The sequence below is a fragment of the Mesorhizobium sp. M2A.F.Ca.ET.042.01.1.1 genome (assembly GCF_003997405.1).
GTDB lineage: Bacteria > Pseudomonadota > Alphaproteobacteria > Rhizobiales > Rhizobiaceae > Mesorhizobium.
The window spans coordinates 1-55,518 of record NZ_RZRX01000010.1 but is presented as its reverse complement, the minus strand read 5'-3'; the positions used below and the strand labels follow the sequence as shown (position 1 = coordinate 55,518).

Below are 55,518 nucleotides of genomic sequence, written 5' to 3'. Positions count from 1 at the left end.
GAGGCAGCCGGCCTTGTCGAGGCGATCGGCGAGGGCGTCGCTGGTTTCGCGCCGGGCGATGCGGTCAGCATCATCCCGCCGCGATCGATGGCGCGCTGGCCTGCCTATGGCGAGCTTGTGACCTTTCCGGCCGAGCTCGTCGTCAAGCATCCGCCGTCGCTTTCGTTCGAGGCCGCCGCCGCGACCTGGATGCAATATCTCACCGCCTATGGCGCGCTGATCGATATCGCCCATCTGTGCCCTGACGAGCCCGTCGTCATCACCGCCGCTTCGAGCAGCGTCGGGCTCGCCGCCATCCAGATCGCCAACAGAATTGGCGCCGTGCCGATCGCCGTCACCCGGACGTCGGCCAAGAAGACGCCATTGCTCGATGCCGGCGCTGCGCATGTCGTGGCCTTGGCTGAGGACGATCTCGAGGCGCGGCTGAGAGAAATCGCGCCGCAAGGCGTGCGCGTCGTGCTCGACCCCGTCGGCGGCCCGATCTTCCCGCCTCTTGCGGCCGGAATGGCGCGCGGCGGCATTCTCATCGAATATGGCGGCCTCAGCCCTGAGCCGACGCCGTTCCCGCTGTTCGAGGTCCTGGCGAAGACGTTGATGCTGCGCGGCTACCTTGTCCACGAGATCACCGGCGATCCCGCCCGGCTGCAAACAGCCAAGCGCTTCATCCTCGATGGCCTCGCATCGGGCGCGCTGAGGCCGATCATCGCCAGGACGTTTCCGTTCGAGGCGATCGCCGAGGCGCACCGCTTTCTCGAGGCGGGCGAACAGTTCGGCAAGATCGTCGTGACTGTGTGAGGGCCTGAAAGGATCGGCGACCGATCGAGCGGCGCGCCCGATCGATCATGCCGCCCGAATTACGGAGACCGTCGCTACCCGCGCTTTTCGATAACCGCGTAGAGCACGTTGCGGTTCTCGCCATAGAACACCTGCGCGTCGACCGTGTTGCGGTCGACGCTGGCATTGATGATGTTCCACATGTCGGCTTCCGAGCGCAGCAGCAGCACCCAGTCCATGAACGTCTCGCGATAGCCGGCGTCGGGAGTGCCTTCGGCATAGTTGGCGAACAGGAACCTGCCGTTCGGCTTCAGCATCTGCAGGCACGTCTTCGTCAGCTTCACCGCGACGTTGTGCTGAAGATAGTCGTAAAGGCCCGAAGCATAGATCAGATCGAACTTGCCGAGCTTGTGGCCTCTGGTGAGCACGGTTCGCACCGAGCCGTCCACGGCCTCGATCGCGGTGCCCTGGAAATCGCGCGCGATCAGACCGACGCTCTGCGGATCCTGGTCGAGTGCGACCCACCGCTTCAGCCTGCCCTCGGCAAGCGCGGTCGAGCGGTTGGCCTCGCGCAGATGGCCGGCCGCGATCGCCAGCACTTCCGCTTCCGGTCCATTCCTCGCCGCAGTCTCGTCGACATATCGGGTCAACAGGTCCCGCCGTTCCCGCGCCGCGACGCATGACGGCACATTCTGGGTATGGCTGTAGAGCGCTTTGCCGATCTCCGAGGCGTTGGCCACGTCGTCGGCCACATGCGGATCGCAATAGATAAAGTCGAGCAGCTGCGCGTCGCCGGAATAACCTCTGGGTTTGGTGAAGGACCAGTGCGTGAGCGGATCCTGGAGGAAATATTGCAAGATCGCATGGTTCTGCGCCACCGGTATCAAGGCCTGCCAGACGTCGGGATGGACCCTGGAACGCAGTGCATTGAGCACTGACAGCAGCCTGCGAACGATCTCGGCGGGATCCTTCCGCAGCTCGATCTGCTGCTGCGTCGTCAACTGGATGAGCGCGAGCTCCGCGCGAGCATCCTCGAACGCCTCGCCGTGGCGCTCGGGCTTCCCTCGATGCAGACCGGCGGCAATTGTCTTGGCAGTAATCAGGCTTTTGCCATCAAAAACGGTCTGCACTGGATACTCCGTGGTTAACAGTCATTTAACTTATTGCGTAGAATGTCGGATTTGCCAACGGTGATCGTTAGCATTTTAATGATATGATTAATTTCCCGCTAACCATCTCGCTTCATTGGATATTTTGAGGGCCGGAATTCGGGTTCGAGTTAACGCAAACTTGTCTCCCGCCGTGGCATTTTATTGCTCGGCAAACCGTTGTTTCCCTAGGAGCGGGCCCGCGTGGGGGCAGGAGCGAGAAAAGAGTTAGAAAGGCAAAAACCCTTTGAGCAGGGGTTCATTGCGGACGAACGCGTCGCGTCCAGATTGGCCGATATGGCGCATGTCGAGCCCTACGAGCCGCGCCCCGGCCCGGGGCCGAACGAGCTGCGCGTCCTTTATCGCGAGGAATCGCAGGCGAAGCGGCGGCGGGAAGCCAGGCCCGGGCTTTGGATGGCCGTCGCCATCTATGTGCTGTTCTCGGCGACGGATCTGCTGCTGATACCGGATGTGGCGCTCTACACGATCACGGCGCGCTTCGCCGTCGGCCTGACCGCGCTGCTGACGCTGGAGGGCCAGCTTCGCCGCGGTGTTGCCACGCAATGGCTCGACGTGACCTGCGCGGCCGCAATCATCTTTGGCTATATCGGCTGGCTGTGGCCTACATCCTGGGGGGCCGACCGGGAAACCGTCGCCTACTACATGGTGTTCGGCACGATCTTCATGATGAGCGCCAACCTCTTTTTCACATTCAGCTTCAAGGTCTCGATCATCACGTCGACCATAATCCTGTGCATTCTGTACGTGGTGAATTATTTTGTGCCTGCTTCGCTGACGTACAAAATGGTGTTCGGAACATTCTACGTCTCGTGCTTCACTTTCACCTCCTATGTGAACTGGAAGCTGAACGAGGAGCGCTACAACGTCTTCCTCAACGCGCTCGAAGCCAAGATCCAGCACAAGGAGGCGACGGAGCGCGGCAAGGCCTTGCTGAGACTATCGCGGACGGATCCGCTGACGGGCCTTGAGAACCGCCGCGCGATCGACGAGAAGCTGCGCGAATACTGGAGCGACTGGCAAAAGCTCGGCAAGCGTTTCGCGGCGATCCTCATCGACGTGGATTTCTTCAAGAAGTTCAACGACTGCTATGGCCACCAGGAGGGCGACCGTTGCCTGATCCATGTCGCCAACGCGCTGAGCGAGCTGGTCACGCGACACAACGGCTCGATCGGGCGCTACGGCGGCGAGGAATTCATCGTGCTCGCCCGCATGAACGACAAGGAACAGGTCGCCGCTCTCTCGGAAGCCATTTGCCGCACGGTGGAGGATCTGGCGCTGACGCACGAGCTGCGGCGCGACGGCACCTCGATCGTGACGGTGAGCGTCGGCGCCGCCTTCACCAGGACGCAAGCCGGCGCCAAGCTGGAGAAGATCATCCACGAGGCCGATCGCGCGCTGTACCTGGCGAAAGCCGGCGGCCGCAATTGCGCCCGCCTGTTCGACCCGACCGATCCGCAGAGCAGCGACGAGAGCGAGAACATCGCGGCCTTGCTCAAGATCGCAATCGACAGGAATCTCGTCTCCCTGGTCTATCAGCCGATCCAGGAAATAGCCTCGGGCCGGGTCGAGGCCGTCGAGGCGCTGATGCGCCTCAAGATGCTCGACGGCATACTGGTTCCGCCGAGCCTGTTCATTCCGGTGGCCGAACGAACCGGCGCCATCCTGGAGCTCGGCCGCTGGGCGATAAGGACGGTGTGCACCGACGTCCTTGCGCATGACGACGTCCGCGTGGTCAGTGTCAACGTGTCGCCGATCCAGCTCAAGACGCCCGGCTTCGCGACGTCCGTCGCCGGCATCCTCGGCGAAACCGGCGTGGCCGGCAGCAGGCTTGCCTTCGAGATCACCGAGGGGCGCGAGCTGGAGATGGACTCCGACATCCTGCGCTGCATCAGCGACCTGAAGCTCCTGGGCATCAAGATCTGGCTCGACGATTTCGGCACGGGCTTCGCCGGCCTGTCATGGCTGCGCCTGATCGATTTCGACACGGTCAAGATCGACCGCTCGTTCCTGCATGACTGCGGCACGCCCAAGGGCATGGCCATGCTCCAGGACATCATCGCGCTGGTCCGCAACCGCGGCCACAAGATCCTGGTCGAAGGCGTGGAGACCGACGAGCAGATGGCCCTGATGCGCGACTTCGGCATCGACAAGGTCCAGGGCTACCACGTCGGCCGCCCGATGCCCGCCGCAAGCTTCCAGGCAAAGCAGCAGGTGCAGAAGCGCCCGTTCACGGTGCTGAAGTCGGCGTGATACGGCATTCGAATTGAAGCCGCAGGTAAAGGCATTTCCGAGATCGAGTCTGAGGCGCGGGCGGGGGAGCAGTTCCTCCTTCCCAGCTGCCTGTCCCGAACAGTTCGGCAAGGTCGTGGTCGTGGTTTGAGGCGCGCTTGCCTGTTTGCAGGCTGCGGCCCCGCTCAGCAAAAGGGTTAATAGGCCGCGGCCGAGCCGGGTATAGCCTGAAGGCGCTCGATGTCCTGACGGGGCGGGGCGCCGAACAGGCGCCGATATTCGCGGCTGAACTGGGACGGGCTGTCGTAGCCGACCGCGAAACCGGCCGTGCCGGCGTTGGCCCCGTCGGCCAGCATCAGCCTTCGCGCTTCCTGCAGGCGTAGCTGCTTTTGATACTCGAGCGGGGTCATGCGTGTGATCGCCTTGAAGTGGGCGTGAAGCGACGACGCGCTCATGCCTGAGGCGGCGGCAATCTCGTCGATCCGCAACTGGGTGTGAAAGCCGTTGCGTATCGTGGCGATGGCGCGGCTCACCTGGTTCAGGTGGCTGTCGATGGTTCCCATTTGACGAAGCGTTGCGCCATGCGGACCGGTGAGCAGACGGTAGAGGATTTCGCGCTCCACGAGCGGGGCCAGGACATCGATGGTCTCGGGGCGATCGAGCAGCTTCACCAATCGGCACGCGGCATCGATCAGGTCCGGGTCGCTTGGATAGACGGCAAGCACGGGCAAGTCCTTTTCGGGAGAAGCCCGCCGCTCGGTCACTAGCAGGTCGGCAAGTGCCGCGGGGTCGAAGTCGATCTTGCAGCACAGATATGGCGCGGCCGGACTGGCCGCGAGAACATGGCCGACCAGAGGCAGGTCGACCGAAACAAGAAGATAGCTCGATGCATCATAGACCACGCTCTGGCCGGCCAGCGAGACGCGCTTCGACCCTTGGGCGATTATGCAAAGCGAAGCTTCATAGACCGCCGGCACGGGCGCGCTGGGATGGTCGGCGCGAATGAGCGACAGCCGGGGCACCGCGGTGCCCGACATGCCGGAAACCGGTGCGAACCGCGAGATCAGCTGAGCCAGATCGGCAATTTTGTCCATGCCGCATAAATCTGCATCGCGCGCGATGTTGCAAGGCTTGGTCGGCTTGTTTGGAGGATCGTGCAAACTCTTTGGACGATCGCGCTACCGCTCTCCGCCTTCGCGCCACCATTTTGCGTCCCGTCACCGCAAGCGAAAAGGAAACGATCATGACGGGACTGAAAGACAAGGTTGTATTGGTCACCGGCGCCTCGAGCGGCATCGGCGAAGCGACGGTTCGCGAGCTCTCATCGGCGGGCGCCAGGCTGTTTATCGGCGCCCGGCGCGGCGAGCGTCTGAAGGCGCTGGCGCAGGAACTCGGTGAAAGGGTTGCCTGGCGCGACCTCGATGTGACGGATGCGGCAAGCTTCGACGCATTCGCCGATGCCGCGCACGCCGAATTTGGGCGGATCGATGCGCTGGTCAACAATGCCGGCGTCATGCCGCTGTCGCCGCTTGCCGCGCTGAAGCGCGATGAGTGGGCGCGCATGATCAACGTCAACATCTTCGGCGTGCTGAATGGGATCGCTTCGGTACTGCCGCGCTTCGTCGCGCAGAAAAACGGGCACGTGGCCAACGTGGCGTCCGTCGGCGCGCATCTCGTGCTGCCCACCGCGGCGGTCTACTGCGGCACCAAATATGCAGTATGGGCGATCACCGAAGGCCTGCGCCAGGAGCATGACGACATCCGCGCCACGATCATCTCGCCCGGCGTGACCGCGACCGAATTGGGCGACGACATCAGCGATCCCCAGGTGGCCGCGGCTTTGAAGGAGTGGCGGCAGAAATCGCTGACGCCGGACGCCATCGCCCGCGCTATCCACTTCGCCCTCGAACAGCCCGATGGCGTCGACGTCAACGAAGTGATCGTGCGCCCGACGTCGGCGAATATGTAGACATTCGTCTGCCAAGATGCCGGTTGTCAGTGAATGACGAGCAGGCCGGCCCGAACGCCGGCCTGCTCCAGCCATTGAGGTCAAGCAGCCTTGACCTTCAGCTCTGCCTCGCCGCGCACCATCCTGGTCACGCCGGCGAAGTCGAGCTTGCCGGAACCGAGCACCGGCACCTTGGGCACGACACGCACTTCGGCCGGCACCATCAGGTCCATGGCGCCGTTGGCCTTGGCGAAGGCCAGGAACTCGGCGCGGGTGGCGCCGGAGGCTTCGGTGATGAGGATCAGCTTCTCACCCTTGCGCGCGTCCGGGACCGCCGCGACGGCCGATGGCGAGCCTTTCCAGAGTTCACCCGCCAGCGCCTCGACCGCCGCCAGCGAAATCATCTCGCCGCCGATCTTGGCAAAGCGCCTGGCGCGGCCCCGGATCGAGATGAAGCCGGCATCGTCGACGGTGACGATGTCGCCGGTGTCGTGCCAGCCGTCTTTCAGCGGCTCGATCACGCCGGGGTTCTCGGCGCGCAGATAGCCCGACATGACGTTCGGACCACGCACGAACAGCCGCCCGCCCTCCTCGACGCCGGGCACCGAATCCAGGCGGTACTCCATGCCCGGCATGATTTTGCCGACGCTGCCCGACTTGTTGTACATCGGCGTGTTGATGGCGATCACCGGGGCTGCTTCCGTCACGCCATAGCCCTCGAGGATGCGCAGGCCGAACTTCTCCATATAGGTCGTGCGCGTCGCCGCCTTGACCGGCTCGGCGCCGGCGAAGCAATAGCGCACCGAGCGGAAGTCGTAGGGGTGCGCGGTGCGCGCATAGCCGGCGAGGAATGTATCGGTGCCGAAGATGATCGTCGCGTTCGACCCGTAGATCAGTTCCGGCACGATGCGGTAGTGCAGCGGCGAGGGGTAGAAATAGACCGGCACGCCCGAGATCAAGGGTAGCACCGTGCCCGCCGTCATGCCGAAGGAGTGGAAGATCGGCAGCACGTTGAATACCTTGTCGCCCGAGTGGAAGTCGATGCGCGAGGCGGCCTGGGCGGCGTTGGCCAGGATGTTGCGGTGGGTGAGCACCACGCCCTTGGGCGTGCCCTCCGAGCCCGAGGTGAACAGGATCGCCGCCGGGTCATCGGCCTTGCGCGCCACCCGCGGCGTCGTCTTGCGCAACAGGCCGAGCAGCTTGTCCTTCAGGCCGATCGTGGCGCGCAGGTCATCGAGCCAGACGATGTCGACCGAACGGCCGATCTCCTCGACCACCGCCCCGAGCTTGGCCTGCTCGACGAAAGCGCGGGAGGTGAGCACGGTCTTCACCTCGGCCGCCTTGCAGGCCGACAGGATGTTGGCCGCGCCCGCGGTGAAGTTGATCATCGCCGGCACCTTGCCGGCCGACATGACCCCGAGCAGCGTCGCGCATGAGCCGTTGGCGTTGGGAAGCATGATGCCCAGCGTCTCTTGTCCCGCATAGAGATGCTCGAACTTCTCGCCGAGCACCGCGGCGGCGGTGAGCAGCTTGCCGTAGCTCAGCGAACCGGTGACCGGATCCTGCACGGCGAGCTCCTTCATGCCGCGCTCGTGCGCCGTCTCGATGATCTTCTGAAGCACCGTCTTGTCGATATCCTGGGTGCGGAAGACGAGGTCCGACATCACCTGGTAGAGCGCGGAGCCCGCCGCGGCGCGGCGCTGGCGCCCCTTCAGCTCCGCGGGGACTTCGAGCTTGACCGGCTCCAGGATGGTCACCTTGACCTTCGGGAACAGCCGATGGCGCACATGCTGCGAGGTCAGCCGCGAGAAATAGCTCTTCTCCAGCCCCTCGATGCGCACCGGCACCACCATCGAGCCGGTCTTGTCGGCGACCATGGCGGCGCCGTCATAGACTTTCATCAGGCCGCCCGTGACGGTGATGCGTCCCTCCGGGAAGATGACCAGCGGATCGCCGCCCTGCACGATCTTGATCAGTGTGCGGGTCGACATCGGCTTCGCCGGATTGAGCGGCAGCGCGCGGGCGAGCTTCATGAACGGCTTCATCCACCAGGCCTGCGCGATCGTGTAGTCGATGGCGAAGACCGGTTCCTCATCGGTCAGCGTCAGCGCCAGCGGACCGTCGAGGAAGCTGACATGGTTGAGCGCCAGGATCGGCGCCTTGCCGGCCGCCTTGAGATTGTCGAGCCCCTCGACCTCCAGCCGCAGGAAGGCGCGGAACAGGATCGAGACGAAGTCGCGGAACGGATTGGTCGGCAGGAATTTCAGCATCAGCCAGGCGGCAATCGCGTTGGCGACGACGAGGCCGGACAGGATGCCCGCGATCGAGACGCCGGCAGCCTGGATGGCGGCGACAAGGATGCCGCCGACCGTCATGAAGCCGGCATTGACGATGCTGACCGCGGCAACGACGCGGGCGCGGCGCGCCTCCGGCGACCAGGCCTGTACGGCGGCGAAGGTCGGCACCACCAGGAATGCGGCGGCAATGGCCATGCCGGCGAGGTCGATGGCCACACGGATGGTGTTCGGGCCGGCGAAGAAGGACGAAAGGCTGGCGGCTGTCGGCGAAGGCTGCATGCCGCCGATTGTCCAGGCCAGATGCAGGCCGAACAGCGCCATCAGCGCGGTGCCGACCGGCGCCGGCAAAAGCACCATGCGGCCCTGCGACATCCAGGCGGCGATGGCCGAGCCGACGGCGATGGAGACGGCGAACACCGCGAGATATGCGGTGACGGCGATCTCGTTGCCGCCGAGCGAATCCTTGATCATCGCCGGCAGGATCGAAAGCACGATGGCCCCGACCAGCCAGAACCAGGAGGTCATCAGGCCGGCGCGCCAGATGCGCGTGTCAGTGCGCAGGTCGGCGACCTGCCGCCAGGTCGAGCGCAAGATGTTCCAGTCGATGGTGAGGTTGGGAGCAGCCGAACCGGTGGCAGGGATGTAGCGGCTGACCAGCCAGCAGCCGACGGCGAGCGCCATCATGATCGGTCCGAACACCGCGACGCCAATGCCGTCTGCGGAAACGACGCCGCCGGCAATCGTGCCGCCGAGGATCGCGGCGAAGGTGGCCGACTCGATCCAGGCGTTGGCCTTGGGCAGTTCCTTGCGCTCGAGATGGTCCGGCAGGATGCCGTATTTGATCGGCCCGAACAGCGCCGAGATGATGCCGAACATCAAGAGCGCCGTCATCAGCACCGGGATCGAGGACAGCGCGATGCCGACGACGGCGACGGCGGCCGCGGCGATCTCGGTGAATTTCAGCCGCCGCGCGATCAGCGCCTTGTCGAAGCGGTCGGCGATCTCGCCGCCAAGCGCCGAAAGCAAGAGGAAGGGCGCCATGAAGACAGCGCCGGCCAGCGTCACCAGGGACGCGGCCTGATCCTTCGCCAGCGTGAACAGAATGAGGAACACCAGCGTGTTCTTCAGGAAATTGTCGTTGAAGGCCGAGAGGAATTGCGTCCAGAAGAGAGGCGCGAAGCGCCGCGACATCATCAGATGGGTGTTCATGGCAATTTCCATTGGGCAAGTCTGGCTGGCAATCCGATTGGACTGAGCGGACACTTGCGGTTTGAGCCTCGTTGTATCGCAAAGGGGTTAAACTTCGTTACTGTGGTTCAATCCGATCCATTTGTTTCTTGGTCTTGGCGCCTGGAATCTGTCGCGCATGATCGGTTTCCAGGCCTTCCAGGCACTCGACTGTTTGCGGGCTTGGTTGTCGGCGAGCATCGATATGGTCCTTTCGTTTCAGCATTAGGCTGCGTCGGTGCAGGCTTGTTTCAGGTCGGATACATACTCTTGAACGTCGTTCAAGTGGCGCACCTTAGCACATCGTGAACGGCGTTCAAGATAAAAATGAACGATGTTCAAAAGCCGAATCGATGTTCAAGAGAAAGAACGGCGAACCGCGAGCTGACCTCATAAGGCAGCAGCCCGAACGATCCTGTAACTGCGGCAAAGTCGAATTCGCACGAAAATTTAAAACGTTTGCAATTTCATGAAAGGCGATTACAAACGTTTCAACATTGCGTTCAGGGAGGAACGATTGCCGGCCCGTGTCACCACGCTGAAGGAACTCGCCGCGAGCCTCGGTCTGTCGATCACGACGGTGTCGCGGGCGCTTGCCGGCCATCAGCAGATCGCGCTCAAGACGCGCGAGCGAGTCGCTCAGGCGGCGCGCCAGGCCGGCTATGTTCCCAACACCGCGGCGCGCACGCTAGTTTCCGGCCGCAGCGGCTTCGTCGGGCTGGTGCTACCGATCCGCGGGCCCAACCTGGTCGATTCCTTCCTCGGCGAATTCGTCACCGGACTGGGCGAGGGCCTTGTGGCGCACGGCGCCGATCTCATCCTCGCCACAGCGGCGGTCGATCAGTCAGAGATTTCCGTCCTGCGCCATGTAGTCGAATCAGGGCGCGCCGACGGTGTCGTCATCACCCGCATCGCCGAGGTCGACGAGCGGCTCGCCTACCTACGCCGGCGCGGCTTTCCCTTCGTCGCGCATGGCCGGCTGCTCGACAGCGACTTTGCCTACAACTGGCTCGATACCGACGGCGCGTATGCCTTCGGCGAAGCCTTCGACATGCTCTACGATCTCGGCCACCGCCATTTCGGCCTGGTGACGATTTCCGAGCCGATGACGTTTCGGCATCTCAGGCAGGACGGTCTCGCGGCGGCGATTGCCCGTCGCTGCGATCCATCGGTCCGCCTCGACGTGGCGACCGCCCCGCGTTTCGATCGCGGCGCCCGCATCCAGGCTGTCAGCCGGATGCTGCAGGGGCCCGACCGACCGACGGCCATCGTCGCCTTGTTCGACGAGCTGGCGCTGACGGTGATGGAGGAGGCGGCGCGCGCCGGCCTCACGGTGCCGCGCGACCTCTCGGTCATCGGCTTCGACAACGTCGTCGCCTCCGGCTACGCGCCGCCCGGCCTCACCACGTTCGATGCCTCGATCCGGCAATGCGCGCGCGAGATCGCCGACATGCTGCTCACCGTTATTTCCGAACGGCCGGCGGAGCCTTTGACACGACTGATCCGGCCGACGCTGGTGCCGAGAGCGAGCCATGGCCCCGCGCCGAAGACAAGAAAGTGACGCCGGCCTGACGGCGCACATACAGGGAGGAAAAGGCATGACCAATGTGTTGAGGAAACTGGCGGGTGCGGCGTTGGCGCTGTCCGTCGCCGTTGGCGGAGCCCATGCGCAGCAGGTGCTGTTCTGGTCGACGCAGGCGCGCCCCGTCGAGGAAACGCAGAAGATGCGCGACGAGGTGCTGAAAGGCTTCGGCGGCCCGGTCGACTACCAGGTCGCCGAGGACGGGCCCTGGCTCACCCGCCTGCAGGCCGAGTTGCAGGCCGGCTCTGGCGCTATCGGCCTGTTGGGCGGCCTGCATGGCGACTTCTCCACCGTCGGCGCCAGCCTTGTCGATCTCTCCGCCGTCGATGTCGGAGGGGTCAAGGTCAACGAGGCCTACAAGAAGCTCGGCATGCTCGGCACGGGCGAGCAGAAATACATGCCCTGGATGCAGGCCACCTATCTGATGGCGGCGAATAAGCAGGCACTGCAATATCTGCCGCCGGGCGTCGATCTCAACACCATCACCTATGACCAGCTGATTGAATGGTCGAAGAACATCGCCGAAAAGACCGGCTCGCCGAAATTCGGCTTTCCGGCCGGTCCGAAGGGACTGAAGCACCGCTTCTTCGAAGGGTTTCTCTACCCCTCCTACACCGGTTCGATGGTGACCAGGTTCCGCTCGGCCGAAGCCGAGACCGCCTGGAACAAGTTCAAGGAGCTTTGGCAGTACACCAATCCGAACTCGACCAACTATGCCTTCATGCAGGAGCCGCTGCTTTCGGGCGAGGTCTGGGTCGCCTTCGACCACGTCGCGCGCCTAGCTGATGCCTTCAACCAGAAGCCCGACGAGTTCGTCGCCTTCCCGGCGCCGGCAGGTCCGGCCGGCCGTGGCTTCATGCCGGTGGTGGCCGGCGTCGCCATCCCGAAGACCTCGCCCGACATCGACAAGGCCAAGGCGCTGGTCGCCTATATGCTGAAGCCTGAAACGCAGATTGCGACGCTCAAGGCGACCAACTTCTTCCCGGTCGTCGAAGTCAAGCTGCCCGACGACATGCCGGCCTCGGTGAAGGCCTTCGGCCCGGCGATCGCCGCCATGACGGGTGCGCCCGATGCGCTGCCGGCGCTGCTGCCGATGGGGCTCGGCGATCTCGGCGGCAAGTTAAACCAGGTCTACAACGACAGCTTCGAGCGCATCGTGCTAGGCGGCGAGGACGTGCATGGCGTGCTAGAAGAACAGGCGGCCGCGCTCAAGGCGATTATCGAGCAGGCCAAGGCGCCGTGCTGGGCTCCCGACAAGCCGTCCGAAGGCGCTTGCCCAGTCGAGTAGCTGGCCGACCAAGGATCCTCCCAAGGGGTGCCCGGAGTTTGTTGCGCTCCGGGCGCCCGGACCGCGGCCCTCGCTTGCGCAGGCAAAGGACGAACACCATGAACGGCAAGGCTCTGCCCTATCTGCTGCTGATGCCAGCGACTTTGTTCCTTTGCGTCTTTTTCCTCTATCCCTTTGTGCTGGTCGCCTTCGAGGCGGTGACCCGCGACGGCGCCTTCACCGTCGATAATTTCCGCACCATGGCCGGCAGCTGGAAATTTCCGGCCACCGTCCGCAACACGCTGCTGCTTGCCGCGATCGTCGTGCCGATCCAACTCGCCATGGCGCTCCTGATGGCATCGGTGGTCTCGCGGCTGGAGAGTGGGCGCAGCGCGGCGCTTTACATCTTCGCCATTCCGCTCGGCATTTCCGACCTCGCCGCCGGCCTGATCTGGCTCGCCATCTTTGACCAGTCCGGCTTCCTCAACACGCTGCTCTCCGGCCTCGGCATCGTCGACCGGCCGGTCATGTTCCTCGGCTACCAGAGCAAGCTGACCATCTTCATTGCCGTCGCTCTGGCCGAGATCTGGCGCGCCACTGCGATCATGATGGTCATCCTCGTTGCCGGCATGGGGCTGATCCCCAAGGAATATTACGAGGCGGCGGAGGTCTTTGGCGCCGGCCCTTGGAAGCGCTTCGTCCGCATCACCCTGCCGCTGCTGCGCCCCAGCCTGCAGACGGCGATCATCCTGCGCGTCATCCTCGGCTTCGAGGTCTTTGCCGTCGTCGCGGCGCTTGGCGGCACCAATCTGCCGGTGCTGATGGGCGAGACCTACAACTGGCAGTTCACGCTGCAGGACCGCAATGTCGCCGCCGCTTCGGCGCTGCTCATCCTCGCCATCTCGATCGGCTTCACGCTGTTTTTCCTAAGGGTGCTGCGCGTGCCCAAGGAGGCGCGGATATGAGGGAGGCACGCCTATGAGCGCCGTCGCGGAAGCGCCTGCCGCGCCTGCAATCGCCGATGCGAAGGCCGGCGACTGGCTGCTCGTCGCCACCGCAGTCCTGCTTTGCGTCTGGGTGCTGCTGCCGATCTATCTGCTGATTGTCAACGCAATGTCGTCGCCGCAGGACGTGACCGGCTTTCCCAAGCATTTCTTCCCGTCCTTCGATCTTGGCAGTCTTGCCTTCTTCATCAATTTCGCCGGCGTGGCCAGGGCGCTGTGGAACTCGGTGCTGGTCGCCACGCTGACGATGATCCTGTCGATCGGCTTCGGCGCGCCGGCGGGTTATGCGCTGTCGCGCTTCGACTTTCCGGGCAAGGGCACCTTCCGCTTCCTGGTGCTGATGACCCGCGCCTTTCCCCTGCCGCTCTTGGCGCTGCCGCTGGCGGTGATGTTCATCCGCACCGGTCTCGACGACACCGCGATCGGCCTGGCGCTGGTGCACACGACGCTGGCGCTGCCCTTTGCGGTGCTCATCACCTTCTCGCTGTTTTCCGGCATCCCTATCGAGATGGAGGAGGCGGCATGGACACTCGGCTGCACCCGGTGGCAGGCCTTTCGCAAGGTGATCCTGCCGCTGGCGCTGCCCGGCATCGCGGCCTCGGCGGTGTTCGCCTTCACCATCTCCTGGAACGAGGTCTTCACCGCCGCCGTGCTCACCATCGAGAACCGCACGCTGACCGCCTTCCTGCTACAGAGCCTCGGCGAGTCGCCGCTCTATCTGAAGTTCGCCGGCGGCGCGGCGCTGGTGGTGCCGGCACTGATCTTCATCTTCGCCGTCAGGAAATACCTGTTCGCCATGTGGGGGATCGCCAACCGATGACGCGCGAGAGGAAGAACGCTCATGGCTGAGATCGTCATCAAGGGAGTGGCCAAGCGCTTCGGCGGTTTCACCGCGCTGCATCAGGTCGACCTCGCCATCGCCGACCAGGAATTCATGGTGCTGCTCGGCGCCTCCGGCTGCGGAAAGACCACGCTGCTCAGAATCGTCGCCGGGCTGGAGACGCCGAGCCAGGGCGAGGTCTGGATCGGTGGCCGCCGCGTCGACCACCTGCCGCCGCGCGACCGCGGCATCGCCATGGTGTTCCAGAACTATGCCGTCTTTCCGCATCTGACCGTGTTCGAGAACATCGCCTTCGGCCTGCACATGAAGAAGCTTCCGCATCAGGAGGTCGACCGTCGCGTCAACCGCACTGCCGAGCTGATGCATATCGAGCAGCTCTTGAAGCGCTATTCCGGCCAGCTGTCCGGTGGCCAGCGCCAGCGCGTCGCGGTTGCCCGCGCGCTCGCCATGGAACCGGACGTCATCCTGATGGACGAGCCGCTGTCGAACCTCGACGCGCTGCTGAGGCTGGAGATGCGCGCCGAGCTGAAAGGCGTGCTCGCCGCATCGAAGACCACCACAATCTATGTAACCCACGACCAGGTCGAGGCGATGAGCCTTGCCGACCGCATCGCCGTCATGCATCAGGGCCGCATCGTCCAGGCCGCGTCGCCGGTCGAGGTGTATCGCAATCCGGCGGCACGCTTCGTCGGCTCCTTCATCGGTAACCCGCCGATGAATTTCCTGCCTGCGTCCAAAGCCGCGAATGGCAGCTGGAATGTCGCCGGGCTGACGCTGCCGGGGCCGAAGTCGGACAGGCAGACAATCGAATTCGCCATCCGGCCCGAGGACGTCGATGCCGGCGACAACGGCTTGCTGGCCATCGTTCGCGTCATCGAGCCACTCGGTCCGCACACGCTGGTCACCTGCGATGTCGAAGGCGGCCTGTTCCGCGCCGTGCTGGACTCCAACGCCACGGTTGCGGTTGGCGACCGCCTGCGGCTCGCCCCCAAGCCCGACCGCATCCGCTGGTTCGATCCCGAAACCGCCAATGCCCTCTGAAAGACCTCGATCCGCCATGACAGCCGCTGCCGCCCAGGACATCATCGCCCGCGCCGTCGAGGTGCTTAAGGAAAACGACCACGGCGACTACACCATCCCGACGAAAGGGCTTTATCCATTTCAGTGGAATTGGGATTCCTGCCTGACGGCCCTTGGCCTCGCCCATTATGACGAGGCGCGCGCCTGGACTGAGATCGAGACCCTGTTCGCGCATCAATGGTCCGACGGCATGGTGCCGCACATCGTCTTCCATGTCTGGAACGACGGCTATTTTCCCGGGCCCGAGGTCTGGCGCACCGGCCGTCCGACGGCGACTTCGGGTATCACCCAGCCAGCCGTCGCCGGCTTCGCCGTACGCCGCCTGTTCGACCGCGCGCGCGACAGGAAGCTTGCCACGGAGCGGGCCCGTGGGCTGCTGTCGAAGATCGACGCTTGGCACCGGTGGTTCTATGCGAACCGCGACCCGAAAGGGGATGGGCTGGTTGCGATCATCCACCCCTGGGAGTCCGGCCGCGACAATTCGATCGACTGGGACGAGGCCTTCGAGCGCGTTCCGACCGAAGGCGTCGAGCCTTACACTCGCCGCGACATCCTGCACGCCGACCCGGCGCATCGCCCGACCCAGGCGCAATACGACCGCTATCTCTGGCTGGTCCAGCATTTTCGCGGGCTGGGCTGGGACAATGCCAGGCTGCACAACACCTCGCCGTTCCAGATCGTCGATCCTGGCTTCAACGCCATCCTGATCCGCGCCGCGGCCGATCTTGCCGATCTCGCCGAGGCGTTGGGCGAGACCGGGATCGCCGCGGCCAATCGTGCCCGCGCCGAAAAGGGCCTGGCGGCGATGGAGCGATTATGGAGCGACGCGCATGGCCAATATCTCTGCCTCGACCGCATCACCGGAAAGCTGGTCGACAGCGCCTCGGTCGGCGGCATCCTGCCGGCCTTCGCGGCCGTCCCGAAGGCGCGTGCAACGGCAATTGCCGCAACCGTCGAGCGCCTCGCCGGCAAGGCGCGATATGTCGTTCCGTCGCACGATCCCGGTGACCCGCGCTTCGATGCCCGGCGCTATTGGCGCGGCCCGGCCTGGCTGGTCGTCAACTACATGATCGCCGACGGACTTCTCGCCGCGGGCCATGCCGAGGTTGCCCGGAGCATCACCCGCTCCAGCCTCGACCTGATCACCGAAAGCGGCTTCGCCGAATATTACGATCCGCTCACCGGAGAACCGCTCGGCGGCGGCCGTTTTACCTGGACGGCGGCAATGGTGATCGAGTTTCTGCGCGCAACGTAAGCGCGCGTTCATCGAGCCCGCATACTTTGCCGCGGCTGGAGCTGCGCCAGCGCGCCGCAAACGGTTATCAATCGTCGCGACGTCATGCTTCGGGATCGCGATCGGCATCCCGGTCTTTGCCTGCACGCCCGACCATTTCCCCTGACGGCGGCGGCGCTGCGCCGCGAGGATATCGGCGCTGGGCGGCGGGTGCCGACATCAAGCTCATTCGCGCCGACGCTGAGACGCCAGGCGCGGCCGAGTAAATCAGCCTGGTCGATGATCAGAAGGGCTTCTCGCCAATTACCTCGAAGCGCTCGACCGCGCAGTGCTCGGCAATCACCGCCAGGATGTCCGTCGAAGGCTCGAGCGCGTCGGGCTGCTTCCATTGAACGTCGAAGGAAAAAACAAAGCAGTTGCGGTCGACATCGTGTTCCATGCCGACGAAGCGCACGCCATAGCCGAGCGGCCGTACCATTTCCTGGAGGTCGGGCGGCGAGCTTTTCGGCCATGAAACCGATAGGATCGCCTTGTGGTCTCGTGGGATTTTCAGATCGACCCATTTCAGCGCCTGCAGCGTCACCAGCGTCAGCACTGTCGCGATCATGCCGAGGCCATACTGACCGCCGCCGAAGGCAAGGCCGATCATGGTCATGATCCACATCGTGGCGGCGGTGGTGACGCCGGTGACGAGATCGCCGCGCCGCAGGATGGCGCCGCCGCCGATGAAGCCGACGCCGGTAAGCACGCCGAGCGCGAAGCGCATCACATCCATGCGCACGAAGGAATCCGGCGTCTTGCCTGAGACGTCGAGCAGCATATTGGACTGTACCATGGCCACGCAGGCCGCCAGACCGACCAGTATGGTCGTCCGCAGCCCGGCGGAATGGCCGCGGGCCTCGCGGTTCAGGCCGATGAAGAAGCCTGCGACCAGCGTCAGCAGCAGCCGCGCGACGAGGTCCGGCCAGGTCGGATGAAGCGGCATGTCGCAGCAAAGTGTCTCGAACATCGTCTCGACAAGGGGTGTAAATTCTTCGCGCCTCAATTTCGTCCGCGACGTTCAACCGGGCAGAGCCGGGAATGGTTCCCTAAAGCATGTCTCCCGAAAGTGGGAACCGGTTTCGGGATAAAGACATGCGTAAAATCAAAAAACCTAAAGCGGCATGGAGCGAATCTGTAAGATCGGGACGCGCTTTAGTCGGCGCGTCTGAGGCATTCGCAAGGCACGGCCTCAATGAGCGGCAATGCTCAGCAGCAGCGCCAGAACGACGATGCTGACCAGCCCGGCGATGAAGATGATGCGGCGGGTGCGCGTGCGCAGGATGATCTCGGCCTGTCGCGCGTCCTGGCCCGAGAAGACCGGCCCTCCGCTGTCGCGGTCCTTGCGCATGAATTGCTCCTTCCTTTGGAACGGATCCGGAAGGTCTCTGAGCAGGAACCGATTTGTCGGTGTGAAGTTCCGCCGTGTTTCGGCAGGAGGGATGCCCGCGACCGGGATTGAACCGGCCGCGGGAGATGTTGCTTTAGGCGAATTTCGGATCGAGGCTGCCCGACTTGTAGCGCTTGGCCATCTCCGCCAGCGGAATCGGCTTGATCTTCGGCGCGTTGCCGGCGGTGCCGAACTGCTCGAAGCGCTCCTTGCAGAGCTTCTTCATCGCCGCCATGGCCGGCGTCAGATATTTGCGCGGGTCGAACTCCGACGGGTTCTCGGTCAGCACCTTGCGGATCGCGCCGGTCAGCGCCATGCGGTTGTCGGTGTCGATGTTGATCTTGCGCACGCCATGCTTGATGCCGCGCTGGATCTCCTCCACCGGCACGCCCCAGGTCGGCTTCATCTGGCCGCCATATTTGTTGATGATCTCCTGCAGCTCTTCCGGCACCGACGAGGAGCCATGCATCACCAGATGCATGTTGGGCAGACGGCGGTGGATCTCCTCGATCACATTCATCGCCAGCACCGCGCCGTCCGGCTTGCGCGAGAATTTGTAGGCGCCGTGGCTGGTGCCCATGGCCACCGCCAGCGCATCGACATGCGTGTCGCGCACGAACTGCTCGGCCTGCACCGGGTCGGTCAAGAGCTGGTCGTGGCTGATCGTGCCTTCGACGCCGTGGCCGTCCTCCTGCTCGCCGCCGCCGCTCTCCAGGGAGCCGAGCACGCCGATCTCGCCCTCCACCGACACGCCGCCCCAATGCGCCATGTCGACGACGCGGCGCGTGATGCCGGAATTGTAAGCATAGTCGGCCGGAGACTTGCCGTCCTCCTTCAGCGAGCCGTCCATCATCACCGAGGTGAAGCCATACTGGATCGCGGTGACACAGGTCGCTTCGTTGTTGCCGTGGTCGAGATGCATGCAGACCGGGATATCGGGATGGATCTCGACCAGCGCGTCGATCAGCTTGGCCAGCACCACGTCATTGGCGTAGGCGCGCGCGCCGCGGCTGGCCTGCAGGATGACCGGCGACTTGGTCTCCTCGGCCGCCTCCATGATGGCGAGGCCTTGTTCCATGTTGTTCATGTTGAAGGCAGGCACGCCATAGCCATGTTCGGCGGCATGGTCGAGCAATTGTCTCAGTGTGATGCGAGCCAACGAATAGTCTCCCGTATCTGTTGAAAGCGCGATTTAGCAGGTCGGGCCGAAACCCGGCCCAACTGCTTCTGGCCGGATTTCCGACGGACCGCAACCCACTCAGGTCGCGGTCCTGAAATCCAAATCGGTTTAGTTCCGATGCGCTGCTCGCAAAGGGGTTCAGGCCGCGATTCTGGCACGCGCGGCGAGGATCTCGACGCAGGCCTTTGCCGCCTCCTTGCCCTTCAAAGCGAAATGCTCGTGGAAGAAGCGGTGATGCTCGGCGCTGTCATGGTAGTTGTGCGGCGTCAGCACCGCCGACAGCACCGGCACGCCGGTCGCAAGCTGCACATTCATCATCCCGTCGATGACGGCGCTCGCCACGAAGTCATGCCGGTAGATGCCGCCATTGACGACGAAAGCGGTGCCGAGGATCGCGGCATAGCGGCCGGTCTCGGCAAGCGTCTTGGCGTGCAGCGGGATCTCGTAGGCGCCTGGAACGTCGAAGACCTCGACGGTGAAGCCGCCGAGCGCGGCAAGCTCAGCCTCGAACGCCGCCACGCATTGGTCGACGATGTCGGCATGCCAGCGCGCGCGAATGACGGCGACACGAAGGGTAGTTTGGTCTTTGGGGAAATGCTGATTCATGGGTCCTTCCGTTTCGAACCAGAATCAGGACGCACGACGCAAAAACGCGGTCCGCGCGAGCGGACCGTCTTTCAGCGATCGTTCTCTTCCATCCGGACTGTAACCGTCGGCTCCGGAATCGCACCGGATCTGCTGACCCTTCCACTAGAGCGCCACGCGTCCTTTTGGACGCGTAAAGGACGCTCTAGCACTTAAGAATCCACGCATTGATGCGTGGACCGGGAGGCGCTCGCGGGCTTGGGTCGAGACCCTTACCGCCGGTGGGGACTTTCACCCCGCCCTGAGAACATTAACGCGGGTTTTATGAGAGAGGAGGGTGGCGCTGTCAATTGGCGACTGGCCAATCCTTCCCTTGTAGGGATGCCCGGCAGGGTAGGGGCGGCGCTGTCCCGCCAACGTATCTATGCTTGGGTTCCTCGCCCCGCCGAAGGCGGGGAGAGGTGTCCGCGAAGCGGACGGAGAGGGGCTTCGTAGGGCGCTCCCCTCTCCGTCTCGGCTTCGCCGAGCCACCTCTCCCCACTTTCGTGGGGCGAGGAACCTTGATCCTGCGACGCCGCGATACTTCGCGCCCCCTCTGTCCTGGCGGACTTCTCAGCCGTCACCCACGCTCCGGAAACATAGCCTTCAGCCCCTCGCGCGAGGCTTTCGCCACGCCGCGCTCAGTGATGAGACCCGTCACCAGCCGCGCCGGCGTCACGTCGAAGGCCGGGTTCGCCGCCGGCGTCGCATCCGGCGACACGCGCACCTGCGCCACCTTGCCGTCCGCCGTCTTGCCCCAGACCAAAGAGACCTCGTCGCCGGAGCGTTCCTCGATGGGGATTTCCTTCAGCCCGTCGGCCACCGTCCAATCGATGGTGGGCGAGGGCAGCGCGACGTAGAAGGGCACCTCATTGTCGGCGGCGGCGAGCGCTTTCAGATAAGTGCCGATCTTGTTGCAGACGTCGCCATTGGCCGTGGTGCGGTCGGTGCCGACGATCACCATGTCGATGTCGCCATGCTGCATCAGATGGCCGCCGGCATTGTCGACGATCAGCGTGTGCGGCACGCCGTGGCCGGCCATCTCCCAGGCGGTCAGCTGGGCGCCCTGGTTGCGCGGCCTGGTCTCGTCGACATAGACATGGACGGGGATACCGGCCTCGGTCGCCAGATAGATCGGCGCGGTGGCCGTGCCGTAGTCGACCGTCGCCAGCCACCCGGCATTGCAATGGGTGAGGATGTTGACCGTCTCGCCCGGCTGCTTCTTCGCCGCGATTTCCTTGATGATGGCAAGTCCGTTCTCGCCGATGGCGCGGTTTAAGCCCACATCCTCGTCGGCGATCTCGGCGGCCCGCTTGTAGGCAGCCTCCGCGCGCTCTTCCGGCGCGAGCGGCTTCAAGAAGCGCCGCATCTCGTCCAGCGCCCAGCGCAGGTTGATCGCCGTCGGCCGCGTCTTGTGAAGCGTCTCCCATACCGCGTCGAGTGCTTCGTCCGACGGATCGTCCATCATCTGGATGGCGACGCCGTAAGCCGCGGTGACGCCGATCAGCGGCGCGCCGCGCACCCACATGTCGCGGATGGCGGTGGCGACACCGGCGACGGTTCCGATCGTCTCGATGCGGAACTCATGCGGCAGCCAGCGCTGGTCGATGATCTCGACCGAGCGCTTGTCGTCGCTGAGCCAGATGGTGCGGTAGTGGCGTTCGCCGACGTTCAAATTCACTTCTCCTGTTCGATCAGCGCGGCCAGATTGTTGACCTCGTCGATGCTGTGGATCCGGCGCCGGTTGACGGCGATGTGGCGGCCGAAGCGCAAAGCCTTGGCCTCACATGTGGCGCGCAGGTCTTGATCGGCAATGGTCTCGAAATCGGCATTGTGGGCCAGCCCAAGGATGCGCCGGTGCACCTCGATGCCGGCAAAGCCGAGCAGGTCGGTCCAGATGGAATGCAGCATGTGGTCGAGCGCCTGCTCGGCGCCCAGTCTGTCGCCCTGATCTTCGAACAGGCTTTTCTGGTAAAGCATGCCGGTGCGTTCGGTGCGCCACAGATGCGAGAACTCGGCGCGGAAGGTTGCCCAGGTCTCGGCGGTGACGCCGAGCAGATAGGCGCGCATCGAGTCCCTGCTGCCTTTCTCCTCATGGCCGCGCTGCGAGAAGAAGGCCATCCAGAAATTGGCGAGCAGCATGCCGACATCGAAGGCGATCGGGCCGTAGAAGGCGAATTCCGGATCGATCATCCGGGTCTCGGTGTCGGTGACCATGATCGAGCCGGAATGCAGGTCGCCATGCAGCATCGTCTCGGCATTGGCGGCGAAGAGATGCTTCAGCCGCTGCGCCTCGACCTTGAGGTCGCGGTCGGCGCGCAATTCGGCAACCAGGCCGTCGAGCTGCGGCGAGGTATGCCGGTTCAACTTGGCGTCGAAATAGGGATCGGAAAACACCAGGTCCTCGGTGATGCCGCAGAGCTCGACATTGTCGGCGAACAGCGCCAGATCGGCCTTGCGCTCCTTCGTCACCATCGAAAGATCCGAGCCGCGGAACAGCGTGCGGGCCATGAACAGGCCGATGTCGCGCGCCATGTTCGGCAGCTCGCGGCCGTCGATCAGCGCTCGCCGCAGGATGACATGCGGCGGCGCCAGATATTCCATGACGATCAGCGCTTGGGTCTCGTCGAAATGGTAGATCGCCGGCACAGAGCCGGGCGCCCGGCGCTCCTGCCTGGTCAGCGCATGATATTCGAAGAAGGAACGCTTCAAGGGCAGCGGCCAGCTGTCGCCAACCAGCCGCACATAGGGCAGAGCCTGCTTGACCACCGCGGCGCCCTGGTCGCCCTCGACGATGAAGACGAGGTTCAGATTGCCGTCACCGACCTCGCGTACTTTCCAGTGGCTTGCGTCGTCGCCGATGCGCTCGGTCAGCGCTGAGGTCTCGCCAAGGCGCTTCGGCAGCGTCTCCACCGACAATGCTTCGAACTTTCCAGTCATGCTCTCCCCTCCTGCGCGTGGTTTCCGACGATAGCGGAGCCACGGCGGCGGGGCCAAGCTAGGAAGCGCTCTGGCAAATGTCAATCGTGTTGACAATTGACGAACGAGTCCATAGCGTCAGGGGCCAGGGAGGAAGGAATGGGCGCAGATGCCGTGTTCCATGTGGAGGGCTTGAGGAAATCCTTCGGCCAGAACGAGGTGCTTGGCGGCATCTCGCTCGAACTGCATTCGGGCGAGGTCACCGTGCTGATGGGCGCCAACGGCGCCGGCAAGTCGACCCTGGTCAAGATCATCAGCGGCGTCTATTCGCGCGGTGCCGGCACGATGCGGCTCGCCGGCAACGCGTTCGACCCGCAAACCCCCGCCGAAGCCATTCGCGCCGGCGTCGTCACCGTGCACCAGAACATCAATGACGGCGTGGTCGCCGACCTCGATGTTGCCACCAACCTGACGCTCGACCGGCTGAGCGGCAAAGGCGCGTCGATGCTGTTCAAGCCCGCCAATGTCCGTGCCGAAGCCAAGGCCGTCGCCGACCGCATGGGACTAATCATCGACCTCAAGGCGCGCGTCAGCGATCTGTCTCTGGCCGACCGGCAGATGGTGGCCATTGCGCGGGCCATGGCGCACCAGCCCAAAGTGCTGATCCTCGACGAGCCGACCTCCTCGCTGTCGAGCGCCGAGGCCGACCGGTTGTTCTCGCTGATCGACCGGCTGCGCGGTCATGGCGTTGCCATCCTCTATATATCGCACCGTATGTCCGACATCAGGCGCCTCGCCGACCGCATCATGTCGCTGCGCGACGGTGTCGTCTCCGGCGTCTTCGATCAAAAACCGCTTGATTACGAGGGCGCCGTCAACGCCATGCTCGGCCGCAAGATTCGTCTCGACAGGGTCGTTGCCAGAAGTTCCGTCAGTGCGGTCTTCACTGCAGAAGGCCTGCGGATCGCGCATGGCGCAAAGCCGATCTCGATGACGCTCGGCGCCGGCGAGGTGGTGGCGATCACCGGCCTCGTTGGCGTCGGAAAGACAGCCTTGGCCGAAACGCTGTTCGGCGTGCGCAGGCCGCTTGCCGGCGCCATGCATATGGACGGCAAGCCCTATGCACCCGGCTCGGCGCGCGAGGCGATCGCCGCCGGTGTCTTCCTGGTCGCCAAGGATCGCGCCGAGAGCGGCATCGTCGGCGGCTTCAACATCGAGCGCAACATCAGCCTGCCGTTCCTCAAGCGCATGTCGAGCCTCGGCGTCATGAAGAAGCGCGCCGAGCGCCTCGCCGCCCGCCGCCAGATCGACGAGCTCGGCATCGTCTGCCGTTCCGAGAAGGACGAGCTGTCGGCGCTCTCCGGCGGCAACCAGCAGAAGGTGATGGTGGCGCGCTGGATGTCGCAGGCCTCGCGCCTCTTCATCCTCGACGAGCCGTTCCAGGGCGTCGACATTTCGGCCCGCCGAGACATCGCCGCGAAGCTTCGGGCCAGCGCGGACGGCCGCGCGACGCTGATCTTCGTCACCGAGATCGACGAGGCGCTGGAAACCGCCGACCGCATCCTGGTGATGTCGGAACACACGATCGTCGGCGAGCACCGCAATGCCGATATCGACCTCGAGCGGATGCTGGCGGAAGTGGCCGGCGGACCTCTGCATGGTGTTGCGTGAGATCGTGCGGATGACGAGACTTGGAGTGCAGGCATGAGTTCTAGTTTGGCGGAGAGGACAACAGCGCGGGAGCGTTCGATGACATTGCGCGACTATGCCATCCGCTACGGCTTCATCGTCCTGCTGGTCGGGTTGATCGCCTATTTCGCGATCGCTGCCGACGGTTTCGTTTCGCCGCAGAGCGCGGTCTTCATCTTCCAGTCGGTGGCCATTACCGGCGTGCTGGCGCTCGGCGTCACCGCGACGCTGGTCGTCGGCGGTTTCGACCTGTCGATCGGCTCGGTCGCGACCAGCGCTATGATGGCGGCCTCCTACGCGATGGTCGTGCTGGAGCAGAACGCCATCGTCGCCGTCATCGCCTGCCTGGTCATCGGCGTCATCGTCGGCCTGATCAATGGCTGGCTGATCGTCTATATGCGCGTGCCCGACCTGCTCGCGACGCTTGGCATGATGTTCCTGCTGCTCGGCCTGCAGCGCATCCCGACCGAAGGACGCTCGATTGCCACCGGCATGACCATGCCCGATGGCTCGGTCGCCAACGGCAAGTTCTCCGAAGCCTTCCTGGCGCTCGGCCGCCACCGCATCGACTTCTTCATCCCGAACCTGATCCCGGTCTCTGTGGTGGTGCTGGTCGTGCTCGCGCTGCTGATTTGGTTCTTCCTCGAATACACCCGCTTCGGCCGCATGATGTATGCCGTCGGCAGCAATGAAAGGGCGGCCGAGCTCGCCGGCGCGCCTGTCAAGGCATACAAAATCTGGGCCTATGTCATTTCGGGAGTTTTTGCCTCGATCGGCGGGATTTTGCTCGCCGCCCGGCTTGGACGCGGCGACATCGCCTCGGGTAATAATCTGTTGCTCGACGCAGTAGCGGCGGCGCTCATCGGCTACGCAGTGCTCGGCGCCGCCAAGCCCAACGCCTTCGGCACGGCCGTCGGCGCGGTGTTCGTCGGCGTGCTGCTGCAAGGCCTGACGATGATGAACGCCCCTTACTACACGCAGGATTTCGTCAAGGGCGCGGTGCTTGTCGTCGCCCTTGTCTTCACCTTCGCCCTTTCCGGCAGGGGCAAGAGATAGTTTCGACCGGGACATTGATGAGAACACAAACGGAGGAAAAAGTGAGCATCACAAGGAGACTTTTGGGGAAGGCGGCGCTCGGCCTCGCCGGCGCGGCGCTGCTGATGCAGGGCACGGCATTGGCGGCGGACCGCCCGGCGCCGTTCGACAAGCCGGGCGTCAAGATCGCGCTGGTGCGTTATCTCTCGACCGGTGACTTCTTCCAGGCTTATCTCTCGGGCGTCGAGGCGCAGGCGAAGGCGCTGGGCGTCGACCTGCGCGTGCTGGACAGCCGCCAGGACGCCGCGCTCCAGGCCGACATGGTCGACCAGGCGATCGCGCTCGGTGTGCAGGGCATCATCATCCAGCACGGCCTGACGGAATCGATGAAGGACGCCGCCCAGCGCGCTGTCGACGCCGGCATCAAGGTCGTCGCCTTCGATGTCAATGTCGAAAACCCGAAGATCCCGCAGATCGAGCAGTCGGACAAGGATCTCGCCAAGCTGGCGCTCGAACAGGCCGTCAAGGACAATGGCGAGAGCTGGAAGGCCGGCTATGTCTATGTCGCCGGCATCGCCCCGCTCGACCGCCGCAACGAGACCTGGGTGGATGTGAAGAAGAAATATTCGGGCATCAGCGAGGTCGCGCAGTTCGGCACGCTCGACAACCCGATCGCCAACTCGGTCGCCAACCAGGCGCGCTCGGTGCTGCAGGCGCACCCCGATATCAAGGTGATGTTCGCGCCCTATGACGAGTTCGCCAAGGGCGTGAAGATCGCCGTCGACGAGGCGGGCCTGAACAAGGGCATCAAGATCTACTCGGCCGACATCTCGACCTCCGACATCGCCGCCATGCGCGAGCCGGACAGCGCCTGGGCTGCCACCGCCGCCACCAACCCGGCCGTCGTCGGCCAGGTCTCGGTGCGCGCGTTGGCGCAGCTGCTCGCCGGCGAGGATCCCGGCCACAACGTCATCGTGCCGCCGACGCTGATCACCCAGAAGGAGCTGATCGACAAGGACATCAAGAACATGGAAGACCTGTCGGCCAAGCTGCCGCAATTCGCGCATGCCGATGTCGCGATGCCGGCCTGGATGCCGAACCCCAACGCCAAGTAAGGGTAAGGCAGTCGCAAGATGAAGAGAGCGGTCCAACGGGCCGCTCTCTGTCTTTGTGAGGGCTGCTGTTGCGGCCTCACCGCTGCCAGAAAGGCAGCTTGGCGATCTCTGCCTCGACCTCTTCTTTCGTCAGCCCGATATCGTCGATCAGATGCGGATTGTCCGTCGCCATCCGCTTGAGCTCGAAGCGAAAATAGGCCTGCTCGCGCCGCAACGCGATGAGGCTGCGCAAGGCCGCGAGGCTGTAGCGCCAGCGGCTCTTGATCTCGGCTGGATGCGCGGCCAAAGGTGCGCAAGTCGCAAGAATATCGTTCATGGCAACCTCCATCGAATGAGGGTTCCAAAAGCCCTCGACCTGATTGAGATTGCAGTGTGCCGCAGGCGGCCGGCGGCGTAATTAAGCCCTCCCAAATAGTTCTCAAAACTTCCAAATCGGATAGAGCGGTTCGCCGTTTCACGGAAACGGCGAACCCGTCTATCCCTTTGTTTTTACGCAATTCCGGGCGGAGGGTTACGGCGAAGTCGCCGAACTTAACCGCTCACACTTTTCCTGGAATTGCTCTATAGATCGCCGCATGCAGGGATCGCGCTTTGCCTTCGGACCGTTCGTGCTTGATCCGGGCGCGGGAACGCTGCTTCGGGACGATGTTCCCGTTGCCGCCGGCCATCGCGGACTGAAACTGCTGGAGGCGCTCGTCGCGCGTCCCGGCGAAATCCTCGCCAAGGCCGAGCTGATGGACGCGGCGTGGCCGGGCACGGCGGTAGAGGAAGGCAATCTCACTGTCCAGATCGCGCAATTGCGCAAGCTGCTCGGTCCGGCGGCCGGTGGCGGCGAGTGGATCGCCACGGTGCCGCGTGTCGGCTATCGCTTCACCGGTACCGTCGAACAGGCCGACCCCACGCGCAAGCCCTTGCCGCTGCCCGACAAACCGTCGATCGCCGTGCTGCCCTTCGTCAATCTGAGCAACGATCCCGAGCAGGAGTCTTTCGCCGACGGCCTGACCGAAGACCTGATCACCGATCTTTCACGGATTCCGGGCCTCTTCGTCATCGCGCGCAATTCGGTCTTTGCCTACAAAGGCAAGGCCATGGATGTGCGCGCCATCGCCGGCGAACTCGGCGTGCGCTATCTGCTGGAGGGCAGCGCCAGGCGCGCCGCGGGGCGTGTGCGCATCAACGCCCAGCTGATCGACGCGCTGAGCGGCAAGCATCTGTGGGCCGAGCGGTTCGATCGCGGCCTGGAAGACATCTTCGCCGTTCAGGATGAGGCTACCGCCAAGATCGTCGAGGCGCTGCTCGGGCGGCTGCGCGCGCCGCCGGCCCGCAACCGGCCCAGGAATCTGGAAGCCTATGATCTCGTCGTGCGGGCTCGCAAATCGTTCGACGAGTCCCCGCAGATGGCGCGCGAGGCGCATCTGATGCTGACGCGCGCGATTGCGCTCGATCCGGACTATGCCGAGGCCTATCGCTGGCTTGCGATGAACCACTGGATGGGCTGGGTGCATTGGGGCGAGCCGTTCGAACCTGCCCGCAGCACGTCCCTGGAATTGGCGCGCAAGGCGGTGACGATCGACCCCAACGACGCCGGCTGCCGCTGGGTGCTCGCCAACCTGCTTGCCTATGAACGCGATTTCGAACAGGCCGAGATTGAGTTCGCCAAGGCGATCGAACTCGATCCGAACGAGGCGGATATCTGGGCGACAGTGTCCGACATCGAGGTGCTGGCCGGCCAGGTGGACTTGAGTCTCGAGCACATCTGCAAGGCGTTCCGGCTCAATCCCTTTCCGCCGAGTTGGTATTATCTGACGCTCGGCCAGGCACAGTATGCGGCCCGTGACTACGAGGCCGCTGTCGAGACGCTGCGCCGCGACGAGACTTACCGCACCAGCTCGCGCCGCTTCCTGGCGGCAGCGCTTGCTCAACTCGGCCGCCTCGACGAGGCGCGCACCGAGGTCGCGCTGTTCCTCGTCGGCAATCCGCATTTCTCCACGCAGCGCTGGGTCGAAACAGAGCCGTTCCGTGACGACGCGACGCTCGAGCACTTCGTCGACGGCTTCCGCAAGGCCGGCCTGCCGGAGTGATGCGGCGATCTGAGCGGAAAGCCGCTCAACCCTGGCCTCACCGCCCGGCGCGCGCCAACCCATGCGCTACCAGCCGGTCGATGACCTCCGGATAGCTGACGCCGCTCGCCGCCATCGCCTTGGCGTACATGCTGATGTTGGTGAAGCCCGGAATGGTGTTGAGCTCGTTGATCAGGAAAGTCATATCCGGCATCAGGAAGAAGTCGACGCGGGCCATGCCGTCGCAGCCGAGCGCCCTGAACGCCTTTGCGGCCATGTCGCGCATGGCTTCCTCCACCTCCGGCGGCAGCTCGGCCGGCACGATCAAGGCAGCGCCGTTCTCGTCGATGTATTTGGCATTGTAGTTGTAGAAGCCGTGGCTCTCCGCAGGCACGATCTCGCCGGGCCGCGACACGAAAAGTTCGCCCACGGGGCTCTCCAGCACGCTGAATTCGATCTCGCGGCCACGAACGAATTCCTCCGCCAGCAGCTTGCTGTCGTGCTGGAACGCCTCCGCGAGGGCCCGGTCAAATTCCTGGCTGGCATTGACCTTGGCGACGCCGACCGACGAACCCTGCCGCGCCGGTTTGATGAAGATCGGCAGCCCGAGCCGGTCTTCCAGTTCGGCAAGCGTAGGCGCCGCACCCTCATCGATGGTCACCGAACGTGCGACGGGCACGCCCGCCGCTTTCAGCAGCCGCTTGGCGACGTCCTTGTCGAGCGCCGTGGCCGACCCCAATATGCCGCAGCCGGCGAGGGGCATGCGCGCCACCTCGGCTAGTCCCTGCACCGCGCCGTCCTCGCCATGCAGGCCGTGCAGCACCGGAAACAGGATATCTATGGCGGGCAGGTCATGGGGTGCGCCGTTGGCAGGGACCGCCAGCATCCGTCCATGCCCGCCCGGCACCAGGCAGAGCTGCGTGCCAACCGACGGCGTCGCCAGCGCGCCGTTCTCGAAGCTGCTCAGCAGCCATTGCCCTTCGCGCGTGACGAAGATCGGAACGGCATCGTATTTCGCAGGGTCCAGCGCGGCCATGACGTTGGCCGCCGAAAGCAGCGACACGTCGTGCTCGGCGGAGCGTCCGCCGAACAGCACACCGATACGAAGTCTTTTTGCGGGCATCGACAACTCCACCAATGATCAAGGGTTGGAGCTCGCATGCGAAACACCAGGCATCCCCTTCAACCGTAGTAAGCGGACGATTGGAGTGGGACTTTGACCGGTTGCAGCAGTTTTTCAGCAGAAGCGCGAAAGCGCTCCGTCCTGAGGGGCGTCAACGCGAGGAGATCGAGCGGTTCGTCGTATTCGGGAAACGACGAACCGCTGCAACGATATTCGTCAGCGCAGCGCCGCCGCGATATTGCCGCCGTCGACGGTGGTCACATCGGCGGTAGTACGCTCGGCCAGCGCCTGGTGCAGGAAGGCCTGCGCCACGTCGTCGGCTGTCACTTCCTGTCCGAGCAGGTTGCCGGACATGTATTCCTTCTCCGACACGCCACGCGCGCCGGAGCGGCTGGCGATCATGGCGTCGGTGAGAAGGCCGGAGCGGATGCGGTCGGCATTGACCGCGTTGGAGCGGATGCCATAGGCACCGTAATCCAACGCATATTGCCTGGACAGGAACAATGTCGCCGCCTTCGGAATGCCGTACGCGCCGAATTTCGGGCCGGGATTGATCGCCTGCTTCGAGGTGTTGAAGAGAAGAACGCCGCCCGTGCCCTGTTCCAGCATGATGCGCACCGCGTTCTGCGCCGCCGACTGGTGGGCGAAGAAGTTGAGTTCGAAGCTCTTGCGCAAGGTGGCGTCGTCTAGCTCGCCGATCCGGCCTTCCCAGGCGGCTCCCGCGTTCGAGACCAGGATGTCGACGCCGCCATAGACCGCGACCGCCCTGTCGAAGGCAGCGCACATCTCGGCCGGCTTGGTGATGTCGGCACCCACGCCGATCGAGTTGTTGCCGGCCGCCTTCGCCGCGTCCGCGGCCTTGGCTGAGTCGAGATCGACGATCACCGCATGGGCGCCATTGGCGGCGAACAGCTTTGCCGTCGCGGCGCCGATGGCGCCGGCGCCGCCGGTGACCAGCACCACCTGGCCGGTCAGCGGCTTCGGCTTGTTGGAGGCAAGCTTGGCCTGTTCCAGCGACCAGTATTCGAGCGGGAAGAGGTCGGCCTTGGAGAGCGGATGGAAATTGCCGATGGCTTCGGCGCCGCGCACTGCCTCGATCCACATCTCGCCGACATCCGACGCGATCTTGGCGTCCTTCAGCGTGCGGCCATGGCCGAACATGCCGAGACCCGGCACCAGCGTCAGGCGCGGCATCGGATCGAGCATGGTGCGCTTGACGTCGTCCAGCGCGTCATTGGTCTCGAAATAGGCGGTGTAATCCTTGACGAAGGCCTCGACATGGCTGCGCACCACGGCCTTGTAGTCGCCGAGCTTGTCCGCATCGGGCGCCGGCACCGCCATCGGCCCCGTCTTGATGCGGATCGACAGATCGGGCGTCGAGACGCCGCGGCCGGCATAGTCGGCGATCTTCGCCGAGTTGATGAAGTCGACGATCGCGTCCGAGGTGCGGAAGTCGCTGATCATGCGGTCGAAACGGCCTTCGCCGCGCGCCACGGCAACCGCGCCGCGCAATGTCGGCGCGATGTCGCTCGGCTTTGCGAGCTTTGCGGGCAGCGCCGCCTTGCCTGCCCGCGGCTTGCCGTTCCTGGCGACATACTCCTCGGCGACATTCACATAATGGATCATGCGGTCATAGGCCTGCCTGGCATCGTCACCGAAGGTGAAGATGCCGTGCTTGTCGAGGATCAGGCCTTCGACACTCGGGTCGGCATCGAAGACTTCCGCGGCCACCTTGGCGAGGTCGAAGCCCGGCTTGATGTAGGGCACGTAACCTAGTCTGTCGCCGAACACGGTCTTGATCAGCGGCTTGCTGTCCTCCTGGTCAACAATGGCGAGGATCGCGGTCGAATGCGTGTGGTCGACGAATTTGTGCGGCAGGAAGGCGTGCAGCAGCGTTTCGACCGACGGGTTGGGGGAGGACGGATCGATCAGGTTGGAGCGCTGCAGCGCCACCATGTCCTCGTCGGAAAGCTTGTCCAGCGCGCGCGCCTTGAGCAGCGCGCCCATCTTCACCGCCGGCAGGCCTTGCGGCTCGATGACGGCCATGTCCCAGCCGCTGCCCTTGACGCAGAGCACGTCCCATTCGTCGCCGAGGAGGTCTGTGGCCTTGGTCTTGCATGAGGTGTTGCCGCCGCCATGCAGCACCAGCCGCGGCTCTCCGCCGAGCAGGCGGGTTGTGTAGACGCGCAATGCAAGGTCGCTGCCGACGCCCTTCTTGGCGTAGTCGGCAACCATCTTCTCCGCGTCGGCGTCGTTCCAAAGGTTCTTCATGTCGTTGCGTCCGATACTCGTCTTTTTGCTCATGAACAGAAAGCCGCGACGCCTTTATGACAGAAGCGGCGAGGGTGGTTTTCTAAGAGGCCTTCTTGGTTGCCGCCTCGGCGTATTGGAGCAGGCGATCGGCCATATGCGCGCCGATCACCAGATGCGTGCAGAGCCCGCCGGCGATGGCCGCAAGCAGCGGCTCGAACTTCGTATCTTCCTGCACCACCATCAGCCGCTTCTCGATGGCCCGCAGCGAGGCGAGCGCGGCGGAGATGACGCGCCGGTTGTAGCTGCAGTCGAGCATCTCGCCCCTGGCGTCGATGATCTGCCCGGCGATGACGCCGGCGGCCCCCTGGCTGCGCAGCGCTTCCATCTCGGCCGGCGTCAGCGCGCCGCATTTCACCAGATGGCTGTCGGCGTCGACCGCGCCGACGGAATAGAGCGACAGGTCGCAGTCGGCGATGCCGGCAAGCTGGTCGCGGATCACCGGCTCGGCGCGCAGGCTCTTCGCCAGCTCTTCAGTCGACAGCACCAGCGGCGCATAGAAGTTCAGGCCCTTGGCGTTGAGCCGTCGCGCGATCTCCATCGTGCACTGGTCTGGCCGGTAGGAATAGGGCGCGCCGAGATTGCCGCAGAGTTGCACCACGGTGACGTCCTGCAAGTCGGCGAAGGACATGATGTCGGCGATGGTGTAAACGGTGCGGCCCCAGGCGACGCCGATGCGGTCGCCCTTCTTCACCAGCTCGAGAAAGACGCTGGCCGCGAGCACCGCGATGTCGGTTGAGGGATCGGCGAGATAGGCATTTTCGGGCGCGATCCAGACGGCGTCGAGCCCGAAGGCGTCTTCAACCTTGCGCGCCATGACATCGTCGGTGAAGAGCTGCGTCGAGGTCGAGATGTTGACGATGCCGGTCTCGCGCGCCTTGCGCAGATACATGGCGACCGAGGCGCGTGAAATGTTGAGCTGGCTCGCCACTTCGTCCTGGCGAAGGCCATGCGCATAGTAAAGCCAGGCGGCCTTGTGGATGAGCTGTTCTGCCGGTCTGATCGCCATGCCGCCTCCCTGGCTGACATTAGTCACGGCTCTCGACAAAAGTCAAACCTGAGTGAGCGGAGGCGTTTACCTGTCGGCACGGCTCAGCGTGGATCGCCGTTCTGTCAAGCGACCGGATCATAGCATTTTCAGCTAGTCGGAGGGATAGCGTGACAGCGGGCCTGAGGTTAGAAGGTTCGAAAGAACTTTGGGGAGAACGGGATGGCCAATCCCTACGAACAGGATCTCGGCAGGAACGCCGCCAATTACCAGCCGCTGACGCCGCTCACTTACCTTGAACGCACGGCCAAGACCTATCCCGACCATGTCGCTATCATTCATGGCAGCCAGCGCATCACCTATCGCGAGTTCTGGCGCCGCTCGTTGAAGCTTGCCTCGGCGCTCGCGCGGCACGGCATCGGCAAGGGCGACACGGTGACGGTGATGCTCTCCAACACGCCGCCAATGCTGGAAGCGCATTTCGGCGTGCCGATGGTGAAGGCGGTGCTCCATTCCCTGAATACCCGCCTCGACGCCGCCATCATCGCCTTCCAGCTCGATCATGCCGACTCGAAGGTGCTGATCGTCGACCGCGAATTCTCGGGCGTGGTCAAGGAGGCTCTGGCGTTGGCCAAGGCCAAGCCATTGATTATCGACTATGATGATCCCGATTATGCCGCCGACGCTCCCTACCCGAAGGGCGAGCGGATCGGCGTGCTCGATTATGAGGACTTCGTCGCCGCGGGCGACGAGGCGTTCGCATGGTCGATGCCGGACGACGAATGGGACGCCATCTCGCTCAACTACACATCCGGCACGACTGGCAATCCGAAGGGCGTCGTCTACCATCATCGTGGTGCCGCCCTGATGGCCTACACCAACACCATCCATGCCGGCATGGCCAGGCACGCAGTCTATCTGTGGACGCTGCCGATGTTCCACTGCAACGGCTGGTGCTTTCCCTGGACGCTTGCGGTGCAGGCCGGCACCCATGTCTGCCTGCGCTGGGTGCGGGCGAAACCGATATATGACGCGATCGCCGATCACGGCGTCACCCATCTGTGCGGCGCGCCGATCGTCATGTCGGTGCTGATCAACGCGAAGGACGAGGACAAGCGCCAGTTCCCCCAGACCGTCACCTTCAACACCGCCGCCGCGCCGCCGCCGGAAGCTGTGCTTGCGGGCATGGCCGATGCCGGCTTCGCCGTCACCCATCTCTACGGCCTGACCGAGACCTACGGCCCGGCCGTCGTCAACGAATGGCACAATGAGTGGGACGCTCTGGAGAAGGGGCCGAGGATGGCGAAGAAGGCGCGCCAGGGCGTGCGCTATGCCGCGCTGGAAGGGCTGACCATCATGGACCCCGAGACGATGAACGAGACGCCGGCCGACGGCGAGACCATTGGCGAGGTCATGTTCCGCGGCAACATCGTCATGAAGGGCTATCTGAAAAACAGGAAGGCCACCGACGAGGCCTTCGCCGGCGGCTGGTTCCATTCCGGCGACCTCGGCGTCATGCACCCCGACGGCTACATCCAGCTCAAGGACCGCTCCAAGGACATCATCATCTCGGGCGGCGAGAACATCTCCTCCATCGAGGTCGAGGACGCGCTCTACAAGCATCCGTCGGTCGCCTCCTGCGGCGTCGTTGCGCGCGCGGACGAGAAATGGGGCGAGGTGCCGGTCGCCTATGTCGAGTTGAAGCCCGGCAAGAGCGCGACCGAAGCCGAGATCATCGAGCATTGCCGGGGGCTGCTGGCCCGCTTCAAAGTTCCGAAGGCAGTGGTGTTCGCGGAGATTCCGAAGACCTCGACGGGCAAGATCCAGAAGTTCCGGCTAAGGGAAATGGCGAAGGTGGCGTAATTCGCCCCTTCCAACATGGCCGCGACGTCGACAGCTTGCGCCAGCGCCCGCGACGTCGACAGCTTGCGCCGGCAACCGCGACTTCGTCATCCTAGGGTGGAGCAGTCGCGAAGCGACGTCGCGGAAACCCTAGGATCCATGCCGTTACCTTGCGGCCGCGCTCCGGCGGTTGAGAATGGCTTGCGGCGAATGGGCAGAAAAATCCTCGTAACTTATTGATCCGCCTTCGTTCTTCGGCCTGCGTCACGGCATGCATCCTAGGGTCTGCGCGCGTCGCTTCGCTCCTTGCTCCGCCCTAGGATGACGACCTCATCGGTGTCGGCTGCTAATCGCAGGCGCCGCCCGCTGCCCCAACTGTCACCATCTGTCACCAACCATACGCGTACGTCGATTCCGCGTTGACTCCTCGCCATTTTCATTTTACGACTGACGAAATTTGAAATTCGTCACTCGTCAAAACGAAAGCGCGATGTCCGAAGCCGCCCACATCGTGGCAGACCCCACCAGACAGGAGAATGTGACCCGCATTCTCGACTGCGCCGAGCGGCTGTTCCGTCACTATGGCTACGGCAAGACCAACGTCGCCGACATCGCCCGCGAGCTCGGCATGTCGCCGGCCAACATCTATCGTTTCTTTGCCTCCAAGGTCGAAATCCACCAGGCCGTCTGCGGCCGCATGCTCGGCGCCAGCTACAAGATGGCCTACGAGATCATGCACCTGCCGATCAGCGCCGAGGAGCGGCTGCGCCGCTACATCCACGCCCAGTACAAGATGACGCTGGAGGTCATGCTCGACCAGGAGAAGGTGCATGAGATGGTCATTGTCGCGCTGGAACGCGACTGGGCCGTCATCGACAAGCATCTCAACAGCATCCACGACCTCTATGCCGAAGTGATCCGCGAGGGCATCGAGGTCGGCGAGTTCAGGGAACAGGACCCAGAAACGGCCTCGCGCTGCTTCGGCGCCGCAACCGTCATTCTCTGCCACCCGCAGATGGTGGCGCAGTGCCTTGCCAAGACCAACCGGGCGACGCCCGACGAACTTATCGACTACGCAATCAGAGCCTTGAAATAGAAGCAGTCCGCCGGGTGCGGGCCGACAGATCATCTCCAGTTCGGGAGTGCTAAGGTGTCTTTGTCCAGTTCCATCCTCCGCAAGCTGCCGGCCGCAGGCCTCCCAGCCGCCGCCGTCGTCGCAGCAGTGCTTGGCCTTGCCGGCTGTAGCCAGGAGAAGGCAGAGGTCGTCCAGGAAGTCGTCCGGCCGGTCAAGGTGGTCGAGATCGGCGAGGCGCAGACCACCCGTCAGCTCGACTATTCCGGTTCGGTGCGCGCCCGTACCGAGATGAATCTCGGCTTCCGCATCGCCGGCAAGGTCACCGAGCGCCTGGTCGACATCGGCCAGCACGTGAATGAGGGCGACGTGCTCGCCCGAATCGATCCGGCCGATTACGAATTGTCGGTGAAAAGCGCCGCGGCCAGCCTCGACGCGGCCGAGCGCCAGGTCGAGACCGTCGACCTCGCCAGGAAGCGCGCCGAGCAGCTCTATGCCAAGAATTTCGCGCCGAAATCGCAGCTCGACCAGGCGCGGCTGACCTACGACCAGGCCGTGGCGACGCGCGATGCCGCCCGTTCGACGCTGGCCCAGGCGCAGAACCAAGTTCAATACGCCGATCTGAAAGCCAGCAAGAACGGCATCGTCACCGCCATCTCCGCCGATGTCGGCCAGGTGGTCGCCGCCGGCACGCCGGTGATGACTGTAGCGGTCGACGGCGAGAAGGAAGTTTCGATCGCGGTGCCGGAGATGGATATCGCGGGCTTCAAGCCCGGCAAGGAGGTCAAGGCGAGCTTCTGGTCTGACGAAGGGCTCACCCTTGACGGCAAGGTCCGTGAAGTCGCCGGCAGCGCCGATCCGCAGTCGCGCACCTTCGCGGTTCGGGTGTCGCTGCCCAACGATCCGCGCGTGCTGCTCGGCATGACCGCCAATGTTCAGGCGACCGTCGGCAGCAAGGCTGAGCTCGTCTCGATCCCGCTGACCGCGATGACCGAGAAGGACGGCAAGCAGATCGTCTGGACGGTGGACCGCGCCTCCGACACGGTGCATCCGCGCCCGATCAAGGTCGCCAACTTCACCGCCGACGGCGTCACCGTGGCCGACGGCCTGAAACAGGGCGATGTCGTGGTCGCGGCAGGCACCCAGTTCATGACCGAAAACCTGAAGGTCAAGCTTTCCGGCGACGTCCAGCAATCCGCCTCGGCGGCAGAGGATGTCGCAACCACCGGCAGCCTGCACTGATGCTTGTCGCCCAAAAGTGCGAAGCGGTTTTGGGAGAACGACATGCATCCAACTAAGACCTGAAGCCAGGCGTAACAGACGCCTTTCCCGCTCTCGCTGCATCAAGCCGCGAGCCGGGGAAGGGCATGGGTTCCGGGCGGCGAACGCCCGATCGCGGGATGCCGGCATGTTGGCTCCCCCCCGCGGCAGTGCCGCGTCCAGCGCGATTTGCGAGTCTCTCTCCGCTTGAGGGTCTCGCCGCCCGGAAACCCGACCGAGAATTCACGGGCAATGCCAGCTGTGCATTGCCGGCCAATTGGACTGGACTTGCGCCATGACCACCACGACGGACAGCAGCACTGAAAAGCGCCCCTTCAACCTCTCGCGCTGGGCGATCGGACATCCGAGCATCGCCCGCTTCCTGTTCGGGCTGATCATCCTGGCCGGCGCGCTCGGCCTGATGCGCATGGGCCAGAAGGAAGATCCGGACTTCACCTTCCGCGTCATGGTGGTGCAGGCGATCTGGCCGGGCGCCTCGATCCAGGACATGGAGGACCAGGTCGTCAACAAGATCGAGCGCAAGCTGCAGGAAACGCCGCATCTCGATTTCGTGCGCTCCTACACCCGCGCCGGCAGCGCCATCATCACGCTGCAGGTCAAAGGCGACACCAATGCCGAGGAGGTGAAGGACGCCTTCTACCAGGTGCGCAAGAAGGTCGGCGATATTTCCAACGAATTGCCGCAAGGCCTGCTCGGTCCCTACTTCAATGACGAGTTCGGTGACACCTTCATCACGCTGCATTCGATCAGCGGCGACGGCTTCACCTATCCGGAGCTGAAGAAGTTCGCCATCCAGGCGCGCGATATGCTGCTGACGACCCCGGGGGTCGAGAAGGCCGTCATCATCGGTGACCAGCCGGAGAAGATCTATATTGACGTCTCGTCCAAGGCGCTGGCCGAACGCGGCCTGACCATCGTCGACTTGCAGAACGCCGTGAAGGGGCAGAACGCCGTCGATCCCGCAGGCTCGGTCGACACCGGCCTGCGCTCCGTGCGCATCTCGGTTGAGGGCGATGTCACCAAGGCCGCGGATATCCGCGAGTTGAGGCTGCGCTCCGGCAGCCAGGTGACGCGCCTCGGCGATATCGCCACCGTCTCGTCCGGCCTCGAGGACCCTTATGAGCGCAAATATCGCTTCAACGGCCATGAGAGCGTCCAGGTCGGCGTCGTCATGGCCAAGGGTTTCAACGTCAGGGATGTCGGCAAGGATGTCGAGGCGACCTACCAGCGCTTCGAGGCTGGGCTGCCCTACGGCGTTTCGGTCGATCAGATCTCGGATCAGCCGGAGGTGGTCAAGGACGCGGTGAGCGAATTCATGGAAGCGCTCGGCGAAGCGCTGCTGATCGTGCTCGCCGTCTCGCTGCTGTCGATCGGCTGGCGCTCCGGCCTGGTGATCGCCATCGCCATCCCGCTGGTCTTGGCCGCCACCTTCGCCATCATGTACGAGATCGGCATCGACCTGCAGCGCATCTCGCTCGGCGCGCTGATCATCGCGCTCGGCCTGCTTGTCGACGACGCCATGATCGTCGTCGAGATGATGGAGCGAAAGCTGGAGGAGGGGCTGGTCAAGATCGAGGCGGCGAGCTTCGCCTACACCTCGACCGCCTTCCCGATGCTCACTGGAACGCTGATCACCACGGCGGGCTTTATCCCCGTCGGCTTCGCGGCATCCACCGCCGGCGAATATGTGCGCACGCTGTTCTATGTCGTCGGCATCGCGCTGGTCGTGTCGTGGTTCGTCGCGGTCTATTTCACGCCGTGGCTGGGCTACATGATCCTCAAGCAGCGCAAGCATGCCGGCACCCATCACGATGTCTTCGACACCGGCTTCTACCGCCGCCTGCGCGCGACGGTCGCCTGGGCCGTGCGGCACCGCATCATCGTTCTGGTAATGACGCTGGTCACTTTCGCCACCAGCCTATGGGCCTTCCAGTTCATCCCGCAGAATTTCTTCCCGCAATCCTCGCGTCCGGAAATCCTCGTCGATCTCTGGCTGCCGGAAGGCACCTCGATCAAGGAGGTCGAGAACCAGGCCAAGGCGCTCGAAGCCAAGATGATGGACGATCCCGACAAGCGCTTCATCGCCACCTATATCGGCGAAGGTGCCCCGCGCTTCTTCCTGCCGCTCGACCAGCAGCTCAGGAATCCCAACTTCGCCCAGCTCCTCGTGATGGCCAAGGACGAGCCGGCGCGCGAGCGGCTGATCATCAAGATGCGCGGCATCCTCGCCAAGGACTTCCCGTCGATCCGCGGCAAGGTCGACCGCCTCTTCCTCGGACCGCCGACCGGCTGGCCGGTGCAGATGCGTATCATGGGTCCGGACCGCCAGGAGGTGCGCCGCATCGCCGACGAGGTGAAGGCGAAGTTCCAGGCCAATCCGTTGCTCGGCGCCATCCATGATGATTGGCTGGAACCCGTGCCGGCGATGAAGCTGGTGATCGACCAGGATCGCGCTCGCGCCCTTGGCGTCACCTCGCAGCGTATCCGCCAGATGCTGCAGGCCACCATGTCCGGTGCGCAGCTCGACGACTTCCGCGACGGCGAGGAGACGGTGTCGATCGTCGCCCGCGAGCCGGAGGCGACCCGCCACCTGCTGTCCTCGGTCGACTCCGTCTACATCCCGACCGACTTCGGCGGCTCGGTGCCGCTCTCGCAGGTGGCCAAGATCGTACCGGTCATGGAGCAGGGCGTCGAATGGCGGCGCGACCGCCTGCCGACGATCAGCGTGCGCGCCACGCTGCCGGACGGCGTGCAGTCGAACGACGTCGTCACCAAGATGTACAACGACATGAAGGACCTGCGCGCCGGCCTTGCGCCTGGCTATAAGATCGAGATCCAGGGCGGCGCCGAGGATTCGGCCGAGAGCCAGGCCTCGATCGCCGCCAAGGCGCCGATCATGCTGGCGATCATCGTCGTGCTCTTGATGGTCCAGCTGCAGCATTTCGGCAAGTCGATGCTGGTGCTGGCCACCGGTCCGCTCGGCATCATTGGCGCCGCGGCGGCACTTCTGATCAGTGGCGCGCCCTTCGGCTTCGTCGCCATCCTTGGCGTTATCGCGCTGCTCGGCATCATCATGCGCAACTCGATCATCCTGGTCGACCAGATCGATCAGGACATCGCGGCCGGCATGGATCGATCGGAGGCCATCGTGGGTGCCGCCGTGCGCCGCTTCCGGCCGATCATGCTGACCGCGCTCACCGCCGTGCTGGCGCTGATCCCGATCTCGCGCGCCGTCTTCTGGGGGCCGCTCGCCTACGCCATGATGGGCGGCATCCTCGTCGCCACCGTGCTCACCATCCTGGTGCTGCCGGCCGGCTACGCGCTGTTCTTCGGCCGCGCGCCGAAGAAGGCCAAGACCGACGAGCAGGCGCCGGAGCCGGAGAAGATCGAAGGCATCGAACGGCCGCAGCTGGCACTGGCCGCGGAATAGAAAATAGACGTGGCGACCTGAGCGCAATTCCAGGAAAAGTGTGAGCGGTTTTCCGTCCGGAATTGCGTAAAACAAAGGCATCATCCGCCATCGGCGAAAGCCGGTGGCGGATGATCCGCATCAAGGGCCAGCTGGGCGAAAATACTCCGCGGCAGGGCTTCGGCAAAACAGAATTCCTTTTCAGCGGCGCGATGCGGGCCGATCCTGCGTTCGGCAACGCTCGTCATCGCTGGATCATTCCCCATGTCAGAAAAACGGCAATTGCGGCTCGGCGCCTTCATGCGGCCTGTCAGTCTTCACACCGGCGCCTGGCGCTATCCGGGCGCCTATCCCGACGCCAACTTCAACTTCGCGCATCTCAAGCGATTCGCGCAGACGCTCGAGGCGGCGAAGTTCGACGCCTTCTTCATGGCCGATCATCTGGCCGTTCTCAACATGCCGATCGAGGCGCTGCGGCGCAGCCACACGGTGACATCCTTCGAGCCGTTCACGCTGCTGTCGGCGCTTGCCGCCGTCACCGACCACATCGGCCTGGTCGCCACCGCATCGACGACTTTCGACGCGCCCTATCACATTGCGCGGCGCTTCGCCTCGCTCGACCATATCAGCGGCGGACGCGCCGGCTGGAACATCGTCACCACGTCCAATCCCGACGCGGCGCTGAATTTCGGCCTCGACGAGCATGTCGAGCATGACGAGCGCTACCACCGGGCGCGCGAGTTCTACGATGTCGTCACCGGGTTGTGGGACAGTTTTGCCGACGACGCCTTCATCCGCGACGCGGAGAGCGGCCTCTACTTCGATCCATCGAAACTGCATGTGCTCGACCACAAGGGCGAGCACCTGTCTGTGCGAGGGCCGCTCAACATCGCCAGGCCGGTGCAGGGCTGGCCGGTCATCGTCCAGGCCGGCGCGTCTGACGTCGGACGCCAGCTGGCCGCCGAGACGGCGGAGGTGATCTTCGCTGCGCCGCCCGACCTGGCATCCGGCCAGCGCTTCCTTGCCGACGTGAAGAGCCGAGCGGAAAAGCTCGGCCGCGCGCGCGACGACATCAAGATCCTGCCCGGCGCCTTCGTCATCGTCGGCGACAGTGTCGAGGAGGCGCGGGCCAAGCGCGCGAAGCTGGATAGCCTCGTCTATTACGAGAGCGGCATCGCCTCGCTGTCGATCGCGATCGGCCACGACGCGTCCGGTTTCGATCCGGACGGACCATTGCCGGACATTCCGGAAACCAATGCCTCGAAGAGCAGCCGCGAACGCGTCATTGAATTGGCGCGCAAGGAAAATCTCACCGTTCGCCAGCTAGCGCAGCGGCTCGGCGGCTATTCCGGACTGGCTTTCGTTGGTACCCCGAAAACCATCGCCGACGAGATGGAGGAATGGCTGCTCACCGACGGTTCCGACGGCTTCAATGTCATGTTTCCTTACCTGCCCGCGGGGCTCGACGACTTCACCGAGAAGGTGGTGCCCGAGCTGCAGCGGCGCGGGATCTTCAGGCGCGAATATGAAGGATCGACGCTGCGCGAGAATCTCGGCCTGAAGCGGCCGCCGAACCGGTTCTTCGAAGAAACGGCCGTCCGCAAGGCTGGCTGATCTCAGCTTCGACAAACTCGCCAAAAGCAAACGGGCGCGCCGAAGCGTGCCCGTTTCCTTCGGGTTGCCACGTCAGATGACGAACACCCAGTTGGCGATGAGCATCACGATCACGCCGGCGGCGAGCGTCAGATAGGGCAGCATGCCCGCCTTCTTGACCGAGAGGTCTGCCCCCGCCATGCCGAGGTCGGCCATCATATGATCGGGGAATTTGCCGCCATCCTGGATGTAATGGCGGAAGCAGAACACCGGGATGATCAAGGCAGCCGTGATCAGGCCGGCCCACAGCGCCATCGGGTTCCACACCTTGGCGCCGGCGCCCATGAAGATGGCGTTGACATAGGCGAAGATGGCGCCGATGCCGAGCAGCCAGGTCGGCGCCCGCCACGGCCGCGTGATGTGGCCGTTGTCGATGCGGTGGATCCAGCCGGCATTGAGGTTGAGGAAGTTGAAGATGATGTAGCCGCAGTTCGACACGGCGAGGATGAAGAAGAAGCTCGTCGCGTCGGCCGATGCGATGGCCAGCACGATCAGGTTGAAGATCAGGTCGGTCCACATCGCCCGCGTCGGCGCGCCGTGCTCGTTGACATGGCTGAGATAGCGCGGCAGCCAGCCGTCGACCGAGCCCTGGTAGAGCGTGCGCGAGGAGCCGGCCATCGCCGTCATGATGCAGAGCACCAGCGCCAGGATCATCAGCATGACCAGCAGGCTGTGGATGATCTTGCCGCCGCCGACCATGCCGGCCAGCGCGTCGGCGACGCCCGAGCCGTCGACGATCGGCGTCGCAAGCATGCCGTTCAGGCCCAGCACGCCCTGGAAGGTGAAGGGCACCAGGATGAACAACAGCATGCAAAGCAGGCCGGAATAGAAGATCGCCTTGAACGTGTCGGTGCCGGGGTTCTTGAACTCCGACGTGTAGCAGACCGCGGTCTCGAAGCCGTAGGTCGACCATGCGGCAATGAACATGCCGCCCAGCACCAAGGTCCAGCCGGCGATGTTCCACGAACCGGGGTCGGGCGCATAGGCCGCCGCCAGCGGCACCAGCGGCGAGAAGTTGGCGTAGTCGATCTGGCCGGTGATGATCGGCACCACGCCGACGATCAGCATCGGGATGATGACCAGCAGACCGATATATTTCTGCACATTGGCCGTGCCGAGGATGCCGCGATGCTGGATGGCGAAAATGACCAGCATCAGCACCGCGCCGATGAAGAAGGTTGCGTTGAGCGTGAAGGAGACCGGGCCGAGCGTATGTCCCCACAGCGTCCAGTTGCGGATCGCCGGTGTCGCCGCGGCCGTCACCGCGGCGATGGCGTCGGCGGGAGCCGTCCCGGCATGCGCGGCGATGTAGGCGACGACCTCCGGCGAGGTCTCGGAGAAGACCGGGATCGGCGCCAGCGCGTTGAGGATGTAGGCGGCGGCGATGGAGCAGCCGAGCGACAGCACCGGCGACCAGGCGAACCAGTTGCACCACACCGACAGCGGCGCGATGAATTTCGAATAGCGCAGCCAGGCGGTAGCGCCGTAGATCGAGGCGCCGCCCGACTTGTTCGGGAACAGGCCGGCAATCTCCGCATAGGTGAAGGATTGCAGGAAACCCATGATCATGGACACCGTCCAGATCAGGAAGGCCAGGGTTCCGGTCGTGCCGGCAATGCCGCCGATCGAGAACAGGACCAGCGCCGGAACGCCGCTCGCCACCCAGAAGGCGCCACGCCAGTCGATATGCCTGAGCAGCTTGCTTTCGGCAGGCTGCTCCAGGGCCGTGCTTATCGTGCTCATATCTTGTGTCTTCCCCTTTTTTCTGTTCCCCGCCGGCGACGCTTCGGCTGTTGCGAAGCTTGCTCCCCGGCCACTATGGCCCGACCGTCGTGTTTCCACTCAGTCGTATTTTTTTCTTTAGAGTGAAGATTGATCCAGCGCGCTTTCGCGTCAAGCGTTTTGTGGATGTCATGCACATCACGCTTGCGAAACATTGATCCGACCGCCGTCGGCGGCGGCCGGCGAGGGTCGGATCTGGCCTTTGGAGGCGTATCAGGATCGCGGCTTGGTCTTCTGCGGATCGTAATGGGCAAAAGCCACGACGCGTGCCGGCAGCCGCTTGGCATGGCCGTCGAGCTTGCCGATCTCGACCTCGGTGCCGATGTCGGCATGGGTGACGTCGAGCCTTGCCAGCGCGATGGTCTTGCCGAGCACCGGCGAGCGCATGCCGGAAGTGACGACGCCGATTTGGGCGCGGCCGATATGGACGCAGTCGCCATGGCCGACCGGGATGTTGGCGTCGACGTCGAGGCCGACAAGCTTCGTCTGCGGATGCTCCTTGCGCCGGATCAGCGCGTCGCGGCCGATGAAGTCGTCGGCCTTGGTCTTCAGCGGCACGGTGAAACCGATGCCGGCCTCGAACGGATCGGTCTGATCGGAGAATTCGTAGCCGGCGAAGATCAGACCGGCCTCGATGCGCACCATGTCCAGCGCCTGCAGGCCCATCGGTTTCAGCCCGTGCGGCTGGCCGGCTTCCCAGACTGCGTCGAACACCTTTTCGGCGTCGCGCGGATGGCACCAGATCTCATAGCCGAGCTCGCCGGTATAGCCGGTGCGCGAGACGACGATCGGCACGCCATTGCCGCCGCCGATGCGCGCGACCGCGAAGCGGAACCATTCGAGCTCGCCGATCGAGGGCTGGACCGGCGAGGTCCAGACGACTTCCTTCAAGATGTCGCGGCTCTTCGGCCCCTGCACGGCGATGTTGTGCATCTGGTCGGTGGAGGAGCGCACCAGCACGTTGAGGCCGAGCTTCGTGGCCGTCTCGCGCAGCCATTCGCCGGAAAGATCGTCGCCGCCGACCCAGCGGAAATTGTCCTTGCCGAGCCTGAGCAGCGTGCCGTCGTCGATCATGCCGCCATGCTCGTAGCACATCGCCGTATAGACGACCTGGCCGACGCCAAGCTTCCTGACGTCGCGGGTCAGCGTGTATTGCAGCAGCGCCTCGGCGTCCGGTCCGGTCACCTCGAACTTGCGCAGCGGCGACAGGTCCATGATCACCGCATCCTGCCGGCAGGCCCAGTATTCGGCGATAGGCCCTTCCTTGGCGAAGGAATTGGCCAGCCAATAGCCCCTGTATTCGACGAAGTCGCGCGTGTGCTTGGCAAAGCTCGAATGAAAGGCTGTCTCGCGGGTCATTTTGGGTTCCGAGTCGGGCTTCATGCGTCTGGCGATCGCTCGCGAGAATTTGTGCTGGCCGGAATAGGTCCGCACATGGATGTCGGTGAGGTCCCAGCCATTGGCGGGCGTGGGGTCGTCCGGGCAGGCCGAGGACACGCAGACGATGTCGGTCAGCGCGCGCAGCAAAACATAGTCGCCCGGCCGCGACCACGGCTCGTCCGACACCATCACGCCATGCGCGTCGATCGCCGTGTTGAAGAAGAAGTTGATCGCCATCCAGCCGGCGCGGGGCGTGACACCCTTGTCGGCAAGCGCCTTGTTGAAGTTCTCCGAGCAGTTGGTGTGGCCGGGATAGCCGATGTCGTCGTAATATTTGGCGGCGCAGGCGAGCGCGAAGGCATCGTGCCGGCCGCATGTGTCCTGCACCACCTCGACCAGCGGCTCCATGTCCTGGTCGTAATATTTCGAATGCAGGCCGGGCATCGGATAGGCCGAGCCCATCAGCGTGCGCGTCGTCGTCACATCGAGCGGCAGGTCGTGCCCCTTGTCCAGTTTGCGCGCCGAAAAGCACTGGAAATCGGTGCACTGCCGGCCGTCGACGTCGATGATCTGCAGATAGTCGCCGGCCCTGACGAAATAGGATTCGGCGGTCGCCGAATGAACCCTGAGATCGAGCACCGGATCGGCGAGCGGATCGGCAAGCTGCCCTCTTGTCTTCAGCCGGATCGTGGCGCGGCGCACCAGGACGGTCAGCGGCGTCGCCGTGTTGTGGCCATCGACCAGCATAGGCCCGCCGGGCGCCGCGATCAGCAGCGCGCCGTCGCGCTGCACGGTAAAACTCTGCTCGGTGCCGGCCGGCGTGGCGCCGCCGAACACGCGCACGGCTTTCGGTTGGTCGAGTTCCACCTTGCGGCGCTCGAGGCTGAGGCGAACCGCCGAGAGACTGTCGTCCCCTTCGGCAAGGAGCGCCTTGATGCCGGCCGCATTGCTGTTCGACCTCTCACCGAAAATGCCGGGATCGGTGATCCCCGTTTTATCCCAGGCCAGCAATTCGCAAGGCTGCCCGCCCTCGACATTGGTCACACTGACGCTGTCGCCCGCCTCGACGTCGATGAGCACCGCGCCATTACCCTGCACTGTGTAGCGCTCCAGGCCCGGCGGCAGGCGGATCTCGCCAGACCTCAGGATCAAGCTCGGACGCGGCGGCCCGGACAGGACGGCAGGGTAGGGCGACTGGCTCATCTGAAACCCTCCTCCGAGCGAGAAACTAGTTTGCCTGTGTGTAAAATTATTTTCGCTGAGAGAATAGCAGGGTGAGGGCTTTTGGCAAGGCGGGACTTCCCTTCTCCCCTTGTGGGAGAAGGTGGATCGGTGCGATAGCGCCGAGACGGATGAGGGGTGTTCCAGCGGAGTGAGACGCTGGAGTTCCCTGAAGCCCCCCTCATCCGTCGCCTTCGGCGACACCTTCTCCCACAAGGGGAGAAGGAGAGGGCGCGCGTCGCTACGCCAAGTCTTCTGAATAGCCGATCGTGACGCCATACTCGGCGGCCGAGTCCAGGATGGTGTGCCACAGGCTCTCGGCAAAAGTGGCAAACACCAGGAGATTGAAAACAGCCTGGCCATTGCGATCACCACCGCGCCACAGCGTGACACTCGTGTGATCCATCGAGGTCGCGGCCGCCGCACCTACGCCAAGTACACTGGGATGCAGGTCGATTGACGACAGCTTGGCGAGCATTGCCCGCGCCTTATCTCCGGAGACGCTGATCAACGCCCGGGCATGCGACTGGTCGGACAGCGATGCCGAACCGGCAAAGACGGGTGCAAGCGCCTCAATCGAATGCTTGCCGCCCTTGGACAGCAAAAGGAACTGGTCCGGTCCCGACCAGATCAGCGACACGTCCGACGTGCCGATCGCCTTGGGCGTCTCCGGCGCGGCAACGCCGAAGCGCGCCTTCGCAGCCGCTATCATTTCGCCGGCCTTGCCGCGCCGCGCCATCACCTGCACGAGATCGAAATTGCGGATCTCGGTCAGCGCCACGCCGGCGTTGCGCTGCGCGCCGTAAGGGCCGGCGACCAGTGCTCGCTCGAGCGGGCTGCGGACGTCCCAGGAAAACTCAGCCACGCTGGCGCCCTCCATCCGGATCGTAGAAGACGGAATTGCAGAGCTCGACATCGTAGTCCTCTGAGCGCAGCGGATCATGCGCGCGCACGATCTCGCCGATCCGCTCGCGGCCGCGCTCGACGAGGCCGAGCCCGATCCACTGGTCGAGCACCGGCGAGAAGCAGACCGAGGTGACATAGCCCTGGTCGTTCTCGGGGCCGGGGGTCTCGCCTTTCGGAATGATGTGCGCGCCTGAGCGCAGGCGGCGAGCCTTGTCGGTCGGCTTGATGCCGACGACAACCTGCCGGTTGGGCGCGACCAATGCCTCGCGGCCGGCCATGACGCGGCCGACAAAGTCCTTCTTGGTCGACATCATCTTGCCGAGGCCGAGATCGCCCGCCGTGGTGGTGCCGTTGAGCTCGGGTCCGGCGACATGGCCTTTTTCGATGCGCATCACACCGAGCGCTTCGGTGCCGTAAGGCGTCACGCCGAATGGCTCGCCCGCAATCATCAAATTGCGCGCCATCGCTTCGCCATAACGTGCCGGCACCGAAATCTCGAACGCCATCTCGCCGGAGAAGGAAATGCGGAACAGCCGCGCTTTCAGGCCGCCGCGCAGCTTGACCTCGCGCGCGCCCATGAACGGGAAACCTTCGTTCGACAGGTCCTCGGCCGGATCGACGACCTCCTTCAAGAGATCACGCGTCTTCGGTCCGGCGATGGAGAACTGCGCCCACTGATCGGAGACCGACGTGAGTTGCACGTCGAGTTCGGGGAACAGCACCTGGCGGCAGAATTCCAGATGCTGCATCACCAGCCCGGCTTTCGCCGTCGTGGTGGTGAGGAAATAATGGTCCTCGGCCAGACGCGAGGTCGTGCCGTCGTCATAGACGATGCCGTCCTCGCGCAGCATCAGCCCGTAGCGCGCCTTGCCGACGGCGAGGCTGGAGAAGGCATTGATGTAGACACGGTCGAGGAAGGCCCCGGCGTCCGGGCCGTGCACGTCGATCTTGCCGAGTGTCGAGACGTCGCAGAAGCCGACGCCCGAGCGCACCGCCTTGACCTCGCGCGTCACCGATTCCAGCCAGTCCTTCTCGCCCGCGCGGGGGTACCATTGGGCGCGTTTCCAAAGCCCGGTGTCGACGAAGATCGCGCCTTGTTCGGCCGCCCAGTGATGCGACGGCGTCAGCCGCGTCGCATGGAAATTCTCGTCGCGGTGATGGCCGGCGAACGCGCCGATGGCGACCGGCACATAAGGCGGCCGGTAGATCGTCGTGCCGGTCTCGGGAATGGATTTGCCGCTGACCGCCGCCATGATGGCGAGGCCTGCGACATTCGAGGTCTTGCCCTGGTCGGTCGCCATGCCGAGCGTGGTGTAGCGTTTCAGATGCTCGACCGATTGAAAACCTTCGCGCTGCGCCAGCTCGACATCCGAAGCCGTGACGTCATGCTGCTGGTCGACGAAGGCCTTGCCCTTGCCGGCGACATGCCAGAGCGGGGTGATCGAAAAGGCCTCGTCGTCGGCGACCGGCATCGGGCCGATATTGCCGCTGCGTCCGGCATCGCGTGCGGCGGCAGCGCCGGCTTCGAATCCTTCGCGCAGGCAGGCGCCGAGACCGAAGGCGCCGTTGGCGGCGCCCGCGGCGACCATGCCGGGCGGCGCGCCGTCCGGCACGAAGGCGGCGATGTCGTCGCGCCATTTCGGCCGGCCGCGATGATAGGAGGTGAGGCCGACCGCCGGGTTCCAGCCGCCCGAGACGGCGAGCCCGTCGGCCTCGACCTCGGCGCGCGCGCCGCCGGTCAGTGAGACGGAAATCTTGCGCACGCCGGTCTTGCCGCCATCGACAGCGGAGACCGAGCCGTGCAGCACCGGAAAGCCGCCCTTGCTGGCCAGCGAGCGATGCGCCGGCGAAACATCCGGCCGCGCATCGATCACCGCCGCCACCTGCAGTCCGGCGGCGATCGCCGTTTCGGCCGTGCGCCAGCCATCCTCATTGTTGGTGAAGAGCGCAATGCGCCTCGCCGGCGTGGCGGCGTAGCGGTTGATGTAGCTGCGCATGGCCGACGCCATCATCACGCCCGGCGTATCGTTGCCTGCAAAGACGATGGGACGTTCGATCGCGCCGGCGGCAACCACGCAGCGCTCGGCCACAATCCGCCACAGCCGCTGCCGCACCTGATGTTCCGGCGGCACCGGCAGATGGTCGTTGACGCGCTCGATCGCGCCATAGGTGCCGCCGTCATAGACGCCGAACAAAGTCGTGCGCGTCATGATGCGCACATCCGGCATCGCCTCAAGTTCAGCGACCGCCCGCGCGATCCATTCGGCGGCGGGCAATCCGTCGATCGTGCCGCCATCGGCAAGCAGCCGCCCACCAAGGACGAAATCCTCCTCGCACAGGATGACGCGCGCGCCGCTACGGCCGGCGGCAAGGGCAGCCGCCAGACCAGCCGGCCCGGAACCCGCGATCACCACGTCACAATGCGCCCAGGCCTTGTCATAGTGGTCGGGATCGGAAACGCCCGCCGCGCGACCGAGGCCGGCGGCGCGGCGGATCGCCGGCTCATAGATCGCTTCCCAGAATTTTGCCGGCCACATGAAAGTCTTGTAGTAGAAGCCGGCGACGAAGATCGGCGCGAACAACTGGTTGACAGACATGAGGTCGAAATTGAGCGACGGCCAGCGATTCTGGCTGGCGGCTTCGAGGCCTTCATAGAGCTCGGCCGTGGTCGCCTTGGTGTTCGGCTCGCGCCTGGCGCCGCTGCGCAATTCGACCAGCGCGTTGGGCTCTTCCGAACCTGCGGTCAGGATGCCGCGCGGGCGATGGTACTTGAACGAGCGGCCGACCAGCTTGACGCCATTGGCGACCAGCGCCGAAGCCAGCGTGTCGCCCTTGAAGCCCAAAAAAGTCTTGCCGTCGAAGCGGAAGCTGAGCGCGGTCGAGCGATCGATGAGGCCGCCGGATGTGAGACGGTTTGCCTGATCGCCGGCCATCACGCACCAACCTTGGCGGCGCCGGCGCCTGCAGCCGCCTCGACCGCCGAAATCTCATGCGTCAGCGTGTTGCGAGTGACCTTCAGCCACGCCCGGCAACCGCCGCCGTGGTACCAGTGCTCGCTCATCACGCCGGCGATGTTGTCGCGCAGATAGACGTAGTCGTAGACGGCGTCCGCGTCGGCTTCGGCCGCGGGGCGTTGTGGCTTGGCGTCACCGAGATAGGTGAACTCGCCGAGCTCGCGTTCGCCGCAGAAAGGACAGGTGATACGCATGGTCTTCTGGCGGCCTCAGTGCATGATGCCAAAAAGTGTGAAGCGGTTTTTGGATAACATCATGCTCAATCTCTAATGCAGGTTCGGTTGGGCGCCCTGGCCCTTCTCGTCGATCATGGCGCCGCGCTGGAAGCGGTCGAGCCGGAAGCGGGCGGCCTCCTTGTGCGACTCGTCACGCGCCAGAAGATGAGCGAAGACGAAGCCTGAGCCGGGCGTCGCCTTGAAGCCGCCATAGCACCAGCCGGCATTGATATAGAGGCCGTCGACCGGGCTCTTGTCGATGATCGGCGAGCCGTCCATCGACATGTCCATGATGCCGCCCCATTGGCGCAAGAGCCGCACGCGGCCGATCATCGGGATCAGCGCCATGCCGCCTTCGCAGACATCCTCGATCACCGGCAGATTGCCGCGCTGGGCATAGGAATTGTAGCCGTCGATGTCGCCGCCGAACACCAGCCCGCCTTTGTCCGACTGGCTGACATAGAAATGTCCGGCGCCGAAGGTCATGACATTGGGCAAGAGCGGTTTGATCGCTTCGGAGACAAACGCCTGCAGCACATGGCTTTCGATCGGCAGGCGCAGGCCGGCCATCGCCGCCACGCGCGAGGAAGAACCCGCCACCGCCATGCCGACCTTGCCGGCGCCGATCTTGCCGCGCGAGGTCTCGACGCCCGTCACCTTGCCGTTGGTATCCCGCGTGAAGCCGGTGACCTCGCAATTCTGGATGATGTCGACGCCGAGCGCGCTCGCCGCATGCGCATAGCCCCAGACCACCGCGTCATGCCGCGCCGTACCGCCGCGCCGCTGCAGCAGCCCGCCCTGGATTGGAAAGCGCGCATTCTCGAAATTCAGGAATGGCAGCATTTTGCGCAGCGCCGCCTGGTCGAGCAGCTCGGCGTCGATGCCGTTGATGCGCATGGTGTTGCCGCGCCGGGCGAAGGCGTCGCGCTGCGCGTCGGAATGGTAGAGGTTGAGCACGCCGCGCTGGCTGACCATGGCGTTGTAGTTGAGGTCCTGCTCCATCCGCTCCCACAGCTTCATCGAAAGCTCGTAGAATCCGGTGTTGCCGGGGAGGCCGTAATTGGAGCGGATGATGGTGGTGTTGCGGCCGGCATTGCCGGAGCCGATCCAGCCCTTCTCCAGCACGGCGACGTTGCGGATGCCGAACTCGCTGGCCAAGAACCAGGCGGTGGCAAGTCCGTGCCCGCCACCGCCGATGATCACCACGTCGTAGCGATCCTTTGGCGCCGCATCGCGCCAGGTCGGCTTCCAGTTCTTGTGGCCGGAGAGGGCGGCGCGGGCGAGCGAGAAGATCGAATATTTCATTGCGTCATTCCGAGGCCGCTCACCCGCAACGCTGGACCCTTTCTTGATGCATCGGATTTACCCGAAAACCGCTTCGCACTTTTCGGTCCGATGCTCTAGATATCCAGCGTGTGGTCGCGCTCCCACTGCGTGAAGTGCGAAGCATAGGAATTCCATTCCTGCTGCTTCAGCTTTAGATATGCCGACGAAAATTCCTCACCCAGCGCCGCCTTGAGTGATTTGTCGTTGTCGAACTCGCGCAGCGCGTCAAGCAGGTTGAGCGGCAGCTTCGGCGCATCCGTGACGGTATGGCCGAACTGGTACATGTCGATATCGTAGCGCTTGCCGGGGTCGGCCTTGGAGCGGATGCCGTCGAGGCCGGCGGCGATGATCACGGCCTGCAAGAGATAAGGGTTGGCGGCGCCGTCGGGCAGGCGCAGCTCGAAGCGTCCAGGCCCAGGCACGCGCACCATGTGGGTGCGGTTGTTGCCGGTCCAGGTCACCGTGTTCGGCGCCCAGGTCGCGCCCGAAATGGTGCGCGGCGCGTTGATACGCTTGTAGGAGTTGACCGTCGGATTGGTGATCGCGGCAAGCGCCGAGGCATGCTTCATGATGCCGCCGAGGAAGTTCCTGCCCTTGGCGGAGAGGCCGAGCTCTTCCGAATTGTCGGCGAAGACGTTGGTCTTGCCGGCCTCGTCCCACACCGAGATATGCGCATGGCAGCCATTGCCGGTCAGGCCTTGGAAGGGCTTGGGCATGAACGTCGCGCGTAGGCCATGCTTTTCCGCGATCGACTTGACCATGAACTTGAAGAAGGAGTGCTTGTCGGCCGTCGCCAGCGCGTGGTCGAAGGTCCAGTTCATCTCGAACTGGCCGTTGGCGTCCTCATGGTCGTTCTGGTACGGGCCCCAGCCCAGCGCCAGCATATGGTCGCAGATCTCTGCGATCACATCATAGCGGCGCATCACCGCCTGCTGGTCGTAGCAGGGCTTCGAGGCTGTGTCGTATTCGTCGGAGATCGCCTTGCCGTCCGGCGAGATCAGGAAGAACTCGGCCTCGACGCCGGTCTTGACATGCATGCCGTCGCGGGCGGCTTCGTCGATCACCCGCTTCAGCGTGTTGCGCGGCGCCTGGTCGACGAGCTTGTCATCCATCACGCAGGTGGCCGCCACCCAGGCGACGTCTTTCTTCCACGGCAATTGGATGACCGAATCCGGGTCCGGCACCGCCAGCATGTCCGGATGCGCCGGCGTCAGGTCGAGCCAGGTCGCGAAACCGGCAAAGCCGGCGCCGTCCTTCTGCATGTCGGCGATCGCCTGCGCCGGCACCAGCTTGGCACGCTGCCCGCTGAACAGGTCGGTGTAGGAGATCATGAAATATTTGACGCCGTTCTCCTTGGCGAATGCGGCGAGATCGTTCCCCATTATAGTTCCTCGCTTATGTAGTCTTGGAAGTTATACTAGAAGCCGTTCTTTCCCGGTATCCAGTTGGTGCCGGCCAAAGGCACCCCGGCCATGGCGGCGGATTCGATGGTAAGCGCGACGAGATCCTCGGGCTCCAGATTGTGCAGGCTGTTCTTGCCGCAGGCGCGAGCAATCGTCTGCGCCTCCAGCGTCATCACCTTGAGGTAATTCGCCAGGCGTCGTCCGGCCGCGATCGGATCGACCCGCTTCATCAGTTCGGGGTCCTGCGTGGTGATGCCGGCCGGGTCGCGGCCCTCGTGCCAGTCGTCATAGGCGCCGGCCGTGGTGCCCAGCGCATTGTATTCCGCCTCCCAGCGCGGATCGTTGTCGCCGAGCGCGACGAGCGCCGCCGTGCCGATCGACACCGCATCGACGCCGAGCGCCAGCGCCTTGGCGACATCGGCGCCATTGCGGATGCCACCGGAGATGATGAGCTGCACCTTGCGGTGCATGCCGAGGTCCTGCAGCGCTTGCACGGCCGGCCTGATGCAGGCGAGCGTCGGCTGGCCGACATTCTCGATGAACACTTCCTGGGTTGCGGCCGTGCCGCCCTGCATGCCGTCGATCACGACGACGTCGGCGCCGGCCTTCACCGCGAGCGCGGTGTCGTAGTAGGGGCGGGCACCGCCGACTTTGACATAGATCGGCTTTTCCCAGTCGGTGATCTCGCGCAGCTCGAGGATCTTGATCTCGAGATCGTCCGGCCCGGTCCAGTCGGGATGGCGCGAGGCCGAGCGCTGGTCGATGCCCTTGGGCAGCGTGCGCATCTCGGCGACGCGGTCGGAAATCTTCTGGCCAAGCAGCATGCCGCCGCCGCCAGGCTTGGCCCCCTGGCCGACGACCACTTCGATGGCGTCGGCGCGGCGCAGGTCGCGCGGGTTCATGCCGTAGCGCGACGGCAGGTACTGATAGACCAGCGTCTTCGAGTGGCCGCGTTCTTCCTCGGTCATGCCGCCGTCGCCTGTGGTGGTCGATGTCCCAGCGATCGTCGCGCCGCGGCCAAGGGCTTCCTTGGCGGGACCGGAAAGCGAGCCAAAACTCATGCCGGCGATGGTGATCGGGATCTTGAGCTCGATCGGCTTCTTGGCATGGCGCGAGCCGAGCACCACCGAGGTGTCGCAGCGTTCGCGGTAGCCTTCCAGCGGATAGCGCGAGATCGAGGCGCCGAGGAACAACAGATCGTCGAAATGCGGCAGCTTGCGCTTGGCGCCGGCGCCACGGATGTCATAGATGCCGGTGGCGGCCGCGCGGCGGATTTCGGAAAGCGTGTAGTCGTCGAAGGTCGCGGATTTGCGCGGCGTCGTGGGAGGATTGTGATAGGCCATTTCTGTCCTCAATACGCGTCCGCGTTATCGATGTTGAAATTGTAGAGTTTGCGGGCCGAGCCGTAGCGCTTGAACTCCGAGGCCTTGACGCCGGTGACGCCGGCCTTGTCGAGCAGGCCCTGCAGCAATTCGATGTGCTCGGGTCGCATCTCCTTGGCGATGCAGTCGGCGCCGAGGCTTTCGACCTTGCCGCGCACGAAGAGCCGCGCCTCGTAGATGGAATCGCCCAGCGCGTCGCCGGCATCGCCTAGCACCACCAGGTTGCCGGACTGCGCCATGAAGGCCGACATGTGGCCGATATTGCCGTGCACGACGATGTCGATGCCCTTCATCGAGATGCCGCAGCGCGACGAGGCGTTGCCCTCGATGACCAGCAGGCCGCCGCGGCCGGTGGCGCCGGCATACTGGCTGGCGTCGCCCTTGATGACGATCGAGCCCGACATCATGTTCTCGCCGACGCCGGGGCCGGCCGAGCCATGCACGGTGATCGCGGCGCCGTCATTCATGCCGGCGCAGTAATAGCCGACGCTGCCGCGCACATCGATGC

At 64.3% G+C, this 55,518-nt stretch carries 41 protein-coding genes and 1 riboswitch; of the genes, 18 read left to right on the top strand and 23 right to left on the bottom strand.

The features are described 5' to 3' along the window. Positions 1–795: zinc-dependent alcohol dehydrogenase family protein (locus EOA23_RS03225; protein ID WP_127302875.1), on the top strand; the 795-nt coding region annotated here is incomplete at its 5' end. A 74-nt stretch (positions 796–869) separates the two neighbouring features. Here EOA23_RS03225 and EOA23_RS03220 read toward each other — a convergent pair. Further along, entirely contained in the window at positions 870–1,904 is a 1,035-nt protein-coding gene (locus EOA23_RS03220; protein ID WP_127302874.1) for a class I SAM-dependent methyltransferase, read from the bottom strand. 315 nt (positions 1,905–2,219) lie between these two features. On the opposite strand from EOA23_RS03220, the gene EOA23_RS03215 reads away from it, so the two are divergent. Continuing rightward, positions 2,220–4,193 (top strand): EAL domain-containing protein, encoded by a 1,974-nt coding sequence (locus EOA23_RS03215; RefSeq protein ID WP_127302873.1) that lies wholly within the window; start codon positions 2,220–2,222, stop codon positions 4,191–4,193. A 176-nt stretch (positions 4,194–4,369) separates the two neighbouring features. Here EOA23_RS03215 and EOA23_RS03210 read toward each other — a convergent pair whose 3' ends face one another. Then, entirely contained in the window at positions 4,370–5,266 is an 897-nt protein-coding gene (locus EOA23_RS03210; protein WP_127302872.1) for an AraC family transcriptional regulator, read from the bottom strand. Positions 5,267–5,415: 149 nt separating this feature from the next. Here EOA23_RS03210 and EOA23_RS03205 point away from each other — a divergent pair, with 149 nt between their 5' ends. Continuing rightward, the gene (locus tag EOA23_RS03205) at positions 5,416–6,141 is read left to right on the top strand and encodes an SDR family oxidoreductase (protein ID WP_127302871.1); all 726 of its coding nucleotides are present in this window, start codon (positions 5,416–5,418) and stop codon (positions 6,139–6,141) included. 80 nt (positions 6,142–6,221) lie between these two features. On the opposite strand, the gene EOA23_RS03200 is transcribed toward EOA23_RS03205, so the two are convergent. Further along, positions 6,222–9,626, bottom strand: coding sequence for an acyl-[ACP]--phospholipid O-acyltransferase (locus EOA23_RS03200; protein WP_127302870.1), 3,405 nt, complete (start codon positions 9,624–9,626; stop codon positions 6,222–6,224). Positions 9,627–10,161: 535 nt separating this feature from the next. Here EOA23_RS03200 and EOA23_RS03195 point away from each other — a divergent pair. From EOA23_RS03195 to EOA23_RS03170, 6 genes are all read left to right on the top strand, one after another. Next, positions 10,162–11,205 (top strand): substrate-binding domain-containing protein, encoded by a 1,044-nt coding sequence (locus EOA23_RS03195; protein ID WP_127302869.1) that lies wholly within the window; start codon positions 10,162–10,164, stop codon positions 11,203–11,205. 37 nt (positions 11,206–11,242) lie between these two features. After that, a complete protein-coding gene (locus EOA23_RS03190) occupies positions 11,243–12,514 on the top strand; it encodes an ABC transporter substrate-binding protein (RefSeq protein WP_126062361.1) in 1,272 nt (423 codons plus the stop codon). Between the two features lie 98 nt (positions 12,515–12,612). Then, the gene (locus tag EOA23_RS03185; RefSeq protein ID WP_127302868.1) at positions 12,613–13,458 is read left to right on the top strand and encodes a sugar ABC transporter permease; all 846 of its coding nucleotides are present in this window, start codon (positions 12,613–12,615) and stop codon (positions 13,456–13,458) included. Between the two features lie 13 nt (positions 13,459–13,471). Further along, positions 13,472–14,317: a carbohydrate ABC transporter permease gene (locus EOA23_RS03180; RefSeq protein ID WP_127302867.1), complete on the top strand. Its 846-nt coding sequence runs from the start codon at positions 13,472–13,474 to the stop codon at positions 14,315–14,317. A 21-nt stretch (positions 14,318–14,338) separates the two neighbouring features. Beyond that, positions 14,339–15,379: an ABC transporter ATP-binding protein gene (locus tag EOA23_RS03175; RefSeq protein WP_127302866.1), complete on the top strand. Its 1,041-nt coding sequence runs from the start codon at positions 14,339–14,341 to the stop codon at positions 15,377–15,379. 16 nt (positions 15,380–15,395) lie between these two features. Continuing rightward, positions 15,396–16,673, top strand: coding sequence for a trehalase family glycosidase (locus EOA23_RS03170; protein WP_127302865.1), 1,278 nt, complete (start codon positions 15,396–15,398; stop codon positions 16,671–16,673). Between the two features lie 262 nt (positions 16,674–16,935). Here EOA23_RS03170 and EOA23_RS03165 read toward each other — a convergent pair whose 3' ends face one another. From EOA23_RS03165 to mtnK, 6 genes are all read right to left on the bottom strand, one after another. Beyond that, positions 16,936–17,661: an MgtC/SapB family protein gene (locus tag EOA23_RS03165; RefSeq protein ID WP_127302864.1), complete on the bottom strand. Its 726-nt coding sequence runs from the start codon at positions 17,659–17,661 to the stop codon at positions 16,936–16,938. A gap of 222 nt (positions 17,662–17,883) precedes the next feature. Further along, positions 17,884–18,042: a peptide ABC transporter permease gene (locus tag EOA23_RS03160; protein WP_127302863.1), complete on the bottom strand. Its 159-nt coding sequence runs from the start codon at positions 18,040–18,042 to the stop codon at positions 17,884–17,886. 133 nt (positions 18,043–18,175) lie between these two features. Further along, complete coding sequence (gene fba, locus EOA23_RS03155) at positions 18,176–19,240, bottom strand: class II fructose-bisphosphate aldolase (RefSeq protein WP_127302862.1); 1,065 nt, start codon at positions 19,238–19,240, stop codon at positions 18,176–18,178. Positions 19,241–19,399: 159 nt separating this feature from the next. Continuing rightward, entirely contained in the window at positions 19,400–19,867 is a 468-nt protein-coding gene (locus tag EOA23_RS03150) for a 6,7-dimethyl-8-ribityllumazine synthase (RefSeq protein WP_127302861.1), read from the bottom strand. Between the two features lie 76 nt (positions 19,868–19,943). Continuing rightward, positions 19,944–20,159, bottom strand: a riboswitch (FMN riboswitch). Between the two features lie 306 nt (positions 20,160–20,465). Beyond that, entirely contained in the window at positions 20,466–21,560 is a 1,095-nt protein-coding gene (mtnA, locus tag EOA23_RS03145; RefSeq protein WP_127302860.1) for an S-methyl-5-thioribose-1-phosphate isomerase, read from the bottom strand. Positions 21,561–21,562: 2 nt separating this feature from the next. Next, on the bottom strand, positions 21,563–22,825 hold the full coding sequence (gene mtnK, locus EOA23_RS03140) for an S-methyl-5-thioribose kinase (RefSeq protein ID WP_127302859.1): 1,263 nt from the start codon (positions 22,823–22,825) through the stop codon (positions 21,563–21,565). Positions 22,826–22,963: 138 nt separating this feature from the next. Between mtnK and EOA23_RS03135 the strand changes: the two genes are divergently transcribed. The 3 genes from EOA23_RS03135 (at position 22,964) to EOA23_RS03125 (ending at position 26,643) form a co-directional block, all read left to right on the top strand. Next, positions 22,964–24,475 carry a sugar ABC transporter ATP-binding protein gene (locus EOA23_RS03135; RefSeq protein WP_127302858.1) on the top strand — a complete coding sequence of 504 codons (1,512 nt, stop codon included), beginning with the start codon at positions 22,964–22,966 and terminating at the stop codon, positions 24,473–24,475. Between the two features lie 78 nt (positions 24,476–24,553). Next, positions 24,554–25,549, top strand: coding sequence for an ABC transporter permease (locus tag EOA23_RS03130; protein ID WP_127302857.1), 996 nt, complete (start codon positions 24,554–24,556; stop codon positions 25,547–25,549). A 41-nt stretch (positions 25,550–25,590) separates the two neighbouring features. After that, positions 25,591–26,643, top strand: a complete 1,053-nt coding sequence (locus EOA23_RS03125) for a substrate-binding domain-containing protein (protein ID WP_042638932.1) — start codon at positions 25,591–25,593, stop codon at positions 26,641–26,643. 76 nt (positions 26,644–26,719) lie between these two features. Here the strand turns inward: EOA23_RS03125 and EOA23_RS03120 are convergent, their stop codons facing one another. Next, positions 26,720–26,959, bottom strand: a complete 240-nt coding sequence (locus EOA23_RS03120) for a DUF1127 domain-containing protein (protein WP_245456152.1) — start codon at positions 26,957–26,959, stop codon at positions 26,720–26,722. Between the two features lie 259 nt (positions 26,960–27,218). Here EOA23_RS03120 and EOA23_RS03115 point away from each other — a divergent pair, with 259 nt between their 5' ends. After that, entirely contained in the window at positions 27,219–28,724 is a 1,506-nt protein-coding gene (locus EOA23_RS03115) for a winged helix-turn-helix domain-containing tetratricopeptide repeat protein (protein ID WP_127302856.1), read from the top strand. A gap of 37 nt (positions 28,725–28,761) precedes the next feature. On the opposite strand, the gene EOA23_RS03110 is transcribed toward EOA23_RS03115, so the two are convergent. The 3 genes from EOA23_RS03110 to EOA23_RS03100 all read right to left on the bottom strand — a co-directional run bounded on the left by EOA23_RS03110 (position 28,762) and on the right by EOA23_RS03100 (position 33,145). Then, positions 28,762–29,826, bottom strand: coding sequence for a D-alanine--D-alanine ligase family protein (locus tag EOA23_RS03110; RefSeq protein WP_127302855.1), 1,065 nt, complete (start codon positions 29,824–29,826; stop codon positions 28,762–28,764). Positions 29,827–30,042: 216 nt separating this feature from the next. Beyond that, positions 30,043–32,097, bottom strand: coding sequence for a bifunctional aldolase/short-chain dehydrogenase (locus tag EOA23_RS03105; protein WP_127302876.1), 2,055 nt, complete (start codon positions 32,095–32,097; stop codon positions 30,043–30,045). Between the two features lie 82 nt (positions 32,098–32,179). Next, positions 32,180–33,145 (bottom strand): sugar-binding transcriptional regulator, encoded by a 966-nt coding sequence (locus tag EOA23_RS03100; protein ID WP_127302854.1) that lies wholly within the window; start codon positions 33,143–33,145, stop codon positions 32,180–32,182. A gap of 201 nt (positions 33,146–33,346) precedes the next feature. On the opposite strand from EOA23_RS03100, the gene EOA23_RS03095 reads away from it, so the two are divergent. The 4 genes from EOA23_RS03095 (at position 33,347) to EOA23_RS03080 (ending at position 40,749) form a co-directional block, all read left to right on the top strand. Continuing rightward, a complete protein-coding gene (locus EOA23_RS03095) occupies positions 33,347–34,987 on the top strand; it encodes an acyl-CoA synthetase (protein ID WP_127302853.1) in 1,641 nt (546 codons plus the stop codon). Between the two features lie 469 nt (positions 34,988–35,456). Continuing rightward, a complete protein-coding gene (locus EOA23_RS03090; protein WP_126062345.1) occupies positions 35,457–36,062 on the top strand; it encodes a TetR family transcriptional regulator in 606 nt (201 codons plus the stop codon). Positions 36,063–36,116: 54 nt separating this feature from the next. Beyond that, positions 36,117–37,280: an efflux RND transporter periplasmic adaptor subunit gene (locus tag EOA23_RS03085; protein ID WP_127302852.1), complete on the top strand. Its 1,164-nt coding sequence runs from the start codon at positions 36,117–36,119 to the stop codon at positions 37,278–37,280. Between the two features lie 313 nt (positions 37,281–37,593). Continuing rightward, a complete protein-coding gene (locus tag EOA23_RS03080; RefSeq protein WP_127302851.1) occupies positions 37,594–40,749 on the top strand; it encodes an efflux RND transporter permease subunit in 3,156 nt (1,051 codons plus the stop codon). A gap of 80 nt (positions 40,750–40,829) precedes the next feature. On the opposite strand, the gene EOA23_RS35540 is transcribed toward EOA23_RS03080, so the two are convergent. Next, entirely contained in the window at positions 40,830–40,976 is a 147-nt protein-coding gene (locus EOA23_RS35540) for a hypothetical protein (protein WP_189341483.1), read from the bottom strand. 16 nt (positions 40,977–40,992) lie between these two features. Between EOA23_RS35540 and EOA23_RS03075 the strand changes: the two genes are divergently transcribed. Then, positions 40,993–42,342, top strand: coding sequence for an LLM class flavin-dependent oxidoreductase (locus tag EOA23_RS03075; protein WP_127302850.1), 1,350 nt, complete (start codon positions 40,993–40,995; stop codon positions 42,340–42,342). A 72-nt stretch (positions 42,343–42,414) separates the two neighbouring features. On the opposite strand, the gene EOA23_RS03070 is transcribed toward EOA23_RS03075, so the two are convergent. The 9 genes from EOA23_RS03070 to EOA23_RS03030 form a co-directional block, all read right to left on the bottom strand. Next, positions 42,415–44,124, bottom strand: a complete 1,710-nt coding sequence (locus EOA23_RS03070; RefSeq protein WP_127302849.1) for an APC family permease — start codon at positions 44,122–44,124, stop codon at positions 42,415–42,417. A gap of 252 nt (positions 44,125–44,376) precedes the next feature. Further along, the gene (locus EOA23_RS03065; protein ID WP_127302848.1) at positions 44,377–46,746 is read right to left on the bottom strand and encodes an aminomethyltransferase family protein; all 2,370 of its coding nucleotides are present in this window, start codon (positions 46,744–46,746) and stop codon (positions 44,377–44,379) included. 259 nt (positions 46,747–47,005) lie between these two features. After that, entirely contained in the window at positions 47,006–47,629 is a 624-nt protein-coding gene (locus EOA23_RS03060) for a sarcosine oxidase subunit gamma family protein (protein WP_127302847.1), read from the bottom strand. Further along, positions 47,622–50,603, bottom strand: coding sequence for a sarcosine oxidase subunit alpha (locus tag EOA23_RS03055; RefSeq protein WP_127302846.1), 2,982 nt, complete (start codon positions 50,601–50,603; stop codon positions 47,622–47,624). The genes EOA23_RS03060 and EOA23_RS03055 overlap by 8 nt, the downstream gene beginning before the upstream one ends. Continuing rightward, positions 50,603–50,878: a sarcosine oxidase subunit delta gene (locus EOA23_RS03050; RefSeq protein WP_127302845.1), complete on the bottom strand. Its 276-nt coding sequence runs from the start codon at positions 50,876–50,878 to the stop codon at positions 50,603–50,605. The genes EOA23_RS03055 and EOA23_RS03050 overlap by 1 nt, the downstream gene beginning before the upstream one ends. A gap of 72 nt (positions 50,879–50,950) precedes the next feature. Then, entirely contained in the window at positions 50,951–52,204 is a 1,254-nt protein-coding gene (locus EOA23_RS03045; RefSeq protein ID WP_127302844.1) for a sarcosine oxidase subunit beta family protein, read from the bottom strand. A 95-nt stretch (positions 52,205–52,299) separates the two neighbouring features. After that, the gene (gene glnT / locus EOA23_RS03040) at positions 52,300–53,607 is read right to left on the bottom strand and encodes a type III glutamate--ammonia ligase (protein WP_126062335.1); all 1,308 of its coding nucleotides are present in this window, start codon (positions 53,605–53,607) and stop codon (positions 52,300–52,302) included. Between the two features lie 35 nt (positions 53,608–53,642). Further along, complete coding sequence (locus tag EOA23_RS03035; RefSeq protein WP_126062334.1) at positions 53,643–54,971, bottom strand: FMN-binding glutamate synthase family protein; 1,329 nt, start codon at positions 54,969–54,971, stop codon at positions 53,643–53,645. Between the two features lie 8 nt (positions 54,972–54,979). Then, positions 54,980–55,518: GXGXG domain-containing protein (locus EOA23_RS03030; RefSeq protein ID WP_127302843.1), on the bottom strand; the 539-nt coding region annotated here is incomplete at its 5' end.

Excerpts from the sequence above, each read along its gene's own strand:
- EOA23_RS03215 (WP_127302873.1), top strand. The coding sequence starts at position 2,220 with ATGGCGCATGTCGAGCCCTACGAGCCGCGCCCCGGCCCGGGGCCGAAC.
- EOA23_RS03210 (WP_127302872.1), bottom strand. The coding sequence starts at position 5,266 with ATGGACAAAATTGCCGATCTGGCTCAGCTGATCTCGCGGTTCGCACCG.
- EOA23_RS03205 (WP_127302871.1), top strand. The coding sequence starts at position 5,416 with ATGACGGGACTGAAAGACAAGGTTGTATTGGTCACCGGCGCCTCGAGC.
- EOA23_RS03200 (WP_127302870.1), bottom strand. The coding sequence starts at position 9,626 with ATGAACACCCATCTGATGATGTCGCGGCGCTTCGCGCCTCTCTTCTGG.
- EOA23_RS03190 (WP_126062361.1), top strand. The coding sequence starts at position 11,243 with ATGACCAATGTGTTGAGGAAACTGGCGGGTGCGGCGTTGGCGCTGTCC.
- EOA23_RS03185 (WP_127302868.1), top strand. The coding sequence starts at position 12,613 with ATGAACGGCAAGGCTCTGCCCTATCTGCTGCTGATGCCAGCGACTTTG.
- EOA23_RS03180 (WP_127302867.1), top strand. The coding sequence starts at position 13,472 with ATGAGCGCCGTCGCGGAAGCGCCTGCCGCGCCTGCAATCGCCGATGCG.
- EOA23_RS03175 (WP_127302866.1), top strand. The coding sequence starts at position 14,339 with ATGGCTGAGATCGTCATCAAGGGAGTGGCCAAGCGCTTCGGCGGTTTC.
- EOA23_RS03170 (WP_127302865.1), top strand. The coding sequence starts at position 15,396 with ATGACAGCCGCTGCCGCCCAGGACATCATCGCCCGCGCCGTCGAGGTG.
- EOA23_RS03165 (WP_127302864.1), bottom strand. The coding sequence starts at position 17,661 with ATGTTCGAGACACTTTGCTGCGACATGCCGCTTCATCCGACCTGGCCG.
- EOA23_RS03160 (WP_127302863.1), bottom strand. The coding sequence starts at position 18,042 with ATGCGCAAGGACCGCGACAGCGGAGGGCCGGTCTTCTCGGGCCAGGAC.
- EOA23_RS03150 (WP_127302861.1), bottom strand. The coding sequence starts at position 19,867 with ATGAATCAGCATTTCCCCAAAGACCAAACTACCCTTCGTGTCGCCGTC.
- mtnK (WP_127302859.1), bottom strand. The coding sequence starts at position 22,825 with ATGACTGGAAAGTTCGAAGCATTGTCGGTGGAGACGCTGCCGAAGCGC.
- EOA23_RS03135 (WP_127302858.1), top strand. The coding sequence starts at position 22,964 with ATGGGCGCAGATGCCGTGTTCCATGTGGAGGGCTTGAGGAAATCCTTC.
- EOA23_RS03130 (WP_127302857.1), top strand. The coding sequence starts at position 24,554 with ATGACATTGCGCGACTATGCCATCCGCTACGGCTTCATCGTCCTGCTG.
- EOA23_RS03120 (WP_245456152.1), bottom strand. The coding sequence starts at position 26,959 with ATGAACGATATTCTTGCGACTTGCGCACCTTTGGCCGCGCATCCAGCC.
- EOA23_RS03115 (WP_127302856.1), top strand. The coding sequence starts at position 27,219 with ATGCAGGGATCGCGCTTTGCCTTCGGACCGTTCGTGCTTGATCCGGGC.
- EOA23_RS03110 (WP_127302855.1), bottom strand. The coding sequence starts at position 29,826 with ATGCCCGCAAAAAGACTTCGTATCGGTGTGCTGTTCGGCGGACGCTCC.
- EOA23_RS03105 (WP_127302876.1), bottom strand. The coding sequence starts at position 32,097 with ATGAAGAACCTTTGGAACGACGCCGACGCGGAGAAGATGGTTGCCGAC.
- EOA23_RS03100 (WP_127302854.1), bottom strand. The coding sequence starts at position 33,145 with ATGGCGATCAGACCGGCAGAACAGCTCATCCACAAGGCCGCCTGGCTT.
- EOA23_RS03095 (WP_127302853.1), top strand. The coding sequence starts at position 33,347 with ATGGCCAATCCCTACGAACAGGATCTCGGCAGGAACGCCGCCAATTAC.
- EOA23_RS03090 (WP_126062345.1), top strand. The coding sequence starts at position 35,457 with ATGTCCGAAGCCGCCCACATCGTGGCAGACCCCACCAGACAGGAGAAT.
- EOA23_RS03080 (WP_127302851.1), top strand. The coding sequence starts at position 37,594 with ATGACCACCACGACGGACAGCAGCACTGAAAAGCGCCCCTTCAACCTC.
- EOA23_RS35540 (WP_189341483.1), bottom strand. The coding sequence starts at position 40,976 with ATGACGAGCGTTGCCGAACGCAGGATCGGCCCGCATCGCGCCGCTGAA.
- EOA23_RS03075 (WP_127302850.1), top strand. The coding sequence starts at position 40,993 with ATGTCAGAAAAACGGCAATTGCGGCTCGGCGCCTTCATGCGGCCTGTC.
- EOA23_RS03070 (WP_127302849.1), bottom strand. The coding sequence starts at position 44,124 with ATGAGCACGATAAGCACGGCCCTGGAGCAGCCTGCCGAAAGCAAGCTG.
- EOA23_RS03065 (WP_127302848.1), bottom strand. The coding sequence starts at position 46,746 with ATGAGCCAGTCGCCCTACCCTGCCGTCCTGTCCGGGCCGCCGCGTCCG.
- EOA23_RS03055 (WP_127302846.1), bottom strand. The coding sequence starts at position 50,603 with ATGGCCGGCGATCAGGCAAACCGTCTCACATCCGGCGGCCTCATCGAT.
- EOA23_RS03050 (WP_127302845.1), bottom strand. The coding sequence starts at position 50,878 with ATGCGTATCACCTGTCCTTTCTGCGGCGAACGCGAGCTCGGCGAGTTC.
- EOA23_RS03045 (WP_127302844.1), bottom strand. The coding sequence starts at position 52,204 with ATGAAATATTCGATCTTCTCGCTCGCCCGCGCCGCCCTCTCCGGCCAC.
- glnT (WP_126062335.1), bottom strand. The coding sequence starts at position 53,607 with ATGGGGAACGATCTCGCCGCATTCGCCAAGGAGAACGGCGTCAAATAT.
- EOA23_RS03035 (WP_126062334.1), bottom strand. The coding sequence starts at position 54,971 with ATGGCCTATCACAATCCTCCCACGACGCCGCGCAAATCCGCGACCTTC.